Raw genomic sequence first — 56,096 nt, forward strand, 5'->3', positions numbered from 1 at the left:
GGTAGGATGTGACGATTGGAAGGGGAGGGAAATACCGGACTCGTTGATCTAGTCCGCCTTCGCCAAGGCTTCGGCGGGACAGCCTTCCCTGCTTCGCATGGATAGACCTCCGCCCGGCTCGCCCAGCCGTAGCTGCGAAGCAGCGAAGGCTGGTGCCCCTGGCCGGAATCGAACCAGCACTCCTTGCGGAACTCGATTTTGAGTCGAGCGCGTCTACCAATTCCGCCACAGGGGCTCCCGGTCGGCCCCTGGAAAAGGGCCTCGCAAAGCGGGCGGACTATAGCCATGGACAGGGCAGGGTCAACCCGCGCCAAAGTGATCCCGGCCGTTCTCGACAGCCGCCTGGGCCGGGGTTAGAGCCTTAAGAAAGCGACCCATCCGGAAGAGGCTGCCGTGACGACCCAGAGTGCCGCAATACCTGCATTCAGGCCGGCTGGGACCGGTCCCGCGCTGACCGCCTCGGTGCTCGTCACGCTGATTGCCGCCGCGACCATCGCCGGCGCCTGGTTCTTCCAGCTCGTGCTGGAGATCCTGCCCTGTCCGCTGTGCCTGGAGCAGCGCTACGCCTATTATCTCGCGATCCCGGTCGGTGTGCTCACGGCGCTTGCGGCGCGGAGCGGGGCGCCGCGGCCGCTGCTGCTCGCGGGCCTTGCGATCCTCGCGCTGGCGACACTCGCCAATGCCGGCCTCGGCACCTACCACTCCGGCGTCGAATGGGGTTTCTGGAAGGGCCCGACCGATTGCTCCGGTCCCGTCATCAATCTCGGCAATGCCGCCGACCTTCTGTCCAAGCTCGATACCGTGAAGGTGGTGCGCTGCGACGAGGTGCAGTGGCGGTTTCTCGGCCTTTCGCTCGCCGGCTACAACGTGCTGATCTCGCTGTTGATGGCCGCGATCGCGGCGTGGGGATTTTTGCGGACGGCGAGGCGTTAGGTAAGCTGCCGTAGGGTGGGCAAAGCGACTTGTCCGCCGTAGCTCGAAGAGCGAAGGCGGAAGCGTGCCCACCATTTTTAGCGATATTGCGGGAGCATAGTGGGCACGGCGCTAGCGCGCCTTTGCCCATCCTACGAGACCGGAGCTCCGCTACGACTGCGGCGCTTCGCTAATCATCCACATCGTCCTGCGTGCGGCCGAACAGGTGCACGATGCCCGGGGTCGCGATCGTCACGAACACGAAGCGCGACAAATGATGGGCGCCGACGAAGATCGGGTCGATGTGCAGCGTGAGCGCGAGCGCCAGCATCGCATCCATCGCGCCCGGCGCGAAGGCGACGACGACATCCGATAATTTCACCTGCGCGGTGAGCGCGACGATGCCGACGAAGATGGCCGAGACGGCGATGGCCACGGCAAACGAGCCCAGCGCCGCATGGATGTGGCCGGCGAGCGTCTTGATCCGCATCCGCGCGAAACGGCTGCCGATCAGCGCGCCGATGCCGATCAGCGCCACGCCGCGCACCCAGTTCGGCAGGCCGCCCTCGACCCAGCCTGCGCCATGCAGCACGCTGGAGGCGATCATCGCGCCGAACATCCAGCTCGCCGGAAACTTGATCAGCCGCAGCAGGAGCGCCGCGGCCAGCGAGGCCGCGACCAGCTCCACGAGCTCGAGCGGCGAGGCGATCGTCGTCGTCAGCGACGGCGCGACGGAGGGCGCCACGCCCGCGAACGCGAGCACCATCGGCAGCGCCGCGGTGAGGATGATCACGCGCAGGGTCTGCACCACCGCGATGCCGGGCAGGTCGGCGCCGCGCTCGACCGCCAGGATCGTGATCTGCGACAGCGCGCCGGGGCTGCCGGCGAGGAAGGCCGAGGTGCGGTCCCAGCCATGAATGCGCTGGAGGTAATAGCTCGAGCCGAAGGTCGAGCAGAAGGTCGCGAGCGCAAGCAGGCCGATGGTGAGGGGATAGGCGCTGACCTGTTGCAGCAGGTGGCGCGAGACGACCGAGCCCAGTGAAATGCCGAGCAGCACCAGCACGGTCTGGGTCAGGATCGGCGGCAGTGCCAGCTGGCGGCCGGCGATCGCGGCGATCCCGACCGCGATCATCGAGCCCGAGATCAGTCCCCCGGGAAGTCCGGCGACCAGAAACACGAGGCCGCCGGCGGTGCCGATGACGAGCGTCTCCACCGTGCTCAAGATCTTGGCACGGCTTGGCCATTCGAACGGCAGGGAGGCGGTGATTTGCTTCACGCCACCTTATCGCAAATCAACGAGAGGCGCACAATTGCAGCCTCGTCATGCCGCAATGCGCGCGCCTCTCACGGATGCTCGCGAGCCGTAGTGTGACGGATTTACTTCTTGTCGGCGGCGGGGGCGGCGGTGCCGGCCTTCGCTTCCTTCATGCACTCACGGCGGAATTTTTTGCGCTCCTTGCCCTTCAGTGCCTTGGCGTCCGCTTGCTTGGAGCATTCGAGCGACTCCGCCGAGCGCTCCTTCGACGCCTTCTTGTCGGCGGGGGCGGCGGCAGTTGTGGTCTTGGCGTCGGTCTTGGCAGCCGGCGCGGCGGTCTGCGCGAAGGCGGTGCCGGTGGCGAGCAGGGAGGTCAGGGCGACGATGGCGAGGCGAGACGTGAAGGTCATGGTGGTRCACTCTTGCGAGATTGCGGAGGGTTGGGAACGTCGGCTCGCCTTGCTGAACGCGACATGAATAATCCGAACCGGGGGGATCACTATATTTTGGCGGCAGGCGCCATCGCTTCCTTGTCGCGGCCGGGCGGCACGCTAGGATAGCAATCCTCGTTTCGCTTCCGTCGGGGAAGACCAAGGAGGAGGACCAAGGATGACCATTCAATCAAAATTGCTGTGTGCGGTTGCATTGACGGGCTTTGCCGCGCTGGTCGCGAGCGCGCCGGCGCAGGCGCTGACCTCGCAGGAGTGCAGTGCGAAATACCAGGCCGCCAAGAAGGACGGCTCGCTTGGCACAACGAAGTGGAATGACTTCCGCAAGGCCCAGTGCGGAGCGGATGCGACGCCTGCCGCCGCGCCGGCCGCCGCTGCTCCGGCTGCGCCCGCCGCTCCCGCCGAGCCGAAGCAGGCGAAGAAGGAGGCGGCCCCCGCTGCCGCGCCAACCCTGCCGGCCGGACCTGCGATCTATCCGAACGCCGTCGATCCGAAATACGCCAAGGAGACCGCCGGCAAGGCGCGCCTCCACACCTGCGTCGACCAGTACAACGCCAACAAGACCACCAACGGCAATGGCGGCATGAAGTGGATCGAGAAGGGCGGCGGCTATTACAGCGAGTGCAACAAGAAGCTGAAGGGCGCCGCCTGAGCTTCGACATGATGCGATGGCCGGAGCAAAGCTCCGGCCATTAGCCCAACAGCTTCTCGGCCGACTTCGCCACGAGCTGCGAGCGTTTGCGCGGACCGCGCTCGACGAACAGCAAGCTCTGGCCGAAGATGAAGCAATAGAAAAGGAAGGCCTGCGCCTCGGCCGCCTCGGCCTCGAGGCCGGTGGCGCGGTAGAGCTCGGCGACGTGCTTGAGCCGCGCCGCGTCCACGCTCGCGACTGCCGTGGCGGCGTTTTCGTCCGAGCGGGCCCATTGCCGGATCGCGAGCTCGATCGCCATACCCTCCGGATTGAGCCGCTCGGAATAGAGCTGGATCACCGCCTTCAGCCGCTCGCGGGGCTCTTGTCCATCGAGGCTTGTCTGCTGCGCGATCGACGCCGCGCGTCCCTCGCGCCAGCGTTCCAGCATGGCATCGAGCAGCGTGGCACGGTCGGCGAAGCGGCGGTAGAAGCCGCCCTTGGTGACGCCGAGATTCTTGGCGAGCACCTCGACCCTGACACCCTCGACCCCCGAGCGGGCAAGCTCGGTAAACCCTGCCTCGACCCAGACATCGCCCTTGCCGTCGTTCATGAAGGAAGCCTCACCGGTTCTTGATACGGTGCCGTATTGCTAACGCGAGGAGGCGCTGATACGCTACCGTATCAATGATCAGAGGGTGGAAAAACAGCAGGAGGAATTGCGATGCAGGAGGCGACCTATCGCGGCACGGTCTATCCGTGGCAGTGCGATCATGTCGGTCACATGAACATCATGTGGTATGTCGGCAAGTTCGACGAGGCCAACTGGAATCTGTTCGCCCGCCTCGGGCTGACGCCGAGCTATCTGCGCTCTTCCGGCCGCGGCATGGCCGCCGTGCAGCAGAACATCACCTACAGGCGGGAGCTGCTTGCCGGCGACATCGTCGAGATCCGCAGCCATTTGCTGGAGGTCCGCGACAAGTCGATCCGCTTCCGGCACGACATGACCAATGCCGAGACCGGCGAGATCGCCGCGTTCTGCGACATCACCGGCGTGCACATGGACCGCAGCCAGCGGAAGTCGGCGCCATTCACGGATGCGATCCGCGCGGTCGCTCTGCAGCATCTTGCCGAGCCGGCCGAGGCCTGAGCCATGGCCGCGTTCGAGCCGAAAAATCCGGGCTATCGCGCTGCTACCATTGCCATGTTCGACGGCCAGCCGGCGATGCGCACGCTCGGCATCGTGATCGTCCGCCTCGCGCCGGGCGAGGTCGAACTGGCCATGCTGCATTCGGCGGCCTTCACGCAGCAGAACGGTTTTGTCCATGCCGGCATCATCACGGCAGGCCTCGACAATGCCTGCGGCGTCGCCGCCTTCACCCTGATGCCGCGCGAGGCCGACATCCTGACCGTCGAGTTCAAGACCACGCTGCTGGCACCCGCCCGCGGCACGCGCTTCGTCTTCAAGGCCGAGGTGGTCAAGCCCGGCCGCACGCTCACCTTCTGCGAGGCCCGGGCCTTTGCCGAGCACGAGGGTAACACCACGCTGATCGCCACCATGACCGGGACGCTGATGGCGATGCTGCCCCGCGCGGCGGCTTCGCCAGCGCCGGCGGCGATCCGCGCATAGCATGGCGATGACATCGCGCCCGCAACGCTCTATATGACGCGTAACAGGTCCCGGTCGCGAACCGTATTTGCAGCGATGGGACCGAAACGGGACGAGATATGGCTGGATTCAGGAACAAGGGCCTCGTGGCGACGCGGCGTGCGGCGCTGACGCTGATCGGGGCTGGTGCCCTTGCGGCAGGTCGGATCACCTCTGCGCGCGCGGCCGCCGCCGATGACGAGGTGCTGACCGAAGCCAAGGTGTTGCGCGACCCCGATGTTCCCGTCGCCGGTAATCCCGACGGCAACATCAGCATTATCGAATGGTCCGACTACAATTGTCCCTATTGCCGCAAGCTCGAACCGGAGCTGCGCCAGGTGGTCCAGGACGACGGCAAGGTGAGGCTGGTGATGAAGGATTGGCCGATCCTCGGGCCGGTCTCGGTCACCGCGGCGCGGATCGCGCTCGCGGCAAAATTCCAGGACAAATACCATCAGGCGCATGATGCCATGATGGGTGTCAGCTCGCGCCTGACAGAGCCGCGCATCAACGAGCTGCTCGCGGCCGCCGGCGTCGACATGGACCGCCTGAAGCGCGATCTCACCGACCGTGCCAAGGACATCGACGCCGTCCTCAAGCGCAACAACGAGCAGGCCGAAGCCTTCGGCTTTAGCGGTACCCCCTCCTTCATCGTCGGCAAGTATCGCGTGCCGGGCGTGCTCAGCATGACCGAGTTCGAGCAGGTCATCGCCGATGCCCGCAAGGCCAAGATGAACTGACGCGACCGCATCGATCGCCGTCAATACAAAGGCGCCGCCGCGGACCCGCGACGGCGCCTTGTTCGTGATACGGCGTCGTTACTTCGACGAGATGCGGACCCAGTCCTTGTGCGCGCGATCGCGCAGCGCATCCCAATCGGCCTTGGCGACGTCCCAGTTCACGATGGTGCGATTGGACGTCGCGACCTCGCCATTGGCGACCGACGACGTCTGCATGGAGTCATAGACGTACACGCCGCAACCGAGCAGCAGCGCGCCCAAAATCATTCCGAAAAACGTCTGCATCTGCGAACCTCCGGTGACGGGCGATAACGTCGGCCCGGAGTGATGGTTCCGCGGCAGTACGGCGCAGATAAGGACGACCCGTTCATCCGCGGTTCAGCCACTCCAGCAGCTCTGCGTTGATCTCGCGCGGATAGGTGTGGCTGAGGTCGTCGATCTCGCGATAGGTGACATCGGCGCCGGTGGCGGAGAGGGCCGCCTGCGTCTGGCGCGCGGTCTGTACCGGAAACATCCAGTCGAGCTTGCCGTGGGTGATGAAGATCGGCAGCCCCTGCAGGCGCACGGCGTCCGCCATCTCCGCCATCAGCGGATGGAAGGTCGCCGACACCGGCGCGAGATGCGTGAAGGGCGAGGCGCCGTCGAGCCCGGTGACGTAGCAGAAGGTGCCGCCGTCACTCATGCCGGTCAGCAGCAGGCGCGAGCCGTCGATGGTCCAGCGGCTGCGCACCGTATCGAGAATGCGCATGAGGTTCGGCGTGTCGCTATCGTCGCCCATCAGCGCCCATGTCGGGCCGGTCGCGGTCGGCGCCACCAGGATCGCGCCAAGGCTGCGGGCATCGCGCAGCCAGCTCCAGAGAAAACCGCGGCCGTTGCCGCTGCCGCCATGCAGCGCCATCACCAGCGGCATGGCGCGCTCCGGCGAATAATATTCTGGCACATAGACCGAGAAGCCGCCGCGGCTGCCGGGCTCGTTGTGGTCGTGGAAGATGCCGGTGTGTTCGCCCGCGCCGGCTTCCAGCCGCGCCAGCAGATCGTCATTCTCGCGATTGGCGGCATTGAGGAAGAAGCTGCTCACCGGCGGAAACTGGGTCGACAGCGGATACAGCGCCTCCTGCGCACGAGGCAGATGGCGTAGCGCGCGGAAGACCGCGACGAGATCGCCATTGCCGCGCTCGACCTCGCGTATGCCGGCAAAGGCGGCGAGCGTCTCGTTGCAGGCGCGGTCGAGCCGCTCGCGCAGCCCCGTGAACTGCTCGGGCCAGGCGCCGATCGCAGCGTGCGCCGCCTGCAGCGCCGCGTCGGGCGCGCCGATCGCATTCATCACCGAGGCAAAGGCCGGCGGATGCAGATTCCGGGTGAAGAAGCCGAGTGCTTCCAGCGCGTTGAGCAGCGGCGGCAGCACGGTCACGATGTCGCCAACGACGGCCTCGCTCATCGCCGCTTTCCTTGCCTGATGTCGGTTCGATCTCGTCAGTGCAGCTTCGGCGCCTTCAAGAGCTTGAAGCGGTCGGTCGACGTCACCGTGACGTCGAAGGTGACACCTTCATGATGCACGGTCAGCGGCACGTCGACGCCGGCGGCGCCGAGCGCCCACATCGTCTTGTAGAAGGCGGTCTGGCTCGTCACCTCCTGGCCGTCCACCGCAAGGATGACATCGCCGGTCTTCAGCTCCGCGCGCGCGGCCGGGCCGTTGGTGGAAATCCCGATCACCACCAGGCGGTTGTCGATTTCGGTCGAATAGAGCCCGAGCCAGGGGCGCGACGGCTTGTTGACGCGGCCGAATTTGCGCAGATCGTCGAGCACCGGCTTCAACAGGTCGATCGGCACGATCATGTTGACGTGCTCGGCCTTGCCTTCGCGTTCGCGTTCGAGCTGCAGCGAGCCGATGCCGATCAGCTCCCCGCGCTCGTTGAGCAGCGCCGTGCCGCCCCAGTTCGGATGTGCGGGATAGGTGAACACGGCCTCGTCCAGCAGATATTCCCAATAGCCGGCGAATTCCTGCTTGGCCACGATCTGGCTCGCGACCGATCGGGTGCGCCCGCCGGCGCCGCCGACCACGACGCGGTCGCCGACCCTTGTTTTCGCCGAGTTGCCGAGCGGCAAGGGTTCGACGTCGAGCTGACCGAGCGCCTGCACGAGGCCGAAGCCGGTGACGGAATCGAAACCGAGCGCATGCCCTTCGACGACGCGCCCGTCGGCGAGATGCAGCCACACCGATTCCGCCTCGGTAATGAGGTAGCCGATGGTGAGCACCAGCCCGTTGTCGATCACGACGCCGTTGCCGGCGCGTTCGGTGCCCAGCGTTTCGGCACTGAAGGCGTCGGGCGGGATGATGGCGTGCAGGCCGACGACGGACGCGAGCGAGCGGTCGAGATCGAAACCGTAGTCGCTCGCGCGCGGCTGATTGGCCGGCGGCACTCTCCATTCGGTCAGGGCGGGCATGGAGTTCTCCTGGCTGAGAGCATTGCTCCGCCTTGGCCGGCGGAACGACGCGCGAAGCACTCATAATTTAGGCTGGAGGAGGCCGTCTTGAAAGCCTCGTTCCCAACTATTCCGGAGATCGCCGCGTGAAATCTTCGACAGGCACAGGACGCCCGCACAGGTGGCAAGCGGCCGCGCGATCCAGCACCGGCCGCATGGCTGCTGTCCCGCGACGTGCTAGGCGGGGTGCAATGAAGCTGCTAACCATTGCCGCTTCGTTTGACCAAGAGATCACGGACCGAAGCATGGATAACCGCAGCGACATCTGGCGTGGCGTCGACACGATCAAGGCGCGTTTCATCGACCTCAGCGACAGGGTCTGGGGCATGCCCGAGGTGTGCTACACCGAGGCGCGGTCCGCCGCCGAGCATCTCGCCGAGCTGCGCCACCAGGGTTTCCGCGTCACCGAGAACGTCGCGGGCATCCCGACCGCGGTGATGGGCGAGTGGGGTGAGGGCGGTCCGGTCATTGCCTTCATGGGTGAATATGACGCGTTGCCGGGCCTTAGCCAGGAGGCCGGCGTCGCCGAGCACCGTCCGGTCGAGACCGGCGGCCATGGCCATGGTTGCGGCCACAACCTGCTTGGTTCCGCGGCCCTGCTCGCCGCGACCGCGATGAAGGACTGGCTCGCCGAGAACAAGGTGCCCGGCCGCGTTCGCTATTACGGCTGCCCGGCGGAAGAGGGCGGCGCAGCCAAGGCCTTCATGGTGCGCTCGGGCGTGTTTGAAGACGCCGACATCGCCATCACCTGGCATCCGCATAGCTTCTGGGAAGTCGCGGTAACGCCGTCGCTCGCCAACACGCGTGCGGATTTCATCTTCACCGGTCGTACGTCGCACGCGGCGGCCTCGCCGCATCTCGGCCGCTCCGCGCTCGACGCGGTGGAGCTGATGAATGTCGGCGTGAACTACATGCGCGAGCATATGCCGAGCGACGCCCGCGTGCATTACGCCGTGCTCGACACCGGCGGCATCGCTCCCAACGTGGTGCAGGCACATGCGCGCGTGCGCTATTCGATCCGCGCCCGCGATCTGCCCGGCATGAACGAGCTGGTCGGACGCGTCAGCAAGATCGCAGAAGGCGCAGCGTTGATGACCGAGACCAAGGTCGAGATGAAGATCATCTCCGCGGTCTCCAACATCCTGCCGAATACGCCGCTGGAGCAGGCCTTGCACCGGGTGATGGAAGAGCTGGGGCCGCCGCATTTCGACGACGCCGACAAGGGGTTTGCCAGCCAGATCCGCGCGACGCTCAGCGACAAGGACATCGCGTCGGTCTATTACGCGATCGGCATGGAGCCGACCGATCGGCCGCTGGCCGACTTCCTGGTGCCGCTCGATGCCAAGCGCAACCCGCTGGTCGGCTCGACCGACGTCGGCGACGTGAGCTGGGTGGTGCCGACCGTGCAGGTTCACGCACCGACGGTTGCAATCGGCACGCCGTTCCACACCTGGCAGGTGGTGGCGCAGGGCAAGAGCGGACACGCTCATAAGGCCATGGTGCAGGCGGCCAAGGCGATGGCCGGGATCGGCATCAAGGCGTTGACCGATCCGGAGCTGATCAAGGCCGCGAAAGCGGACTTGCAGAAGCGGACCGCCAAGACACCTTATGTCTGCCCGCTGCCGGACCACGTCGCGCCGCCGCTGACCATGTCCGTGGCGTAGAATTTCGCCTCGATACTTCGTCTGATGCCGCGAACAAATTTTCCGCAGTGCAACGTGGATTCCGGCGCGATTTAGCGCCGGATTGCCGAACGCTTGGGCTGCGGAACAGAGTTTTGCCCAACAGACAGCCAGAACACCGTTTGCATACACATGGTCGCAGTTGACGCGCGGCCTATTCGGTGTGCCATCTACCGCCAGCAAAAACCCGGCGGCCGCGGTGCGGCTGCCTGCATCCATACGGGAACCAGACGGGGGACAACCATGCTGGATAAAGAACTGCGTTCGATGATCGGTGACGTGAAGGACGGCCGGATGGACCGCCGTGCCTTCATCATGCGTATGGCCGCGGTCGGCCTCACCGCCCCCCTCGCCAACCAGATCCTCGCGCTCGGCGGCGTCGCCATGGCGGAAGGTGCCCAGACCTACAAGCCGACCAAGCGCGGCGGCGGCGGTGCGCTGAAGCTGCTGTGGTGGCAGGGGCCGACCCTGCTCAATCCGCATTTCGCCACCGGCACCAAGGACCAGGACGGCGCGCGCCTGTTCTACGAGCCCCTCGCCTGCTGGGATCCCGACGGCAACATGAAGCTGGTTCTGGCGGCCGAAATTCCCTCGATCGAGAACGGCGGCCTCGCCGCCGACGGCAAGTCGGTGACCTGGAAGCTCAAACCAGGCGTCAAATGGCATGACGGCAAGCCGTTCACCGCCGATGACGTCGTGTTCAACTGGGAATATGCCAGGGATCCGGCGACCTCCGCCCTGACCATCGCGACGCTCCGCGACATCACGGTCGAGAAGGTGGATGACCTCACGGTTCGCATCCTCTTTAACAAGCCGACGCCGTTCTGGGCCGACGCCTTTGTCGGGGCTCCCAACACCATCATCCCCAAACATTTGTTCGCCGACTACAAGGGGTCCAAATCGCGGGAAGCGCCCACCAACCTCTCGCCGGTCGGCACTGGCCCCTACAAGTTCGTCGAGTTCAAGCCGGGCGATCTCGTCCGCGGCCAGCTCAATCCCGATTACCACATGCCGAACCGGCCTTATTTCGACACGGTCGAGATGAAGGGCGGCGGCGACGCCGTCTCTGCGGCGCGCGCGGTGATCCAGACCGGCGAATATGATTTCGGATGGAACATCCAGGTCGAGGACGACGTGCTGCTGCGCCTCGAAAAGGGCGGCAAGGGCAAGACCGTTTATGCCGTGGGCGGCGACACCGAATTCATCGCGCTCAACTTCACCGATCCGAACACCGAGGTCGATGGCGAGCGCTCCTCGATGAAGACCAAGCATCCGCTGTTCTCCGATCCGGCGGTACGCAAGGCGCTGTCGATGCTGGTCGACCGCGAGTCCATCAAGAAGGCGATCTACGGCCGCGCCGGCCGCACCACCGCCAACTTCCTCAACGGTCCCGAGAAGTTCGTCTCCAAGAACACGACCTGGGAATTCAGCATCGAGAAGGCCTCGAAGCTGCTCGACGACGCCGGCTGGAAGCCCGGCGCGGATGGCATCCGCGAGAAGGACGGCAAGAAGCTGAAGCTTCTGTACCAGACCTCGATCAACGGACCGCGTCAGAAGACCCAGGCGATCGTCAAGCAGGCCTGTCAGAAGGCCGGCATCGACGTCGAGCTGAAGTCGGTGGTGGCGTCCGTGTTCTTCTCCTCCGATGTCGCCAACCCCGACACCTACGCGCATTTCTACGCCGATCTCCAGATGTTCCAGATCCCGCTGAGCCAGCCGGATCCGTCTCAGCATATGCGCCGCTATCTGTCGACCAACGTCGCCACGAAGGAGAACAAGTGGCAGGGCACGAACTTCCCGCGCTGGGTCAACAAGGACTATGACGCAGCGATCGAAGCAGCCGAAGGCGAAATGGATCCGGTCAAGCGCGCGGCGCACTATATCAAGGCCAACGACCTCATGTTCCAGGACACCGTGTTCATCCCGGCGCAGCATCGCCTAAAGGTGGAAGCGGCAGCCAACAATCTGCGCCCGATCATCAGCGGCTGGGCCAACGAAACCGACAATCTGCACGATTGGTACCGCGAGGAATGATCCCCCAGCTCTAGACGGGGTCTTTCCCTATGAGTCAGTACGTCCTGCGTCGCCTCCTGATCGCGATTCCGAGTCTTCTCGGAATCTCGGTTGTGCTGTTCGTCGTGCTGGCGCTTGCGCCAGGCGATCCGTTCTCGGAACTGGCGACGAACCCGAACGTCCCGCCTGAGGTGCAGGCCGCACTTCGGGCCAAGTTCGGCCTCGACGATCCGATCCACCTCCGTTACCTGCACTGGCTCAACGCGATGCTGCACGGCGACTGGGGTTTCTCCTTCGTCAGCCGGATGAATGTCGACACGCTGATCCTCCAGCGTCTGCCGGCGACGCTCTACGTGATCGGCTCGGCGCAGATCCTGGCGCTGCTGATCGCGATCCCCGTCGGTGTCTATGCGGCAACAAAGCCCTATTCGCTGTTCGACCAGATCGCCAATACGCTCGCCTTCGTCGGCTTCTCGCTGCCGACCTTCTTCACCGGCATTCTGTTCATCCTGATCTTCTCGGTTACGCTGGACTGGCTGCCTTTCGTCTATACGACCGACATCAAGGGCACCGGCATCCATTGGGTGCTGGAGATGATCCGGCAGGCGATCATGCCGGTGGCGGTGCTCGGTCTGTTTCAGGCGGCGTCGATGACGCGTTTCGTTCGCTCGGCGATGCTCGACGTGATCCGGCTCGACTACGTCACCACGGCGCGCGCGAAGGGCCTCGGACAGGCCACGGTCATCGTGAAGCACGTGATGCGAAACGCGATGATCCCGGTCGTCACCCTGATTGCGCTGCAGATGCCGGCCGTGTTCGGCGGCGCCATCGTCACCGAGCAGATCTTCCGCATCCCCGGCATCGGCTCGCTGCTGATCTCCTCCATCCTTTCCAACGACACGCCGGTGGTGATGGCCGTTACCTTCGTCTTCGCGTGCCTCGTCGTGCTGTTCAATCTCATCGCGGACGTCCTTTATGGCTGGCTTGACCCTCGCATCTCCCTCCGCTGAGCGGCGCGTCTACTCGCCCTGGCGCGAGATGTGGCGGCGCTACAGCCGCCACAWGCTCGCCGTGGTCAGTGCGTTTCTGCTCCTCATTCTGATCCTGGCGGTGGTGGCCGGCCCCTTCGTCTGGCGGGTCAAGATCGACGACATCGATATCGTGGCGGGCATGCAGGGGCCGTCGCTTGCCCATCCGTTCGGCACCGACGATCTCGGGCAAGACATCCTGGCCCGCATGATCTATGGCGGCCGCATCTCGCTCGCGGTCGGCCTTGCCGCGATGCTGGTCTCGGTCTTTATCGGTGTCCTGATCGGTGCGCTCGCCGGCATGTCGCGCGGCGCGCTCGGCCACGGCCTGATGTGGCTCACCGATCTCTTCCTGTCCCTGCCGCAACTTCCGCTGCTGCTGCTGCTGATCTATCTCTTCCGCGACGGGCTGAAGCAGATGTTCGGTCCCGAGGGCGGCATCTTCATCCTGATCGTGCTCGTGATCGGCGGCTTGCGCTGGATGCCGGTCGCGCGGCTGGTGCGCGCACAGTTCCTGTCGATCCGCGAGAAGGAGTTCGTCGAGGCCGCCCGTGCGCTCGGCGCAAGTCCGGTGCGCCAGGTGGTGCGGCACATCCTGCCCAATGCGCTCGGTCCCGTGATCATCGCCGGCACCATCGACGTCGCTGCCGCCATCATCGCGGAATCGACGCTGTCCTTCCTCGGCCTCGGCTTCCCGCCGGATACGCCGACCTGGGGCCGGCTCTTGTACGATGCCAAGGATTTCCTCGACATCGGCCCGCACTGGGCGCTGTTTCCGGGCGGCGCGATCTTCATCGCGGTGGTCGCCATCAACTTCATCGGCGACGGCCTGCGTGACGCGCTCGATGCGCGACGGGTGATCTGATGGCGCCGCTGCTGGAAATCAAAGGGCTGAAAACCCACTTCTCGACCGACGACGGCATCCTGCAGGCCGTCGACGGTGTCGACATCTCCATCAACAAGGGCGAGACGCTCTGTGTCGTCGGCGAATCCGGCTGCGGCAAGACCGTGACCGCGATGTCGATCCTGAAGCTGATCGCCATGCCGCCGGGCCGCATCGCGGCGGGCCAGATCATCTTCGAGGGCCGCGATCTCGTGCCGCTGACGAGCCGTCAGCTCGACGAGATCAGGGCCAAGGAGATCGGCTTCATCTTCCAGGAGCCGATGACCTCGCTCAATCCGGTGCTCACCATCGGCGAGCAGATCGCCGAGAGCCTGCGCCGCCATGAAGCGGTGACGAAGAAGCAGGCGCTCGAGCGCACCATCGAGATGCTGAAGCTGGTGCAGATCCCCAACGCCGAAGGCCGCGTGCACAACTATCCGCATCAGTTCTCAGGCGGCATGCGCCAGCGCGTGATGATCGCGATGGCGCTTGCCTGCAGGCCGAAGCTGATCATCGCCGACGAGCCCACCACCGCGCTCGACGTCACCATCCAGGCGCAGATCCTCGACCTCCTGCAGGATATGAAGGAGCGCTTCGGCATGGCGGTGATGCTGATCACCCACGCCATGGGCGTCGTCGCCGAGACCGCGCAGCGCGTCGTCGTGATGTATGCCGGCAAGGTGGTGGAGGAAGCGCTCGTCGACGACCTCTTCGGCAATCCCGGTCATCCGTATACACAGGGCCTGATCCGCTCGATCCCGCGCATCGATCTCGACAGCGAGCACAAGACAAGGCTCGAAGCGATCGGCGGCTCGGTCCCGATCCTGATCAATCCGCCGGTCGGTTGCCGCTTCGCCCCGCGCTGCAAGTTTGCCATGAACGTCTGCACCGAGAAGGAGCCGCTGCTGCGCGAGATCGCGCCCGGCCACCGCATGGCCTGTCATTTGGGAGATACGCAGTTGGGAGGCACGGCATGACCGAGCCCTTGCTCCGCGTCAGCGGCCTGAAGAAATATTTCCCCGTGCACGGCGGCCTGTTGTCGCGCCAGGTCGGCAGCGTCTATGCGGTCGACGGGGTCTCGTTCTCGGTCAACCGCGGCGAGACGCTCGGCCTCGTCGGCGAATCCGGGTGCGGCAAGTCCACCACCGGCCGCTGCGTGCTGCGCCTGATCGAGCCGACCGACGGCGAGGTCGTGTTCGACGGCCAGGACGTGCGCCAGCTCAGCGGCAATGATTTGCGCGCGATGCGGCGGAACATGCAGCTGGTGTTCCAGGATCCGTTCGCCTCGCTCAATCCGCGCATGACGGTCGGCGCCATCCTCGGTGAGGCCCTGATCATCCATAAGCTCGGGTCGTCGGCCAAGGAGCGCGAGGAGCGCGTCGCCAGCCTGCTCGTGAAGGTCGGCCTCAAGGCCGAGCACATGCGCCGCTACCCGCACGAATTCTCGGGCGGCCAACGCCAGCGCATCGTGATCGCGCGGGCGCTCGCGGTCGAGCCGAAGCTGATCGTCTGCGACGAGCCGGTGTCCGCGCTCGACGTGTCGATCCAGGCGCAGGTGATCAATCTGCTGGAGGATCTCCAGGCGGAGCTGAACCTCACCTATCTGTTCGTCGCGCACGACCTGTCGGTGGTCGAGCACATCTCCGACCGCGTCGCCGTGATGTATCTCGGCCGGATCGTCGAGCTGGCGAAAGCGAGCGATCTCTACCGCAATCCGCAGCATCCCTACACCAGGGCGCTGTTGTCGGCGGTGCCGGTGCCCGATCCCAAGCTGAAGCGTGAACGCATTCGCCTCAAGGGCGACGTGCCGAGCCCGATGAAGCCGCCATCCGGCTGCCACTTCCACACCCGCTGCCCGATCGCCCAGCCGCGCTGCGCGGAAAGCGCACCCGAGCTGAAGGAAGGGGCGGGCGGGCACTTCGTGGCGTGCCACCTCGCCTGACGTCGCGCGAGGCGGTGCGCCCGTTCATCCGTCCCTGAGCAGGCCGTGCGCCGAAAGGGCCTGCCGGAAAGCCTCCACCGACGTGTGATGATGCGCGGAGAGGCCCGCTTCCCGCGCGCCGGCGACATTTGCCGCGAGGTCGTCGACGAACAGAACGGTCTGCGGCGTCCTCTGTAGCTCCGACAGGCAGAGGCGATAGCAGCGCGGGTCCGGCTTGGCCGCCTTGAACCGGGCCGACGTGTAGATGCGGGAGCCGAACAGCGGACGCAGTTCCGGCAGCAGCGTGTCGATATGGTCGGCGACCAGCGTGGTATTGTTGGTCAGGACGGCAACATCGACGGTTTCATGCAGGCGGCGGGCAATCTCCAGCACCGCGCGATCGGCCTTCATCGAACGGCGGCGTGCCTCCACCCACTCATCGAGCGACAGGGGATAGCCGATGCGCTCGCCAAATCCCCGCAAATAGTCGGCGGCATCGAGGGTGCCGGAGTCGCCTAGAAGCTCGAATCCGCTCTCCCAGATCGCCTTGTAGACGAACTCACTGGTGGTCCCCGCAAGCTCCGCCAGAAACGCGACGCGCCTTCCTCTGTCGTATTCGCAGAGGACATTGTCCATATCAAAGAGGACAAGCTTGATCTCGTCAGGCACGGGAACGCTCCCGGCCGGACCGAAACATCCGGCCGTGCTCAAAGTCATATCCCACTGGAACGCGGGCGACAAATCCGGGCACAAAGGCCGGACGTTGCGATACTGGTGTCGAGCGTAGCAGCTTCATGGCTACGAGGTGCGGCGGCGGGCCAGTTGATGCAGCACCGTGTCGATGGTCGGGACCGCACCGGTCTCGCGGAGCCAATTGTCGGCCAGCTCCCTCAGTTCGCCCGGCGTCAAGCCGAACTTGCGGCGGAATGCGCGAATGAATGTGGAATCGCTGCTGAAGCRCATGCCGACGGCGAGGTCGATCAGCCGCGTGTCCTCCGCGGACGGCGATATCAGCTGGCGGAAAGCGAGATTGAGGCGCTGCTCCCTCACATAGTGCGAGAGCCCGCCATCCGCCTCGAACAGCCGATAGAGGGTCGCGCGCGAGATCTGGAAGTGGCGGCACAATTCGTCTGCGGTGAGCGCGTCGGTCTCGAGATTATCCGCGATGCGGCGCTTGATCACCGCAAGATAAAGATGCCGCTCGGCGCGTTCGACTCCGGCCGCAATGTCGGCGGTCCCGCCGGCGGCCGCGGCAACGATGTCGGCGATCGCGTCGATCGTAGCCTCGGCGCTGCCCGCCTCGGGCTCGGGTGGCAGCGTAAGCGCCGCGTAATGGCTGGCAAGCAGGCGCGTATGAGGATGGTTTGACGGCAGCAAGGTAGCCGTCGCCGAATCCGGATGAGCAAGCCGTGGTGCCAGCATGGCGCGTTGCAGGATGATCGCCATCAGGCGGGTACGACTGCCGCCGCCGCGCAACACCGTCCGGTTCGGCTGCGCCATGTCGATCAGGCAGATGGCGCCGGGCCCCATCGTCACCTCGCGCCGGCCCGAGCTGAACCGCATCTCGCCTTCGACACACAAGGTGATCTGAAAGTGGTCCATCGCACCGCGGGCGACGTGCGCGGGCGTCCGGTCGTATTCCTGATCGGTCGCGCGGGTATCGACCAGCAACGCATTGCGGGTCATCATCGTCACGGTGGTGACATGGAAGTCGTCCTCCGTGGTGAGCGGAACGACATCGCAGATGTCGGCTGTCATGGCGCGCAACTGTCTCAGCGCGTCCACCCCGCGCCCCGGGATGTCCGCCGGCATGGTCTCGTTCACGGCCGTCTCGTCTGCATTGCCCCACGATGAGGCCGTGCCGCATGGACCCGATCGTCGAAGTCCGGCGGCCCCCCAACATCGCCTCGGGATGTAGCCATTCAGAAATCAGTGCGCAAGCGATGGTGGGCAGGAATTGGCGCGCGCCGACGTGCCGCATGTGCACACCGCGTTAGCCGCGCTTGCCAGCTACGCAGGAAAGGGCGGCGTTCGCTACGCCTGGCAGGATTCGTCACGCGCTCTTCGCGGGCCAGGGCACGACCTGTCCCGACATCACCATACGGTCGCGGCCGCTGTCCTTGGCGGCGTAGAGTGCGCGGTCGGCGCCGGCGACCAGCGTGTTGCAGTCCAGCGCGGTCTGAGATGGAAGGCTTGTCGCAGCGCCGATGCTTGCCGTAACCAGCCGGGAGGGCGGATTCTGCGCATGCAGCATGGCGAGGTCGTGCAGTGCCTCGCGAATCCCTTCGCCGACTTCGGCGCAACCATCCGGGCCGGTGTTCGGCAACAGAACGGCGAATTCCTCGCCGCCGTAGCGCGCCGCGAGGTCAGCCGGGCGCCTGGCCTGAGCGGACAGGATCCGGCCGAGCGCGCGCAGGCAGCCGTCGCCCGCCTGATGTCCGTAATGATCGTTGAATTTCTTGAACTGATCGACGTCGATCAACAGGAGCGAGATCTGCGTGCCGTCGCGCCGGGCGCGCGCCCATTCCTCCGCGAGGCGTTCGTCGAACGCGCGGCGGTTGGCAAGGCCGGTCAGGCCATCGGTGGTCGCGAGCGATGCCAGTTTGTCCTGCAAGTCCTTCTGCTCGGTCATGTCGCGCACGACCGCGACGACACCGTCGACCTCGCCGCTGTCGGAGGCTCGGGTCACGTGCAAGGCCGCCTCGGCCCAGATATCGCCCTTGTCGCGATGGCGCTGGCGATAGACGAACCGCGCTTCCTCGGCCTCGCCGTTCTTCAGCGCTGCGATAGCCTGCTCGACCCGCTCCATGTCGTCCGCGTGGATACCGGCCACCGCCGACGTGCCGAGCAGCTCCTCGGGAGACCAGCCGGTGATGCGCGCGCACGAGGGAGAGACGTAGAGCAGCCGGTTATCCAGCCCGATCCGGGATACCATGTCGCTGGATTGCTCGGCGAGCAGGCGGAAATGGGCTTCATTCGCGACTAGGGCCTGCGCCATTCGCTGCCGCTGCCAGAGCTGGCGGACCAGGTAGAAGCCGATCACCGCGATCAGCGCGACGAGGCCGAGCACGAAGGCCGTGCGTGCGGCTGCCGCGCGTCGCCAGGGCGCCAGCACGTCGTCCTGCGACTTGCTCGCCAGCACCATCAGCGGATAGCGGCTGCTGCGCTGATAGTAGCTCAGCCGCTGCACGCCATCGAGCGGCGACTTGAAATAGTAGACCGCAGCCGCCGGGCGACTTTTCCATTCCCTGAACAGCGGCGCATTGGAGAGGTCGCGCCCGATGAAGGCGCCGCTCTCGTCGTGGCTGCGCGCCAGCATGATACCGGCGTCGTTGAGCAGCGATGCCGAGCCGTTCGACCCGACGTCGAAGCGCTCGTAGAATTTCGCGAAATAGGCGACGTCGATCGTGAGCAGCGCGACACCGGCAAAGCTGCCGTCGGGGTGGTTGATCCGGCGTGACGCGGTGATGATCCACTGGCCGCCGGCGCGGCTCTTGATGGGCCGCCCGATCAGCGTGTCCTTCGCCGGGGAATCACGGTGCTGCCGGAAATATTCGCGATCGCTGTTGTTGAGCTTGGAGAAGTCGACATGCTCGGTCGTGGCAAGCCATCGGCCGGTTTCGTCATAGACGAAGATGCCGCGGATGCGCTCCGATGATTTGCGGGTCGGCAGGTAAGTCTGGAGCTTCGCGATCGTGTCCGGGCCGGTTCCGTCGAGTTCGAGCCGATGGACCAGTCCGACCAGGATCGTATCGGCGAGCTCGAACGTGTCGTCCGCGTGCTGGACCAGCGAATGCGCGAGGTTGGCGACGTCGATCTCGGCGTTCCTGAGATCGGCGTTGTGCGTTTCCCATTCGCGCCAGACGCTCAAGCCGAGGATCGCCACGCAGATCAGCACGACGAATCCCGCCGCCCAGAGCGGAAGGCGCGTCTTGCCGAGTTCGCGGTCCGTGACCATCGGCTTGCTCCAAATCGGAGCAAACCTCTCACTTTGGTCTTAACGGCCTGTTGCAACTTCCGCGATGATTTTGCGCGTCCGTAGTCAGCCGGAGGAGATCGTCGATATTTTGATCGACTCTCATCGTCGGATGTTAACTACGCCGCCGCGGCGTGATGTTTCGTGCGGCGTCTGCCGCGTCAGTCCATCAGCGTGAAGCCGACGCGCAGCGTCACCTGGTAGTGGCGGACGGCGCCATTCTCGATGTGACCGCGTGTCTGCACCACCTCGAACCATTTCATCTCGCGAACGGTCTTGGCGGCGCGGCTGATCGCGTTCTTGATCGCATCCTCGATCGAGGTCTCGGATGATCCGACCAGCTCCAGGATCTTGTAGACGTGATCCGACTCGGCTGTGGGCATGGTACGTCTCCCTCGTTTGCGTTGCGGCACCACCGCCACCCGCTCCCATTTGAACGGGTACCGGCGTTCCGGGTTCCATCGTCCGCCATGGCCCGCATGCGCCAGCCGAGGTGGAGTGCGCCGCACCCGCCTGCTAAGCGCTGTCCATGGATACGGCGCGGCGCGACAGGACGATCGGCTCTCTCTGCCTCGGCGTGACGGCGTTCGGCTGGGCGCTGAACTGGCCATTGATGAAGCTGCTGCTCCAGCAATGGCCGCCGCTGTTCGCGCGCGGGCTGGCCGGCGTCTGCGCCTCGCTCATTCTCGGCGCGCTGGCACTGAGCCGGAAGGAATCCTTCGCCGTTCCGCGCGAGGCGATTCCGCGGCTGTTGTTTGCGACCCTCACCAACGTCCTTGCCTGGATGGGGCTCGGCACGGTCGCGATGAAATATGTGACCGTGAGCGAGGGGGCTCTGCTCGCCTATACGATGCCGATCTGGGCCATGCTGTTCGCCTGGCCGGTGCTGGGTACGCGGCCGACCATGCGGGATATTTTGGGTCTCGTCCTCGGTGTCGCCGGCGTCGCGCTGCTGCTCGGCGGCAACGGCTTTGCGTTCGGCGCCGACAAGCTGCTCGGCATTGCGCTCGCACTGCTCTGCGCCATCCTGTTCGCGCTCGGCAATGTGCTCAACCGCAAGCCGCTGCCGATGCCGCCGCTCGTGGTCGTCGCCTGGCAGGTTGGGCTCGGCTGCGCCACGATGCTGATCCTCGGTATCCTGTTCGAGCATCCCGACATCACCGCGATCACCCCGCTGGGACTCGGCTGCTTCGTCTATATGACGCTGGTGCCGATGGGCGTCTGTTACGTCACCTGGTTCGAGACGCTGCGCCGCCTGCCGCCAACCTCCGCCTCGACCGRCATGCTGATCGTCCCCGTGATCGGCGTCGTCTCCGCCGCGGTCATCCTGGGCGAGCCGCTGGGCCTGCGCGAATGGGCGGCGATGGCGCTCACGCTCGGCGGCGTGACGCTGGCGTTGCAGCGGGCGTAGAGGCGTTATTCCGCGGCCTGCGACAGGATGGGCGCCGACTGCGTCCCGCGCCACAGCAGCCGCAGCAGCAGGACCAGGAGCGCCATCAGGGCGAAGCCGCCCAGGGCGGGCGCGAAATGTTGGTCGGGATCGGCCTTCTGCCCGAATTGCACTGCGAGCCGCCCCGATTGCAACAGCCCATAGGCTCCGGCGAACAGGATCAGCCCGTATATGACGCTCCGCTCGCGCGGGCTCGCCATCCTGGCGAGATCGGGCAGCATCAGGGCCAGGCCGATCCCGACCATCGGCAGATCGTAATCATACGCATAGGGGCTGATCATCACGGATACCATTACGGCGGCACCGAGCGTGAAGGCCGGTGAAGCGCCCCGCGCCGCACCGAGAAGGACGGCGAACAAGGCCAGCCCGGCAACGGCCGTCTGTCCCCAGAAGGCGGCGCTTGCGGGAAGGCCGGCCTTGTACAGCGCCGCATAGGTCGAGATCATGCGGAAGAGTGGGTAGAAGCCCTGCTCGAGATAGCCCGCCGATTCCCTGATCGCTCCGAGCCACGCGAACCAGATCTGCCACCCGAAGAGGAGCGTGCAGAGCAGTGAGCTCGTCAATACGACGGCCGCGGCCGTTCCGAGCGCAATCCAGCGCCGCGTCACCAGCAGATAGACGCCGGCGGCAATCGCCAGGTGCGGCTTGATCACCATGGCGCCGAGCGCGAGGCCGGCCAACAGCTGACGACGCTCAACGTTGAGGCAGACGAGCCCGATCAGCGCCCCCGTCAGAAAGCCGTTCTGCCCGCAGCCGATGGTGATCGCCATCGCCGGAAACAGGATCACCAGCACCTGCGCGAAATTCCGGTCGGCGATCGCCCGGAGCGTCACGAGATAGAGCGCAAGTGTCGCGGCGGTGAAGAGGAGATAACCGACGCCGACCGGCAGGAATGCGAACGGCGCGAGCAGGAGGTCGTATTGCGGCGGATAGGTCCAGGGCATGAAACCGGTGGCGCCGCCGGCGGCCTCCATCTGCATCTTCAGCAGGGCATCGAAATGATAGACTTGGTCGAGATCGCCGCGCCAGACGTGCTGCGCGACGATGTGAAAGGCATCGAAATCGGCGAGCTCGCGATCCGTCCAGCCGCCGAAACGTGCGAACCAGAAGGTCTTGAAGACGGCGATCGACGCCAGCGCCGCCAGCACGTAGCGGATATAGGCAGTCCGCTTCGACGGCGAGGACTGAACCGCTTCCAGCGTCTCGGCAAACATGAGCGACGACCTTGGACCTGATGGATCGGCGGTTGGGCGGGCAGGGCCGCGGATCCCGCCCAAACTGCCATCGGAGGCTTAAGGGACGGTAACGAATGCGGAAGGATTTGGCGCCGGCGCCCCTCTGGCGGAGCCGGGCGCGCGGAACTGGCCCGGTTAACCGCCGATCTTGCGCCGGGGTGACGCGATTCCCGGCCGGCCCGAATGCGATGTCGAGATGACCATTTCGAAATCGCCCGCCGGCACAGATGGCCGTGCTTGCCCGCTCGAAGACAGGCGAGCTAACCTGCGCATATCCTGCGAAGCTTTCTGCCAAGTTCGATGTGCGGTGATGATCGACAGTTGGACGAAGGGCGCTCTGGTTGCGATCGGCCTGTCTGCCGTGCCTGCGCCGGGCGTCGCGCAGGACGATCTCGATGCTGCGCCCGGCACGATGACGCTGCAAGTGACCACCGATCCCTCCATGATCGAGTGCCGCAAGCTTGAGACGGTCAATCCCGCCTTGCTCGCGTTCCTGCCGCTGCGCCGGACTTTCAACGATGACTTTGACGAGCATCCGCTTGCGACAGGTCGCTGGGTGCCGCATTACGCCGGCGGTGCGGCGTGGCCGGAAGCGCGCTATTGGGGCGGTGACGGCTCCGACTTCAAGCGCAAGACCAGCGCCAATGGCGAGCAGCAGATCTACGTCGATCCGCGCTATTCGGGGCGTGCGGGGATGCCGCTTGGGCTCGATCCGTTCAAGGTGAAAGACGGTGTGCTCTCGATCGTCGCCAGCCGCACGCCGCCGGAACTGAAGTCCGTTCTGTTCAACAACGAGTACATCTCGGGAATCCTGACCACGCAGGGCACGTTCGCGCAGAAGCACGGCTATTTCGAAATCCGCGCCAAGGTGCCGGTCGGTCACGCCGTGTGGCCGGCGTTCTGGATGCTGGCGGACGACGGCGGCTGGCCGCCGGAGGTCGACGTGCTGGAAGGCCGGGGCGAACGGCCCGGCGATCTCGTGATGACGACGCATTGGCGGATTCCGTCGACCCAGAAGATTCAGTCCTGCGGCTTTGACTATGCGGTCGGCGATGCCTCCAGCGTGTTCCACAATTACGGTGTGCTGTGGGAGGAGGATCGCCTGGTCTATTTCATCGACCGCAAGCCGGTCTCCGACATCAAGGTGCCGATCGGCTTCGACGATCCCATGTACATGATCGTCAATCTCGCGATCGGATCGAAATTCTTTCTCGGTGTCGGTCCGGTCGATGCGGAATCACCGCCCACCGTCGCATTCGAGATCGACCGGATTTCCGCCTATCAGATCGACATGGAGCAGGCTCGGAGATAGCGATGTCAGCTGATGTCTCGCGGCGCGATCTTGCGAAGCTCGCGGGGCTCGCCGCGCTTGGTGCAGCGGCGGGTGCCAAAGCTGCAGATAACAAGGCTGCGGATAACAAGGCTGCAGATAATGAGACGCCCGCATCGGCCGATCGCCACGCGCCCTTTCCCAAGGACTTTTTGTGGGGCACAGCGACCTCGTCCTACCAGATCGAAGGCGCCGTCGATGAGGACGGCCGCGGCCAATCGATCTGGGATGTCTTCAGCCACACGCCCGGCAAGATCGAGGACGGCTCGACTGGCGACCGCGCCAACGAGCATTATCACCGCTACAAGGACGACGTCGCGCTGATTAAGGCGCTCGGCGTCAAGGCCTACCGCTTCTCGATTGCGTGGCCGCGGGTGTTTCCGGATGGATCGGGCCAGCCCAATCCGAAGGGGCTCGATTTCTACAACCGGCTCGTTGACGAGCTGCTCGCGAACGGCATCGAGCCCTATGCGACGCTCTATCATTGGGACCTGCCACAGGTGCTCCAGGATCGCGTCGGCGGCTGGCAGTCGAGCGACACGTCGAAGGCTTTTGCAGATTACGCCGCCTATGTCGCCGCGCGCCTGACCGATCGCGTCAAAACCATCTTCACCGTGAATGAGGTCGGGCGCTTCGTAAATTTCGGCTATGGCTGGGGCATCGACGCGCCCGGCCTCAAGCTGCCGGCGGCGCAGCTCAACCAGGCGCGCCATCACGTCGCGCTGGCGCATGGGCTTGCCGTGCAGGCGATCCGCGCGTCGGGCCGCGCCGGCACCCGCGTCGGTGCCGCCGAAAACATCGCGGCCTGCGTGCCCGCGATCGCAACGCCGGAAAATATCCGCGCCGCCGAGATCGCGACGCGTGAGCTCAACGCCGGCTTTCTTGGCGTGGTGCTGGAGGGCAAGTACACCGACGGCTTCCTCGCCTATGCCGGCGCGGATGCGCCGAAATTCACCCCTGAGGAATTGAAGATCATCGGCACGCCCAACGATTTCGTCGGGCTCAACATCTACGCGCCGCAATACTACGTCACGGCCTCTGATCGCGCGCCGGGCGTCCGCGTGCTGCCGTTCCCAACCTCGTTCCCGCACATGAACTCGGAATGGCTGCGGGTCGGCCCTGAGGTGATCTACTGGGCCCCGCGTCTCGCCGCAAAAATCTGGAACATCGAGACCATCTATATCAGCGAGAACGGCACCTCGTCCGAGGACAAGATTTCCGCCGACGGCCAGGTCTACGATCTCGACCGCATCATGTTCCTGCGCAATTACCTGACCCAGATGCAGCGTGCGATCGCCGAGGGCGTGCCGATTCGCGGCTATTTCCTGTGGAGCCTGATGGACAATTTCGAGTGGATCTACGGCTACGGCAAGCGCTTCGGCCTCTACCGGGTCGACTTCGAGACCCAAGCGCGCGTGCCGAAGCTGAGCGCGGCGTTCTATCGCGACGTGGTGATGCGGAATGCGATCGGGGTGTGAGCCGAAGGCGACGCTTCTATCGTCGTCTTGCGCACATCGAACTTACGGCTCGATCTTGCATTCGAACGGGGGCGCCAGGGATGGCGCGGGATTGACATCGGAGCATGCGATCCCCGGGACCGAATGGTTGCGCCGGTCGATCGGGCACCATCTACCTTCTTGCCTGGCCCAGGCGATGCCACGATTGCGTGGCGCGAAATAGACGGGTTCGTCATATTGCGGCTCGACCATCACGTGTCCTGCCGTGTCGACCAGCCCCCATTTGCCGTTTCTCAAGAACGTCAGAAGTCCGAAGTCGAGATTGGCGCCGACGCGCTCGGCATCGGCGTCGATCCAAACCTCGCCGGCGGGAGACAGGATCACGCGCTTTCCGCCAGCCTGCGACATGAGCGCGCTGCTGATATCGCACATGACGCCCGGGCGAGGTTGCATGACCCAGGATTGATCCTTGAGCCGCATGATGCCTGTCGCTCCGTCGGTCGAAGCAAAGACGGTGCCGTCTTGTCGGATTCGAACGGCGTCGAATTTGGGCTCGATCAGCCATGTCCCATCCGATTTCATGACGCCGCGCTTACCGTCAATGGACGCGACAAAGGGATCGGGATTGGTCGAAAGGTAGTCGAATCGGGGCTCGACGAGCCAACTCCCGTCGGACCTGATGCGTCCCCATTTGCCATCGACTTTGGCATTCCTGGCATCCCGTCCAATTCGCACGACTGCCTCGAACTGCATCGGCGCGATAGGCTGCAAGCGTGCGTCAACAAGCTGGAACGTGTCTCCGGTTTGCAGGGTGTACGGCGGTGCGGCGCCGCATGTCGCATCGATCAACCGGCTTCCAGGAGGTTGCAGAGGATTTCCGCCTTCCGTGAAATACAGCCATTGCTTGTTCTTGTAGGCGATCAGCCGCTTGTCTTCACAATGCTGGACGGGTTGATCGAACGCTGCGTCGAGCACAGTACGGCCGTCGAGGTCCAGAAGACCCCAGTGGTCCGCCTGCTTGAAGTGCCATCCGTACGGCACCTCGGAGGAGCCTTCGTTACGGGCAATCGCCAGATAAATTTGCTGGTGACTGGTTTGGAATATCCAGGATCCGGACTTGTCAATCACGCCGAAGCTGCCGTCTCGTTCTGCCGATGTGCGCCCAACGCCGAGCCTGAACGGCCAGGCCGTGTCGAAGACGGGCTCGATGGCGAATTTCCCTGTGCCATCAATGAAGCCAACCTTGCTGCTGAGAGTCACGCGCGCCAGGCCGTCACTTAGGGCTTCCGCCCGCTGAAACTTCGGCTCGACCAGCCAGCTTCCATCGGCTTGCAACAACCCCCACAATCCGCCTCTTTCGACCCAGCGAACTGATGGACTAGTCTTGTCGAATTCGCGCGATGGCGGCGCCGCCGGTTCTATCCATTGTCCGGAGAGATCGATCACGCCATTCGTCTTGAATTCGAAGGGGGCGGAGACACTGACGCTGTTTGAGGTGTAGGTGGTCCTTATCCCCGAGAAATCCTCGGCGCCAATGGTTCCGCCGCGTCGCGGAAAATCCGACACGCGGAAGCGGTCGGGACCGATCGCCTCGATGAAGCCGTATGTCGGCGCGAAGATCATCTTGCCGTCACGATCGATCAGGCCCGACTTGCCCCCGACCTCGACTTGCGCAAAGCCAAACTTGTAGTCGTCCACGAGGCCGTATTGCGGTGCGGCGACCTCGTGCCCCTCGTCGTCGACGAAGCCGTACAGTCCTCCGCTGCGAACTGCGGCGCGTTTGTCCGAGAAGTCGCCGACCCAATCGTATCGCGGCGGCACGGCCACCGAACCGTCAGGCCGAACCGCGCCGCACAGGCCGCCCGGGAAGGTGCACACGGCCAACGGAGAGTCCACCGGCTTGCCGGATCCCGAGCGGTCCTTGGCCGCGATCTCGGCTTGAAGGACGGCCTTGCCGACAGGCGTAAGCTCCGACGGCATGTCCTGTGCAGTCGCGCCATTCGTGAACGCGAGAACAAACAATGCGACTCTGAACCAGCTGCATGCACCCATCGCGACTTTCCCGGTATTCCGATTTTGGTCGAATACCGATGATCCGTGGCGAGAACGTGTCAGAACATGGTGTTGCAACCTAAGAGATTGCGCCGCATCGAGTCTGGCGAGTACCGCAGCTGAACGCGGCGTTCTGTCGTAACGCTTGGGCATCGCGGCCGCTCCGTTGCAATCGAAACAAAGATCCCGCGATTGGAAACATTCCCGTAGTGCGGTCCACGCACAGAAAGGTGGTGAATCGAACCAAAGGAATAAGTATGAGCCGTCATTTTGGGCAACGCGCGGTTGTCATCGGAGCGGGGATTGGAGGATTGTCTGCCGCCGGTGCGCTTTCTTCCGCCTTCCAGGAAGTCGTCATTCTCGAACGCGATGTCCTGCCGGCTTCGATCATGTCCCGCGCCGGCGTTCCCCAGGATCGGCATCCGCATCTTCTTCTGGCCGGTGGGCTGCAGGCCCTCGACTCCCTTTTCCCGGGTTTCGCGCAGGATCTTGCCGCCGCCGGTGCAGTTCCCGTGAATGTCTTCAAGGACGTCCAGTACGAGCGGCCAGATGTCGGCGCGCTGCCAAGGCGCGACTGCGGGACGTCGCTGCTGTGCGGCTCGCGGCCGCTGATCGAGCATACGCTGCGCCGAAAGGTGACTGCGATCGCCAATGTCAAAGTGCAATCGCAGAGCCGCGTGATGGAGATTGTGCCGGCTGCAACCCGGCCGATGGTGAAGTTCGAGAACGACGCAGGCGTTGGTGCGGCGATCGAGGCGGATCTCGTGGTGGACGCATCCGGCCGCGGCGCGCCGACGCTCGGCCTGCTCGATGTGCTTGGCTGGGAGCGGCCGCAGGAGACCGTCGTGGGCGTCGACATCAGCTACACCACCGCGGTTCTGCGGCCGGGGCGAACCTCGTTCGACTGGCAAAATCTGGTCACGTTGCCCGATCCCGCCGCGTCGGCGACAGCCGGCTTGATCATTCCTCTCGAAGGCGGGCGCTGGTTTACATCGATCTCCCATCACGGCGCGACGAATTGCCCCGGCACGTGGGAGGACTATCTTGCGGCTGCGCGCCAATTGAAGACGCCGGCGATCTACAACGCAGTCTACAAGCTCTTGCCACCCGGAGGCCTCCGGCATTTCGTGTTTGACGCGAGCCGCTGGCGGCATTTTGAACGGCTCAAGCGGCTGCCGCGCGGGATTCTCCCCGTGGCGGACTCGCTGTGCCGGTTCAATCCGGTCTACGGGCAGGGCATGACGGTCGCCGCGCGAGAGGCAAAGTTGCTGCGCGAGATCCTGGATCGCGTCGCCGGGGAGGCGGACCCGATCGAGGCCCTCCAGGCTGGGTTCATGTCCGAAGTGGGCGCGCTGCTTCAGGCACCCTGGAACATGGGCGTGAACGCTGACTTCGCCTATCCAACCACGCGCGGCGAGCGCCCGGAGCGGTACGAGGAAAGCCGGCAGTTCGAAGCCGCTCTATTCCGGGCTGTCGTGGCCGATCCGGTGGTCCAGCGCGCGTTCTCGGATGTCGTGCAACTCATGGAGCCGTTCGACCTGATCAATTCGCCCGATATCCGCCAACGAATCGAGGCTCATTCGCTGGCGCAGAATGCGTGACGTTCGATAAAACGAACCGAGGACCCGACGGGTCCTCGATCTTTCGATTTCAGCAGGTCGCACGAACGGCCGAGCGCGAACAGCGTCGCCCTACGGATCCAGCTCCGTATCCCAGTAGAGATAATCCAGCCAGCTGTCGTGCAGATAGTTCGGCGGGAACAGGCGGCCGTTGCGGTGGAGCTGGTGCACGGTCGGCGCGAACGCGCTCTGGCGCGGAAACATTTTTGCCTGCGCCGGCGTCAGATTACCCTTGCGCAGATTACAGGGCGAGCACGCCGCGACCACGTTCTCCCAGGTGGTCTGGCCGCCTTTGCTGCGCGGGACGATGTGGTCGAAGGTGAGGTCTTCGGGCGAGCCGCAATATTGGCAGGCAAAACGATCGCGCAGGAAGACGTTGAATCGGGTGAACGCGGGATGCGTGGTCGGCTTGACGAAGGATTTGAGCGAGACGACGCTGGGCAGCTGCATTTGCAGCGTGGGACTGTGGACCGCCTGATCGTAATGCGCGACGATGTTGACGCGGTCGAGGAACACCGCCTTGATCGCGTCCTGCCACGACCAGAGAGACAGCGGGTAGTAACTCAGCGGCCGGAAGTCCGCATTCAGCACCAACACCGGCCAACTGCCTTGCGAGACATGTGCGTTCAAGTAACGCTCCTGGCCTCCAATATACGCTGCGAAGCAGCATGTACTGACATACTACATGCAGCGTGACGGGATTGTGAAGCCCGTTGAGCGACTTATTCAGATGCACGCAATGCGGCGGCGGGGTGGCAAAGCGCTCAAAACCGCCGTGATTTGGGGGGCGAGGACGACGCCGGGGGGAGGCAGGGTCGGCCCGACAGCGCATCGCGGCTTCGCCCGCCCAACTATTCCCGCACCCGCTCCAGCTTCTGCAAGCACCGCGTGGCGCGCACCACGGCCGGCATCTCCTGGTCCGGAAAACTCGTCTTCCAGTCGGTGACGCCGACCTCGCCGACATAGATGTCGCCCTTCGAATCCAGCGCGATGCCGTGCGGAGCCAGGAATTTTCCGCTGGCGACACCCGGCCCTTCTTCGCCGCCGAGCCGCGCGATGCGTTTGCCTTGTGCGTCCACGATCGACAGCCGCGGGCCGAGATTGGGCACCTTGCGGTTGACGGCGAGGCCCGGGCCGAGCTCGCCGATTACGAATGTCGGGCTCTTGCCGCCACCACAGTAGCACAGTGCGCAGGGCCGGTGCAGGTTGTTCCACTGCGTCTCGTACCTGCCCTCCCCATCGAACACCTGCACGCGATGGTTCTCGCGGTCGGCGACATAGACAAAACCGTCGGCGTCGGCGGCGATGTTGTGCACGATGTTGAACTGGCCGGGATCGGTGCCGGGCTCGCCCCAGCTCTTGAGCAGCTTGCCGTCCGGCGTGAACTTGTGCACGCGCGCATTGCCATAGCCGTCGGAGACGTAGATATCGCCCTTCGGCGACAGCGCGGTATGGGTGCAGCGATGGAACGGATCGCCGCTCATGAACGGCGACGGCTTCTCGGGGATGCCGATCGTCAGCAGGACCTTGCCGTCGGTGGTGCATTTGCGCACGGTGTGGTCGCCGTCATCGGTGCAGTAGAGATTGTCGTCGGCATCGATGTGCAGGCCGTGCGCGCGGGAGAACAGGCCTTCACCCCAGCTTCGGAGGAAATTGCCCTCGCGATCCAGCACCACCATCGGATGGCCCCCCCGGTTGAAGACGTAGACGCGGTCCTTGCTGTCGACGGCGACCGAGGCGACGTCGGTCAGCGTCCAGCCGTCGGGCAGCTTCGCAAAATTGTCGACGACGCGGTAGCGGTGCTCGCCGGTGCCGAGAATGGCAGGCATTTGTTTTTCCTCTTCTTCGTTTCAGCGGCGCGATCGTCTCTACACTGTCATTGCGAGCGCAGCGAAGCAATCCAGACTGTCTTCGCGGAAAGATCCTGGATTGCTTCGCTGCGCTCGCAATGACGAGGCTTAAGCGGCGCCCGCCTCACGCCCCAAAATCCCTTCCTCGATCGCCTTGATCTGGAGCGCGAGATATTTCGAGTTGATCCGGCACTGCGCGAGGCTGCCGGCGATGAACCACAGGCCGGGCTGCTTCGTCCGCGCGTACATGTTGCGCAGCTCCAGGCCGTCGCCAAAGCCCCAGACCGGGCCGACGCGGTCGGCGACGCCGTCGCCGAACAGTTTTCGCACCAGATATTCCTGCGGCTTGTAGCCGGTGGAGAGCACGATGAGGTCGGCCGGAATGGTCGCGCCGTCCTTCATCCGTGCGCCTTCGGCCGTGAAGCTCTCGACGTCTGCAAACTGCCTGAGCCCGATCGCGCCCTCGACGATCAGGTTGGAGCAGCCGACATTGAAATAATAGCCACCACCGCGGGTGAGGTATTTGAACTGCCAGCCGGTGCCGGCCTCGCCGAAGTCGAGCTTGAATCCGACTTTGCGCAGGCCGTCGAGCAGCTCCTTGTCGAGCTCCTTCGACTGCTCGGTCAGCATCACATGGGTTTTCTTCGCGAGCGGCGTCGGCATCGAGGTCGCGATCAGGTCGTTGTCCTCGAGCGTGCCTTCGTTGTAGGTCGCATAGGCGAGCTGGGCCGACGGCTCGATATTGGTGACCAGCGTCGGCGAGCGCTGCACCAGTGTCACCTCGGCGCCGCTGGAGCAGAGATCCTGCGCGATGTCATGGCCGCTGTTGCCGGTGCCGATCACGATGGCGCGCTTGCCGGTCCAGTTCTCGCCGTCCTCGTAGCGGCTCGAATGCAGCAGCGTGCCTTTGAAATTGGCGAGGGTCGGAATATCAGGCACATTCGCGATGCCGCTGACGCCAGTCGCCATCACCACATGGCGCGGCCGCATGGTGCGCTTGCTGCCGTCGGCGCGCCGCAGCGTGACGGTCCAGCAGCCCTTCGCGTCGTCATAGCTGCCGCCCTCGAACTCGGCGCCGGTCCAGAAATCCAGCTCCATCGCGTCGACATAGGCTTCGAACCAGTTGGCGAGCTTGTCCTTCGGGATGTAGGTCGGCCAGTTCGGCGGGAACGGCATGTAGGGCAAATGATTGACCTGCACCTGGTTATGCAGGGTCAGCGCGTGATAGCGCTTGCGCCAATTGTCGCCGATCCGCGTCTCGCGATCGACGATCAGCGTGTCGATCTTCAATTGCTTCAGCCGTGCTGCAATCGCAAGGCCGGCCTGGCCGCCGCCGACCACCAGCACGGCAGGAACGCGATCGGCGTAGTCGCGGGCTGCGTTACGCAAATCGAGCCAGTTCGGCCCGCGGAAATCGCGTGAATAGGCCTGCCCCCGCGGACGCGACGTGCCGAGTTGCTCCTCGAAGCCTTTGAGCTCATCGAGCGCGGTGAGCAGCGTCCACGCCTTCAGCCGGTCGCCATCGGCGGTATCGGGCACGAGCCGGACGATGCCGCTGCCGCGACCGATCACGGTCTCGAAATTGAAGATGATCTCGATATTGCTGGTGCCGGCGCGCGTAACCCAGCGCGGCGCCGCGCGGTTGGGCGCGATCGTGAAGCTGGTCGGCGCCGCCCGTGGCGCGAGCGCCCTCAGCGCTTGGGCAATCCGGTCGTGGCCCGCGATCGTTTGCAGGTTCCAGCTCAGCGCCAGCACATCGCGCCAAAAACTGTCGGCGAGGAAGAGATGGTCCAGTGCGGCCGGATCAGGCTTGCCGAGCGAGCGCTCGAACTCATCGAGCCAGGCTTGCGCCGAGACGGAAATATCCTTCGTCTTGTCCAGCATGCGCGACCTCGTGGCCGTCTTCGCGGCGTTTCCTCTGAGGTTGACGCTATACCGGTTCGAGGAGCCTCGAAAGCGGTTTACCCGAGCAGAGAGAGCATGTGGCCCTGCTCCGGCGGAATACGCCCTTTCAGCGTATCGAGAAACACCTGCCGCACCGCGTCGGGTCCGCGGCTCTCGACCACGGTCAGGCTTCTCTCCAGGAGCGGCGCAAAGCCGGACCATGCCGCGCCAAAGCGCTGCTCGATGCCGCCCGGGCCCCATTCCTTGGCGCGCTTGCGGATCTGGTCAGGCGCGAAGAACCAGCGCGGCTTTGCACCGGGCAGCTCGCCTTCGTCGGGCTCGGTGGCGCGATGCGTCAATCCGACGCGTACGGAGCATTTCATCCGGTCGCCGAAGTGCCGATGCAATCCGGCGCGCAGCGCACTGTTGCCGGCCATGTCAACGAAGGCGATCGGCGCGCCCGATGGCAACGACGCAATGCGGTCATAGGTGACGACCTCGTCACAGCAACCGAGCGACGAGACAAAGTCGACATTGCCGGCGGACGTCAGCCCGATCACCTTGCGGCCGCGCGCGTGCAACAGATGCGCAAGGCCGAACGCGGTCTTGCTCGAGGCGCTGGAGAGCAGCACGGTGCGGGCGCCGAAATCGTCGTTCTCGGCCAGAAAGTCGTCGACCAGGAACGACAGCATGAATAGCGGCCGCAGCAGCGCCTGGTAATCGCCCTTCCGGCCGGCGTAAGCGGGATCGCCGCTGACGCGGGCATAGGCGTTGTAGACCGGCGCCACGCCCTGCCGGTGTGCGGCACCGTCGCGAAGGCCGCGCTTGCTCACGTCGGTCGCCTCGATGACGAGATGCGTCGCCATCGGGAAATAGCCGAACAGGCGCTCGCCCACGGCGATGTTCGGATGACTGGACGCGAGCACCTCGCCAAAGCCCCATACCGGAATGTTGCCAAAACCGTTCGGCGCGGGAAAGAGCTGCCAGTATTTCAACTCGTCGCCCATCACCGCATAGGTGATGTTGTTGGCGGTGAAGGCGAAGCGGTCGACCTTCACGAGCAGGGCGTCAGGCGGCAGCGTATCCGCGCCGGGAAGCTCGGTCGTGACCACCTTGCACTGGTCGAGGTTATCTTTCGCAACGACGAAGTCGATCGATGTCATGGCTTTGATCCGGGCTCTGTCTGCGCCGGCATTTCATCGTTCACCCATGATCTTTTTGCAACAGCAACATAGTTTAAAACGCCGTTCGCAGCCGTTCGTTACGCGCCGGCGCGTGCGTGGCCCGCCCAATAGGGCTCACGCAGCTTGCGCTTGAAGATCTTTCCCGTCGCCTCGCGCGGCAGCGCGTCGCGGAATTCGACGTCCTTCGGCACCTTGAAATTGGCAAGCCGCTCGCGCAGGAACGACTGGACCGCCGCGGACGAGAGCGCTGCGCCCGGCTCCGGCTCGACATAGGCGCAGAGCCGCTCGCCAAATTCCGCGTCGGGAATACCGAACACCGCGCAATCGCGCACGCCGGGCATTCCGATCAGCGCATTCTCGATCTCCGCCGGATAGATGTTGACGCCGCCGGAGATCACCATGTCGCGCTTGCGGTCGCACAGGAACAGATAGCCGTCCTCGTCGAGATAGCCGACGTCGCCGACGCTGACGAGACCGTCGCGGCCCGCCTCGGCGCGGGCCTCGGCCTTGCCGTGATAGTCGAAATCCGGCACCGAGGCCTGCCGCATGTAGATTTCACCGGGTTCGTTGACGTCGCACGGGCTGCCGTCGGCGCGGAAGATCTTGACGACACCGCCCTCGATGGCGCGGCCGACGGTGCCGGGCTTCTTCAGCGCCTCCGCCGCGGAGTGCCACACCGGAATTCCGGTCTCGGTCGAGCCGAAATATTCGTTGATGACGCCACCCCACCAATCGATCATCGCCTTCTTCACGTCGGGCGGGCAGGGCGCCGCGCCATGAACGACAAAGCGCAGCGACGACAGGTCGTAACGCCGCTTCACGTCGTCGGGCAGCCGCAGCAAGCGGACGAACATCGTCGGAACCATATGCATGTGCGTGACGCGATGGCGCTCGATCAGTTGCAGCAGGTCTTCGGGATCGAAGCGCGGCTCCAGCACGATGGTGCAGCCACTGCGATAGGCTAGCATGCCGTAGGAGTGCGGAGCGGAATGGTACATCGGGCCGTTCATCAGCACGACCTGATCCTCGTTCGGCTTCACACCGTAGGCGATCGCCCCGACGCGCTCGGAGGCTGCGACCTGCTCGGGGCGCATCGGCATGCGCCGCACCCCCTTCGGCATGCCCGTCGTGCCCGACGTGTAGAACATCGGCGCGCTGCGGCGTGGCGGCTGGGTGAGTTCCGCCTGGCTGTCCCGCCATTTGTCCCAATCGGTCAATCCGTCCGGCACCTTTGCGAGTGCAGCGGGGATGTCGAACGCGCCGGCGATCTCCGGCGGCGTCGGCACGACCATCAGCGCCAGTTCCTCCGGCAGGCCGTCGCGAATCTGCGGCAGCAGGTCGGCATGGCAGATCAGGATGTCGGCGCCGCTGTCGGCCAGGATATAGCGGACTTCGGCAGCCTTCAGATGCCAGTTGATCGGCACCACCGGTCGGCCGAGCGCGGCGGAAGCCGCGACCACCTCGAACAGGGCGAAGTCATTGCGCAGCATCATGGCGACCGGCGTGCCCTCGCGCCCGCCGAGCGCGCTGATCCCGCCTGCGGCCCGCCTGATCCGCGCATGGAGTTCTGCATAATCGATCCTGCGCTCGCCGCTGATGATCATGGGATGTCCTCTACCGGTCATCGAGAATGCCGCCGAACGGCACCCAGCTCTTGCCGTTGAAGCGGCGGAGCTGCAGCTGCTGGAACGGCAGATAGTCGTCCGGACCGGTCGACACGCTCATTCCGGGCAACAGCAGCGGCAGCTTCACCTCTTTCAGCGACGCGGCCTGCTTCAAGATGTTGTCGCGGCTGACATCGTCCTTGCAGGCGTTCAGCACCGTCATCAGCAGCGTGGCATAGTGATAGCCCGCGGCGTAGTTGGAGTTCGAGAGATCCGCGGTCGGCATGTATTGCTTCATGAACGCGAAATATGACTTCACGCCGGGATCGTCGGCCCATTGCGGGTCCATCGTGTCCTTCTGGTTGCTCGACGAGATCAGCCCGACCGCATTGTCCAGTCCCGCCGGCTCCAGGAACGAGATCGAGGAGGCCGAGGTCGGCACGAACAACAGCTCCGGCTTCCAGCCGATCTCGGCTACACCCTTGACCATCTGCGAGGTGAACTTGCCGAGCACCACGCCAAACAGCACGTTGGCGCCTGACGCTTTCAGCGTCGAGAGCTGCGAGCTGATCGTCGGCGCGCTGGTCTCGTAGCTCGCCTCCGCGATGATCATGCTTGCGGCCTTGGGCCCGAGCGCGCGCTTGAAGCCCGCGACATAGTCGCGGCCGAAATCGTCGTTCTGGGACAGGATCGCGATCTTCGCGTCGGGCTTGGCCTGCAAGATATACTTGGCATAGACGACGCCCTCGGATTCGTAGGCCGCCATGCCTGGCATCGTCCAGGGATTCTTCTGCGGATCGGCCCATTTGGTGGCGCCCGAGAGCACGAACAGCTGCGGCACCTTCTTGGCGTTGAGGTAACGCTGCACGGCGCTGTTGGTGGCGGTGCCGAGCGAGCCGAACATCATCAGCACCTCGTCCTGCTCCACCAGCTTGCGGGTCTGCTCGACCGTCTTCGGCGGCGAGTAGGCGTCGTCCAGCGTGATGAACTTGACCTTGCGGCCGTTGATGCCGCCCTCCGCGTTGACCTTCTCGAAGAACGCCTCCTGCGTCCGTCCGATCGCGCCGAAGCCGGATGCCGGACCGCTATAGGGCAGGGTCTGCCCGATCCGGATCTCGTCCGCACCGGCGCTGCCGGCGGCAAGCGTCAGCAAAGACAGGCCTGTCAGCGCGGCTGTCAGCTTCATGATGTCCTCCCGTTTGTCTTGTCAGTCCAATTTTCTTGTCGGACCAAGCCGTCAGGCGCTGGCGCGCATCAGGAAATCCTGCCGGGCCTGATCGAATTCGCCCTTCATCCGGTCGACCAGCTCGGCCACCGGCGGCGCATCCAGGATCTGGCCGATGCCCTGGCCCGAGCCCCAGATGTCGCGCCACGCCTTGGATTTCATGTTGCCGCCGGAGCCGAAGTTCATTTTCGTCTTGTCGGCAACCGGGAGATTGTCCGGATCGAGCCCGGCGGCGGCAATCGAGGGGCCGAGATAGTTGCCGTGCACGCCGGTGAACAGGTTGGTGTAGACGATGTCGTGCGCGGCGTGCTGCGTCAGCGCGGACTTGTAGGCTTCGTCGGCATTGGCTTCCTGTGTCGCGATGAAGCGCGTGCCCATATAGGCGAGGTCAGCGCCCAGCGTCAGCGCGGAGGCGATACCAAAACCGTCGCTGATTGCGCCCGACAGCAGGATCGCGCCGTCGAACCATTGCTTGACCTCGCGCACCAGCGCGAAAGGCGACAGCATGCCGGCATGCCCACCCGCGCCGGCGCAGACCAGGATCAGGCCGTCGACGCCCTGCTCGGCGGCTTTCCGCGCGTGCTTGACGTTGATGACATCGTGGAACACCAGCCCGCCATAGGAGTGCGCGGCCTCGACGATCTCGGCGGGCGGCCGCAGCGAGGTGATGATGATGGGCGCCCTGTGCTTCACACAGGTTTCCATGTCCTTCATCAAGCGGTCGTTGGAGGCATGGCAGATCTGGTTGACGGCGTAGGGCGCGACCTTCTTGCCGGGATTGCGCGATTTGTATTCGCCGAGCTCGTCCTCGATGCGGCTCAGCCACTCGTCGAGCTTTTCCACCGGACGGGCGTTGAGCGCCGGAAACGAGCCGACGACACCGGCCTTGCATTGGGCGATCACCAGCTCCGGCCCGGAGACGATGAAGAGGGGCGAGCCGACCACGGGCAGCTCCAGATTGTTCTTGAGCAGAGCGGGCAGTGCCATCCGATCCTCCTGACGACGCGCGTCAACGGCCTGCCGGCCGGGGTGAGCGCTTCCATGTCGATTGTCGCGCCGGCGGGGTGTCCGCCGCTTGCGTGTTTGACCCCACTATAGGGTTGGACGGCGCGCAGGGGATCGTTCAATATTGAACAAGCGGATATTCAGATTTGTACGGAGCCGGCGGTGGATTGGGATCTCTGCAAGACCTTCGTCGCGGTCGCCGACACCGGCAGCTTCACCGCGGCGGCAAAGCGCCTGCACGCCAGCCATCCGACCGTCAGCCGCAAGATCGCGGCGCTGGAGGCGCAGCTCGGCACCAAGCTGCTGGCGCGGGCCGCCGATGGCTTCGTGCTTACCGCCGATGGACGTACGCTGCGAGAGCATGCCGAGGCGATGGCGGCTGCCGCGCTCCGCGCCGAAGCCGCCGTAGGCGCCGGCGGGCGTAAGGCGCGCGGCACGGTCAAGCTGTCGATCGGCGCAACGCTGGCCTCGCACTGGCTGATGCCGCGGCTGCGCTCTTTTCTCAGCGCACATGATCACATTCGGCTCGAGATCATCACCCATCCGTTTCCGGCCAGCGTGCGCCGCCGGGAAGCCGACGTCGTGCTGCGCCCGGTCGACAGCGGTGAGGAAAATCTGGTCGGTCGCAGGGTCGGCCGCCTCGGCACCGGCTTCTATGCCTCGCGCGACTATGCCGCGGGCCGGTCCATGCCGGAGCGGAGCAGCGAGTGGAAGGGGCACAGCGTCATCGGCTTCGCCGACCAGGATTCGAACGCGCAGCTGGCGCGCTGGAGCGATGCGATCACCCGGCAAGGCACCATGGTGATGCGCTGCTCGTCGCAGGGCGACATGCTGGCGGCGGTGCGCGCCGGAATCGGAATCTCTGCGCTGTCCTGCTTCGTCGCGGAGAGCTATCCGGACCTCGTGCGCGTCGCGCCGCAGAAACTCGTCAGCGTCGCCGATCTCTGGCTGCTCGCCCATCCCGATCTGGTCGAGTTGTCCGCGGTGCGGGCCGTCGTCGACTTCGTGGCCGAATGCGCCCGCGCCGATCGCGAGCGGCTGCGAGGCTAGGGGGCCTGGTGCCCCGGACGCAGCGCAGCACGCAGTGATGCGCTGCTGAGCCGGGGCCCATGCTCCAACTCGCCAAGCCCATGGGTCCCGGCTCTGCGGTGCGTCACTTCGTGCCGCACCGCGTCCGGGACACGACCTATCTGTCGTCGTCAGGCCTGACCTGCGATGACACCTTCGCGCTTCTTGATCACGCGATAATAGCTCCACCACAGATGCGCGGCTGCTCCGCGCAGGGGACGCCAGGGTTCGGCGAGTGGCGCCATCTGCTTTTCCGTCGGCCGCGCCTTGAGCCCCAGGCCAACTTTGATCCCCTCCTGCACGGCGATGTCGCCGGCCGGCCAGGCATCGCCGTGTCCAAGGCAGAACAGCAGATAGACATCGGCCGTCCACGGACCGATGCCGGGCAGCGCGATCAGCGTATGGTGCGCGGCCTCGGCGTCTTCCTCGGCGAGCACGTCGAGGTTCAGCCGCTGCGCATTGATCTCGCGCGCGAGATGTTTCAGCGTCTTGATCTTGGCGGCGGACAGGCCGAGCCGTCCCAGCCGGTCGGTGCGGGCGCGGCTCACGGCCTCATGGTCGAACGGATCGAACGCGGCCGACAGCCGCCCCCAGATCGCTGCGGCGCTCGCGGTCGAAAGCTGCTGCCCGCAAACGATGTGGGCGAGCCCCGTAAAACCCGGCTCACGCCGCCGCAAGGCGGGCATGCCGGCGATCTCGAGCACGGGCTTGAGGCGCGGGTCGCGCTTGATCAGCGCGTGGACGGCCTCTTCGAGATCGGACTGGGTTTCGAGGTGGATGGTCATTTGGGTCGGCAAACTCTCTCCGGCGTCAGGGCCGGGCTTGACCCGGCCATCCACGTCTCTCTAACCACACGACATGTCTAGCATGGGTGACAGTGTTCGTATCTGTCCACGACTTGACACGATCGCTGTATCGCACCGAAGAACGTGGATGGCCGGGACATAGGCGAGCGGAAGCGACGCCGTCCCTTCGGACGGCTATGCCCGGCCATGACGAGTTTCACCGCATGGCGCCACCCGTTTTCCGTTTTGCCCCCAGTCCGAATGGCCTCTTGCATCTCGGCCACGCCTATTCGGCGCTGCTCAATTTCGACCGCGCGCGCGAGACCGGCGGGCGGCTGTTGCTGCGGATCGAGGACATCGACGCGACGCGCTGCCGGCCGGAATATGAGACGGCGATCTACGACGACCTCGCCTGGCTCGGCATCGCCTGGGAAACGCCGGTGCGGCGGCAGTCGGAGCATCTCGCGGTTTATCGCGCCGCGCTCGAAAAACTCTCTGCACTTGGTCTCGTCTATCCCGCGTTCGAAAGCCGCGCGGAGATCGCCAGGCTCGTGACCGCGCGCGAGGCCGCCGGGCCATGGCCGCGCGATCCCGATGGCGCGCCGCTTTATCCGGGTGACGCCAGATCGCTGTCGGCCGGCGAGCGCGACCGGCTCATTGCATCTGGCGTGCCTTACGCGCTCCGGCTCGACATGGCGGCCGCCTGCCGACACGTTGCCGGTCTGACCTGGAACGAGCTTGGCGAGGGGCCCGATGGCGAGCGCGGCATCGTCGCGGCGCGACCGGAGGCCTGGGGCGACGTCATCCTGGCCCGCAAGGAGACGCCGACCAGCTACCATTTGTCCGTCGTCGTCGACGACGCGCTCCAGGGCATCAGCGAGGTCGTGCGGGGGCAGGACCTGTTTCACGCCACCTCGGTTCACCGCCTGCTCCAGGTCCTGCTCGATCTGCCGGAACCCGCCTATCGCCACCACGCGCTGATTCTGGACGAGGCGGGCCGGAAGTTGTCGAAATCGGGTCGCTCGACCGGCCTGCGCGAGCTGCGCGCTGCCGGCGCCACGCCCGCCGGCATCCGCCGGTTGGTGGGATTAGGTTAAGTTTCTCTGGGGGTTAGCGAAACGCCGCCGTGACTCCAGGGGTTCCGCCGTGCGATGCTTGCTTGAGAGCCTGGGGATCGAAGGGGACCCTTCGAAGGGATTCATGGCGGCGAAAACGCGCTCAGCGCGCACCACGCGAACGTCCAGGCGACCGCCTCGGAAGCGGTCCGGGGCGACCGGCCGGTTGCGCAAGCGCAGCGCCAAGGCCGTGGCGCCGGACGTGGTCCAGGCCGCGCTCGCCGCCTTCGCCCATGAGGTCCGTACCCCCCTGACCGGCATTCTCGCGATCAGCGACCTGCTCGCCACCTCCGATCTCGGCGAGCGGGAGCGGCGCTGGGCCGACACCATCAAGGCCGGTGCCGAGCATCTGGCGAGCCTTGCCACCCTGTTCGTCGATGCCGCCAGGACCGGCAAGGGGGCGGGCAAGGGTGGAAGTGCCTTGCGGCAGGACTTGTTCGATCTGCGCGCGCTCGCCCGCAGCGCCGGCGATTCGCTCGCCGGACGCGCCGCGGCCAAGGGCCTCCAGGCCCAGGTCGATATCTCCGAGAAGCTGCCGGGGCTGGTGGTCGGCGATTCCGTCCGCCTGCGCGCCGCGCTCGAGAACCTGATCGACAATGCCGTCAAATTTACCGAGCAGGGCGGTGTCGCGCTCGCGGTCGCGCCTTGGCGTCCCGCCAAAGGCAAGGCCAGAGACAAGGCGAAGGGCAAGGTCGGCGTCGCCTTCGCGGTGTCCGACAGCGGCATCGGCCTGACCATGGCCGAGATCAAGCGGCTGTTCCGCCCCTTCACCCAGGCCAATGTCACCATCGCCTCGCGCTTCGGCGGCGCCGGCTTGGGCCTTTCCTCGGTCAAGCAACTGGCGCGCGCGATGGGCGGCGACATCACGGTCGCACCGCGGCGCGGCGGCGGCGCCACCTTCACGTTGACGATGTCGCTCGACGCGACGGAATCGCGCAAGTCCCGCAAGTCGAAGGGCGAAGCCGAGGCGGATGCGATAGCCGCGCTGCGCGTGCTCAGTGTCGAGGACAATCCGTTCGGCCGCGTCGTGCTCAACACCATCCTGACCGAGCTCGGCCACCATGCCGAGTTCATCGGGCGCGGCGAGGACGCGGTGAACCGGCTCGCGCAGGGCGCGTTCGATGCGGTGCTGATGGACATGGTGCTGCCTGGCATCGACGGCGTCGAGGCCATCAGGCGGATCCGGACCATGCCGGCGCCGCTGGCTCAGATCCCCATCATCGGCGTGTCCGGCCGTGGCGAGGACGAGGCGGCCTCGCGCGAGGCCGGCGCCGACGCCTTCCTGGTCAAGCCTGTGTCTCCGCGCGCTTTAGCGACTGCGCTGCTTGAAGCGAAACGCCGTGAGGAAGCTGCGACTTGATGATCGCGGCGTTGAGTTCGCCGCCGTAGACGAATATCGCGGCGATGAAATACAGGAACACCAGCGCGATGATCACCGAGGCGAGCCCCGCATACATCGTCACGTAGTTGTTGGCGAAGCGCGCCAGATATTGGCCGAACACGATGCCCGAGATCAGCGACGCCACGATGGTGAAGACGATGCCGGGCAGGATCTGGAGGAAGGTGCGCCGTCCCGCCGGCAGCCAGGCATGCAGGATGATCAGCGCCACCACCAGCGCACCCACGGTGATGCCGTAGCGCAGCCAGGTGAGGATGCTCTCGTTCGACTCGACGACCAGCGGGATATGGCGCCGCGCCGCCTCGATGAAGAGCGGGCCAAGCACGATCAGGAACGCCATGGCGAGCGCGGTGAAGGCCGCGACCAGCGTGTAGCCGATCGATTCAAGGCGCAGCCAGTACCAGCGCCGCATCTCCACCACCGCATAGGCGCGGTTCAGCGCGACGCGCAGCGCCTCGACGCCGTTGGAGGCGAAATACACCGACAGCGCTGCGCCGATCGTCAGCACGCCGGTGCGGGTCGTGGTCAAAACGTCGTGGACTTCCCCCGAGATCGAATCGGCGACCTGCTTGGGCCAGACCTGAAGCATCAGGCTTGCGGCCTGATCGGCAAGTTCCTTGGAGCCGAAGAAGCCGGCGAGCGAGGTCAGCACGATCAGGAACGGGAACAGCGCCATCAGCGTCGACAGCGCGATATGGCTCGCGATCGCCCAGCCGTCGTCGGCGAGGAAGGTGTAGAAGGCGTCTTCCACGACGACGTAGATGGTGCGGATTGCCCTCACGCGCCCACCTACACGACAGGTGCCGCTCGCTCGCCCCGTGCGCGGGGAGAGGCGAAAAAGCCGGGCAATTGGCGCAGACCAGAAATCATCGCACTACCATCTGATATTATTGACCTAAAAGCCAGATCGCGAAGCGCCCCCGCCGTCATTCCGGGCTCGATGCTTCGCATCGCCCCGGAATGACGGCGGCGGCTGCCGCGGCACCATGGCGCATCCGCAAGCACGGTGTTATCTACCCCAAATGGCATCTCTCCTGAGTACTTTCATCCTGCCGGTAGCGGCCGGCGCCGTGGCGGTGGTGCTGCTGCTCGGTCTCGTCAACATGATGCGCGGCGGCTCGCCAAACACCTCGCAGAAGCTGATGCGCTGGCGCGTGCTGCTTCAGTTCGTGGCGATCGTGATTGCCATGCTCTCGGTCTGGGCGATGGGGCGTTAAAAATGGTCACGCTGAATCGCATCTATACGAAGACCGGTGACGACGGCACGACGGCGCTCGGAACGGGCGAGCGCCGTCCGAAATACGATCTGCGCATCGAAGCCTATGGCACCGTGGACGAGACCAATGCCGCGATCGGCGTTGTCAGGCTCCACACCCATGACATGTCCGAGTTCGACGCGATGCTCGGCCGCATCCAGAATGATCTGTTCGACCTCGGCGCGGACCTCGCGGTGCCCGAGCGTGAAGGCAAGGCCGAGCGGCTGCGGGTGGTGGCAAGCCAGGTCGAGCGGCTCGAACGCGACATCGACGCGCTCAACGACAAGCTGGCGCCGCTCACCTCCTTCGTGCTGCCGGGCGGCACGCCGGCCGCCGCCTACCTCCACGTTGCCCGTACGATTTGCCGCAGGGCGGAACGCGTGATGGTGGAACTGGCGGCCCGGCCCGGCGAGCCCGTGGGCGCTGCTGGCATCCAGTATATGAACCGCCTGTCGGACTTCCTGTTCGTTGCCAGCCGTGCCGCCAACGATAATGGTGCCGGCGACGTGCTCTGGGTTCCGGGCCAGAATCGCTGACCCATTGAGGTCRATATTTCTAAGGTCTAAAATTTGGCCCTGTCGCGCGTTGACCGGGCCGGATCAGGCCTTTAGGTTCCGCGCCAGTTGATAACCCCCCTCCCAAATTGAGTGAAAGAGGATCGATGAAGGTCTTGGTGCCGGTAAAGCGGGTGGTTGATTACAACGTCAAGGTCCGCGTCAAGGGCGATGGATCGGGCGTTGAACTCGCCAACGTGAAGATGTCGATGAACCCGTTCGACGAAATCGCGGTCGAGGAAGCGTTGCGCCTGAAGGAAGGCGGCAAGGCCACCGAGGTCGTCGTGGTTTCCATTGGACCGGCGCAGGCCTCGGAGACGATCCGCACCGGTCTCGCCATGGGCGCCGACCGCGGCATCCTGGTGAAGGTTGATGGCACCGTCGAGCCGCTCGCGGTCGCGAAGATTCTGAAGAAGATCGCCGACGAAGAGCAGCCCGGCCTGATCATTCTCGGCAAGCAGGCGATCGATGACGACAGCAACCAGACCGGTCAGATGCTGGCCGCGCTGCTCGGCTGGTCGCAGGCGACGTTTGCTTCGAAGCTCGAGGTCGAAGGTTCTGACTTCAAGGTCACCCGCGAAGTCGACGGCGGTCTGCAGACCGTCAAGCTGAAGGGACCGGCGATCGTCACCACGGATCTCCGTCTCAACGAGCCGCGCTATGCCTCGCTGCCCAACATCATGAAGGCCAAGAAGAAGCCGATCGCGGAGAAGACCGTCGCCGATTACGGCGTCGACGTCGCCGCGCGTCTCGAGGTTCTCAAGACGACGGAGCCGGCGGGCCGCAAGGCGGGCGTCAAGGTCAAGGACGTCGCCGAGCTGGTGTCGAAACTCAAGAACGAAGCCGGGGTGCTCTGATGACGACGCTTCTGATTGCCGAACACGACAATGCGTCGCTGAAGGACGCGACCAACAAGGCCCTGACCGCGGCTGCCGCACTCGGCGCGGATGTCGACGTGCTGGTGGCCGGCCAGAACGCCAAGGCTGCGGCGGATGCCGCCGCCAAGCTTGCCGGCGTGAAGAAGGTGCTGCTTGCCGAGGGCGAGACCTACGCCCACGATCTTGCCGAGCCGCTGGCCGCGCTGATCGTCTCGCTGGCTTCCGGCTATGACGCGATCGTCGCGCCCGCGACCTCGCGCTTCAAGAACGTGATGCCGCGTGTCGCAGCCCTGCTCGACGTCATGCAGGTCTCCGAGATCACCAAGGTGGTCGCCCCCGACACCTATGAGCGCCCGATCTATGCCGGCAACGCCATCCAGACGGTGAAGTCGAAGGACGCCAAGAAGGTCATCACGGTGCGCACCTCGACCTTTGCGGCGGCGGGTGAAGGCGGCAGCGCCGCCGTCGAGAACGTCGCTGCGGCGGCCGATCCGGGCCTGTCGTCCTTCGTCGGCGAGGAAGTCGCCAAGAGCGACCGCCCCGAGCTGACCTCGGCCAAGATCATCGTCTCCGGTGGCCGTGCCATGCAGAGCCGCGAGAACTTCGCCAAGTACATCGAGCCGCTCGCCGACAAGCTCGGTGCCGGCGTCGGTGCCTCGCGCGCGGCGGTGGATGCCGGCTATGCGCCGAACGACTGGCAGGTCGGCCAGACCGGCAAGGTGGTGGCCCCCGAGCTCTATGTCGCGGTGGGCATTTCCGGCGCGATCCAGCATCTGGCCGGCATGAAGGACTCCAAGGTGATCGTCGCGATCAACAAGGACGAGGACGCGCCGATCTTCCAGGTCGCCGATTACGGCCTGGTCGCCGACCTCTACCAGGCGGTTCCTGAGCTCACCGAAGCGCTCGCCAAGCTCGGCAAGTAAAAACGCGCTAAAAACACCGGCCGGAGTGGTACACTCCGGCCGGTTTTTCTTTTTCAAGGCGTTTTCTTTGGCGTGGGGCACGCCGGGGAAGCGATCCAATCTAGGTTTCGAGCCAGGATTCTGATCTAATCGAGTTTCTGATTAAATCGGACCTCCCGGCTCGGGGGATGAGGCAGGCGCGATCTGCGCGCCGTTCCGGTGGATGACATTATGGCGGCAGTGATCAAGAAGGTCGGCGTGATCGGCGCGGGTCAGATGGGCAATGGCATCGCGCATGTCGCGGCGCTGGCCGGTTTCGACGTGGTGCTCAACGACGTCTCGGCCGACCGGCTCAAGTCGGGCATGGCCACCATCAATGGCAATCTGGCGCGCCAGGTCTCCAAGAAGGCCGTCAGCGAGGACGACAAGACCAAGGCGATGGCGCGCATCAAGCTCGCCGAGAAGCTCGACGACCTCGCCGATTGCGACCTCGTGATCGAGACCGCGGTCGAGAAGGAAGAGGTCAAGCGCAAGATCTTCCACGAGCTCTGCGCGGTGCTGAAGCCGGAGGCGATCGTCGCCTCCGATACCTCCTCGATCTCGATCACGCGGCTAGCCGCCGCCACCGACCGGCCCGAGCGCTTCATCGGCATTCACTTCATGAATCCGGTGCCGCTGATGGAGCTGGTCGAGCTGATCCGCGGCATCGCCACCGACGACCAGACCTTCGAGGCGTCCAAGGAATTCGTCTCCAAGCTCGGCAAGCAGGTCGCGGTCTCCGAGGATTTCCCGGCCTTCATCGTCAATCGTATCCTGCTGCCGATGATCAACGAGGCGATCTACACGCTGTATGAAGGCGTCGGCAATGTCGAGGCCATCGACGCGGCGATGAAGCTTGGCGCGCATCATCCGATGGGCCCGCTCGAGCTCGCCGATTTCATCGGCCTCGATACCTGCCTGTCGATCATGCAGGTGCTGCATGAGGGCCTCGCCGACTCCAAATATCGCCCGTGCCCGCTGCTGGTGAAATACGTCGAGGCCGGCTGGCTCGGTCGCAAGACCCAGCGCGGCTTCTACGACTACCGCGGCGCCAAGCCGGTTCCGACGCGCTGATCCAATTTCCGGTGCCGTAGGGTGGGCAAAGGCGCAAAGCGCCGTGCCCACCATCTCTCCAATGATGCGGTGGAAATTGGTGGGCACGCTTCCGCCTTCGCTCTTCGAGCTACGGCGGACAAGCCGCTTTGCCCACCCTACGGCGCTCTCGCCCTCCGGCCGCGCATCCGCACCGTGACAATTCATGTCGCATTAACCCATCGCCCCTAGGCTGCGCCCGGTAAGAGGGTTTGCGTAATGGACATGATGGCGATGGTCAGCACCATGCTGGCCGCTCAGCAAGGCGCGCTGCAGTCGAATATCACGGCGACGCTGATGAAGCAGAATGCGGACGCGGAAAAATCCACCGTCCTGACGCTGCTCGGCGCTGGTCAGCCCTCGCTCGCCAATGTCGGCGCCGGCGTCGGCGGCAACCTCAACGTCACCGCTTAAGACACACCGCCTAGAGCGACGCGGCGGCCTTGCCCGTCGCAGCCCGGATCAGCTTGAGCGCGTCCTCGCTCGCCCATTCCGCCGGCCCCGCGATCGTCGCGATCTCGCAGCCCTGCGGGTCGACCAGCACCGAGGTCGGCATGCCCAGGGCCCGGCCTATGGCTTTAAGATCCTGGAAAACCTTGGCTTTCTGATCGCTAAAATAGCCGAGCCGGGTCAGATTGGCCTCTTTCAGGAACGTCTTGGGCTTCTCGGCGTCGCGGGTGTCGATGTTGATCGCCACCACCTCGAAATTCGGGCCCGAAAGCTTGCCCTGGAGCTCGTCCAGCGCCGGCATTTCCTTGCGGCAGGGCACGCACCAGGTGGCCCAGAGGTTGACCAGCAGCGTCTTGCCGCGGAAATCGGACAGCTTCTTCGGCTTGCCGTCAGCGTCCTCGAAGACCAGGTCGGGCAGTTTTAGCGGCGCGCTCGCCACGGTCAGGGCGGCCAATTCTCCATGGGCGAGGGGAGCGATTTTTTGCGCCGTTGCCACCGCGGCCCGGCAGGCCGGATCGCCTGAGGGCGCCCGGTTCAGGCCCAGCCCGTACAGCGCGGCGAAGCCGGCCAGCCCCCCGATCGCCACAGTGGCGATGACGAGGGGGATCCGGCGCGTGGCGGAGGGCGTCTTGTCGAGCATATCGTTTGTCATCCGGTCGCAGATATGGCTATCAGGGGCCTCTTAATACGGCTGGCTCCGGCCAGCAAACGTGCGGCAGCAGCGGCAAGCAAGGCGTGAGCAGGGGATCATGAGCAACAAGATGTGGGGCGGCCGGTTCTCGGAGCGCCCCGATGAGATCATGGAAGAGATCAACGTCTCCATCGACGTCGATCGTCACCTCTTTGCCCAGGACATTGCCGCATCCAAGGCGCACGCCGCGATGCTTGCCGCGCAGGGCATCATCACGGGCTCTGATGCGAAAAATATCGGCAAGGGTCTAGACACGATTTTGTCAGAGATCGGCAAGGGCGGCTTCACGTTCAAGCGCGCGCTCGAAGATATCCATATGAACGTCGAGAGCCGCCTGTCCGAGCTGATCGGCCCCGCCGCCGGCCGGCTGCACACCGCGCGTTCGCGCAACGACCAGGTTGCGACCGATTTCCGTCTCTATGTCCGCGACGTTCTCGACGAGACCGATGCCGCGCTCGCCGCATTCCAGGCCGCGCTCGTCAATCGCGCGCTCGAACATGCCGCGACCGTCATGCCCGGCTTCACGCATCTGCAGACCGCGCAGCCCGTGACCTTCGGCCATCATCTGCTTGCCTATGTCGAGATGGCCGCGCGCGACCGCGGTCGTTTCCAGGACGCCCGCAAGCGGCTCAATGAATCGCCGCTCGGCGCCGCCGCGCTCGCCGGCACCTCGTTCCCGATCGATCGCCACGCCACCGCGAAGGCGCTCGGTTTCGACCGCCCGATGGCGAATTCCCTCGATGCGGTCTCCGATCGCGACTTCGTGCTGGAGACGCTGTCGGCGGCCTCGATCTGCGCCGTGCACATGTCGCGCTTTGCCGAGGAGATCGTGATCTGGACCTCGCCGCTGGTCGGTCTCATCCGCCTCAGCGACAAGTTCACCACGGGATCCTCGATCATGCCGCAGAAGCGCAACCCGGATGCCGCCGAGCTCGTGCGCGCCAAGACCGGCCGCGTCATCGGCGCGCTCAACGGCCTCCTGATCGTGATGAAGGGCCTGCCGCTCGCCTATCAAAAGGACATGCAGGAGGACAAGCAGGGCGCGATGGAGGGCTTTGCTGCCCTGTCGCTCGCGATCCGCGCCATGACCGGCATGGTCCGCGATCTCGTGCCCGACGAAGCGAAGATGAGGGCGGCGGCGGGCGAGGGCTATGCCACCGCGACCGACCTTGCCGACTGGCTGGTGCGGACGCTGAAGATGCCGTTCCGCGACGCCCACCACGTCACCGGCCGTATCGTGGCGAAGGCCGCCGAGGGCGGCGTGGCGCTACACGAGCTGCCACTGAAGGAGATGCAGGCGATCGAGCCAAAAATCACCAAGGACGTGCTCGGCGTGCTCTCGGTCGAATCGTCGGTGAAGAGCCGGACCAGCTACGGCGGCACCGCGCCGAAGAACGTGGCGTCGCAGGCCAAGGCCTGGGCGAAGCGGCTGGAAAAAGAGCGAAAATTGGGCTGAGGGCAAAATTTCGCTTATGTTTCATGGTCATCCGGCTCTCGCCAGAGCGTGCCAATCTCTGTATGGTGCGGCCCGCGTAGTGGGGATTTCGTCGTGACGTCAAAGTTTCGCCCGGCCGGCTCGGGGTGGGCCATCATTGTCTTGAGCCTGACGGCGCTCGCGCTTGCCGGCTGCGGCCGCAAGGGCCCGCTGGATCTGCCGCCGACCGCCTCCAGTGCATCCACGGCCAATGTCGCAGCTCCAACCGACACCGAGACCGAAGCCCAGAGGACGCCGAGCGTGTTCAATCCCGGCTACGGTGCGGACGCAGCGCCTGCCGCCGCCAAGGGCAAGAAGAAATCGTTTATCCTCGACCCGCTCCTGGACGAACCTCCCGGCAAAAAATGAGCCGGGATAGCTGAGCCGACGCCATGAACCATTTTGACTATCGCAACGGCGTGCTGCACGCCGAGGCCGTGAACCTGTCCGAGCTGGCCGCAACCGTCGGTACGCCGTTCTATTGCTATTCGACCGCGACGCTCGAGCGGCACTACCGCGTCTTCGCCGACGCCTTCGCCGGCGAGAAGGTGCTGGTCTGCTACGCCATGAAGGCGAATTCCAACCAGTCGGTGCTGCGCACGCTGGCCAAGCTCGGGGCCGGCGCCGACGTGGTCTCCGGCGGCGAATTGAAGCGCGCGCTGGCCGCCGGCATCCCCGCCAGCAAGATCCTGTTCTCCGGCGTCGGCAAGACCGAAACCGAATTACGTGCCGCGCTGGCCACCGACATCCTCTGCCTCAACGTCGAATCCGAGCCCGAGCTCGAGCTGTTGTCGCGGCTTGCGACCGAGATGGGCAAGACCGCGCGCATCTCTGTGCGCGTCAATCCCGACGTCGATGCCGGCACGCATGCCAAGATCTCGACCGGCAAGTCCGAGAACAAGTTCGGTATTCCGATCGCCTATGCCCGCGAGGTCTATGCGCGCGCTGCAAAACTTCCGGGCATCGAGGTCACAGGCACCGACGTGCATATCGGCAGCCAGATCACCGATCTCTCCAAGATGGAGACCGCGTTCCGTATCCTCTCCGAATTCGTGCAGACGCTGCGCAGCGACGGCCACAACATCTCGCATGTCGATTTCGGCGGCGGCCTCGGCATTCCCTATTACATGGACCGCGAGGCGCCGCCGGCGCCCGACGCCTATGCCGCCATGGTCAAGCGCGTCAGCCACAATCTCGGCTGCACGCTGATGTTCGAGCCGGGCCGCATGATCGTCGGCAATGCCGGCATCCTGGTCGCCAGGGTGATCTATGTGAAGCACGGCGACGGCAAGAATTTCGTCATCATCGACGCCGCCATGAACGATTTGATCCGCCCGACGCTGTACGAGGCGCATCACGACATTCTGCCGGTGACGCAGCCGGCCGCGGGCGCCGCCACGATCATGGCCGACGTCGTCGGCCCGGTCTGCGAGACCGGCGACTATCTCGCACTGGATCGCACGCTGCCGACGCCGAAGCCTGGCGATCTCATCGCCATCATGACCGCGGGCGCCTATGGCGCGGTGCAGGCCGGCACCTACAACACGCGGGCGCTGGTGCCGGAAGTGCTGGTGAAGGGCGATCAATACGCCGTGGTGCGCCCGCGTATCGAGGTCGAGCAGCTGATCGCGATGGACACGCCGGCGCCGTGGTTGTGAGGGATTGAGGGGCGGTAAGGCCGCGCCTCATCCTCGCTGTCGTCCCCGCCTAGTGCGCAATTGCGCACGGGGGGCGGGGACCCATAACCACAAGAAGTGGTTGTTTGGCTAAGCTGTAACTCCGAGTCCCCGTTACCATATCAGCCTGTGGTTATGGGTCCCGGGCTCGCGCTTCGCGCGCCCCGGGACGACGAGCTGAGTGTGTGGCGCTACTTCCCGGCCAATCCACCTTTCGCGCCGCCAACCACAACCCCCGCCTTCTTCTCGATCGGCTTGATCGCCGCGGTGAAATCGGACTCGGCGCCTTCCGCGCTGATTACGGTCTCCCATAGCCGTCCGACCGCGTCCGCGACCTCCATCGACAGGCCGAGCGACTTCATCTCCTCCAGCGCCAGCCGCACGTCCTTCACCATCAATCCGGTGGCGAAGCCGAAGTCGAACGTTCGCGGCAAAACCGAGCGCGGAAACTTGTCGCGGCTCGCGGTGTTCATGCCGGAGCCGGCATTGATGACGTCGATCATCACGGCGGGATCGAGCCCCGCCTTGACGCCCATCACCACCGCTTCCGAGGTCGCCACGATCGCGGTCGCCGACAGGAAATTGTTGGCGAGCTTCATGGTCTGCGCCGCGCCCGGCTTCTCGCCGATGAAGAACACTTTTCCGATCACGTCGAGCGCGGGCTTGAGCAGCTCGAACTCGGCTTTGGGCCCTGAGACCATCACCGCCAGGGTGCCCTTCTCGGCGCCGCCGACGCCGCCGGAGACGGGGCAGTCGATCTGCACGATGTCGCGTTTTGCCAGCAGGCCGTGGATCTTCGCCGCCATCGTCGAGCCGACGGTGGAGAGATCGATGAAGCGTCTGGCGCGGCTCCCTTCGATCACGCCGTTTGCTCCCGTGGCGACCTCGAGCGACGCCTGCAGCGAGGGCAGGCTCGCCATGACCGTCTCGACCTGGTCGGCAACGTCCTTCGGCGAGGTTGCAGCGGTGGCACCGCGCGCCACGAGCTTGTCGACGACCTCCTTGCGCGTGTCGAACACGACGAGCTTGTGCCCCGCCTCGATCAGCCGCCGCGCCATCGGGAAACCTATGTTTCCGAGGCCGATGAATCCGATGTGCATGGTGTTTCCTTCTTTCTTCTTCGTTGTTCGTTGGATGTGAAACGGCGATCATTCTCCGCTCGTCGTCCCGGGCTCGCGCTCGGCACCCCCCGGGACGACGGCGGAGAGAGGTCGGCCTCACGCCTTGCCGTCGATCTCCGCGAACACCTCGCGCGCGATGCGAAAGCTGTCGACTGCGGCCGGCATGCCGCCATAGATCGCGACCTGCATCAGGATCTCGCGGATCTCGTCGCGGGAGACGCCGTTGGTCAGCGCGCCCTTGAGATGCGCGCGAAACTCGTGCTGGCGGTTGAGGATCGCGATCATGGCGATGTTGAGCATGCTGCGGGTCTTGCGCGGCAGCTCCTCGCGGCCCCACACGGTGCCCCAGCAATATTCGTTGAGCATCTCCTGGAACGGACGGTTGAAATCGTCGACGTTCTTCAGGGCATTGTTGACATAGGCCTCGCCCAGCACCGCTTTGCGGACTTCCAGGCCCTTGTCGTGCATCTTCTTGTCCATGGCGTTCCCTCTATTTCCCTTGCGTTTCCCTTGGGAATGGCGCGTGGAAATTACGGGGTTGCGCCCGGCCAGTCACGTCCTCGTGTTATGCGGGAAAAGGGGTCTCTCCCGTACCGGAACGGATGCCTCAGTGCTGCCGTTGTGATACGCTTCTCTACCGGGCAACCTGGAGAATTGATTGAACGGCGTCACCCCCGACCCGTCAGACCCGATCCGCGATGGCGACGCTCTGTCGCGGCTGAAGCTGACGCAGGCCCTCGATCGGGCTATTTATGCCATCGCGTGGGAACGTGCCTGGCCACATCTGGCGCGGGTGTTGACTGTCGTTGGCCTGTTCCTTGTGGTGTCGTGGGCCGGCCTCTGGCTGGCGCTGCCGTCCGTCATCCGTGCCATCGGTCTCGTGGTTTTTGCCGGCGCCGCAATCGCCGCTCTGGTCCCGCTGCTTCGTTTCCGCTGGCCGGGCCGCGACGAGGCTCTGAGCCGGCTCGACCGTGGCTCCGGTATCCGTCACCGCCCGGCGACGACGCTGACGGACACGCTGAGCTCGAAAGACCCGGTTGCGCTGGCGCTGTGGCAGGCGCAGCGCGAGCGCACGCTGGCTTCGCTCAAGCGCATCCGTGCCGGCTTGCCGCATCCGCGCCTCGCCCTGCACGATCCCTGGGCGCTACGCGCGCTGGTCATGGTGATGCTGGTCGCGACCTTCTTCGCCGCCGGCGACGAACGCGCGATGCGGTTGGGTGCCGCGTTCGACTGGAACGGCGTGCTGGCGCCGACCAACGTCCGCGTCGATGCCTGGATCACCCCGCCGCTCTACACCGGCAAGCCGCCGGTCATCCTGTCGGCCGCCAACAAGGAGGCCGCAGCGCTGCCTGCCAGCGGCCCACTCGCAGTTCCGGCCGGCTCGACCCTGATCGTGCGCTCCTCCGGTAGCAGCCTCGATGTCGTCACCTCCGGCGGCCTCAAGGAGGTTGCGCCCAGCGAGGCCGCGCCGAAGGGTACCAACGAGAAGCATTTTACCATCACCGGCGACGGCACCGCGCATGTCCGCGCGCCCTCCGGCCAGCCGCAATGGGCCTTCGCGGCGACGCCCGACCGCCCGCCGACGATCGCGCTCGCCAAGGATCCCGAGCGTCAGGCCTACGGCGCGTTGCAGCTCTCCTACAAGATCGAGGACGATTACGGCGTCACGGGCGCCGCCGCGCAATTCGTTCCGCGCGCAACCGAAGACAAGGACGGAACCAAGGACGCGGACGGCAAGGCCGCGCGGCCGCTGTTCCAGCCGCCGCAATTCGCGCTGACCCTGCCCAATGCGCGGACCCGCAACGGCGTCGGCCAGACCGTGAAGGACCTCAGCGAGGATCCTTATTCCGGTGCGGACGTGACGCTGACGCTCACCGCCAAGGACGAGGCCGGCAACGAGGCGAAGAGCGAGCCCTTCAACATGCGCTTGCCGGGCCGGCTGTTCACCAAGCCGCTCGCCCGCGCGCTGATCGAGCAGCGCCGCATCCTCGCGCTCGACGCCAACAAGAATTCCGACGTCTACGCCGCGCTCGACGCGCTGATGATCGCGCCCGAGATGTTCACGCCGGAAGCCGGGCAGTATCTCGGTCTGCACAGCGTCGCACGCCAGCTCGAGGCGGCGCGCACCGACGATTCCCTGCGTGAGGTCGTGGCGAGCCTGTGGGCGCTTGCGGTGACGATCGAGGACGGCAACATCAGCGACGTCGCCAAGGCGTTGCGCGCGGCGCAGGACGCACTCAAGCAGGCGCTTCAGCGCGGCGCCAGCGACGAAGAGCTCAAGAAGCTCATGGACAATCTGCGGACCGCGCTCGACAATTACATGCGCCAGTACGCGCAGCAGATGCGCAGCAATCCGCTGGCGCGGCCGGCCATCGGCCTCGACGACCAGATGAAGCGCATCGAGCGGCTGATCCAGCGCGGCAATCGCGAAGCGGCGGCGCGCGAGCTGGACCGCCTGGCCCGCGCGCTGGAAAATCCTCCGGGGCCGCCCAGCGCCGAGCAGAAAGAGATGGACGAGATTGCGCGCGAGCTGAACGACCTGCTCCGGGAGCAGAACGCGCTTCGCGACGAAACCGACCGGCAGAGCAAGGACTCCAAGCGCGGCCAACGTACCAAGCCTCTGCCGCCCAAGGTTGCGGAGATCCTGCGCAAATCGAGAGAGCTGCGGCAGAAGACGCGCGGCGCGACCAGCGATCAGCTGGAGGACCTGGCAAGGCAGCAGGACGCCTTGCGCGAAGAGCTCAGGACCTGGCGTGAATCCCAGGGAGCGAGATAGCTCATGAAACACACCTCAATCTGGCAGAACGGCAAGGTCGCGCGCGGAAGGCTCGCCACGGCTTGTCTCGTGCTTATGCTGTCCTGTTCCACGGCTTCGATTGGCCTCGCCCAGTCGTCGCGCGCCGACCAAAAGAGTCTGGATGCACTGCTCGACAGCGCCGAGCGGTCGATGAAGCAATCCGCCGACAACCTGAAGGACAAGAACTCGGACGAGAGCATTGGCCAGCAGTCCCGGGCGATCCGGGACATGGAGAAGTATCTCTATCCCGATCCGAACGATCCCTCGGCGTCGCGCGAAGGGTCGCAGGATACGCAGGGCCGGCAGGAGCAATTGAAGAAGCGGCTGGAGGCCCTCAAGAAGAAGCTCGCCGAGATGGGCTTGCAGCAGGATGGCCAGAAAGGCCAGCGCGGGCAGAAACAGCCGGGGCAGCAGGGCCAACAAGGTCAGCAGGGCCAAGGTCAGGGTCAGGACGGCGACCAGGATGGCGATGACGGCTTCGACGCCGCCGAGAACGCCATGGGAGATGCCGGCAATCAGATCGGCGAGGGCGATGCCGACGGTGCGACGGCATCGCAGGGCAAGGCCATCGACGCCCTGCGCAAGGGCATGCAGGATCTCGCCGACGCGCTCGGCGGGCAGCAGAACGGCGAAGGCCAGGATCCGGGCGACGGTGACGGCCCCGGTCAGGCTGTCGGCCGCCAGCAGAGCGGCGGCGAACGGACCGACCCGCTGGGCCGGCCACTGCGCGGCAAGGAATACAGCGACGACTACACGGTCAAGATTCCCGGCGAGATCGATGCCCAGCGCGCGCGCCGCATCCTCGAAGAGCTCCGCCGCCGCCTGAGCGATCCCGCGCGTCCGCAGATCGAGCTCGATTACCTCGAGCGTCTGCTGAAGGATTTTTGACGTCACACTCGGTGTCATCGCCCGCGCAGGCGGGCGATCCAGTATTCCAGAAACGGTTGTGATTGAATGAGAGGCCGCGGCGTACTGGATGCCCCGGTCAAGGCCGGGGCATGACAGCGGAATACGCCGTGCCGCTACGCCTTCTTCGCTGCCAGCGCGTCCGCGACCGCCGTACGGATGTCGGCCACCGAGAACGGCTTGGTCACGACGTCATGCACCAGCGCATTCAAATTCGAGGCGCGCTCGCGCTGGTCGGCAAAGCCGGTCATCAGCAAAATGGTCAGGTCGGGGAAATCGCGCGCGGCGGAGAGCGCCAGCGCGATGCCGTCCATCACCGGCATCTGGATGTCGGTGAGCAGGAGATCGAACGCGCCGTTCTCGCGGGTCAGGATTTCCA

The 56,096-nt window shown here is 65.1% G+C and carries 54 protein-coding genes and 1 tRNA gene (1 of these 55 running past the window's edge); 29 read left to right on the plus strand and 26 right to left on the minus strand.

Annotated features, from left to right (window positions below):
• Positions 1-150: 150 nt before the first annotated feature.
• Positions 151-235, minus strand: a tRNA-Leu gene (locus AB4Z51_RS24595).
• Positions 236-393: 158 nt separating this feature from the next.
• Between AB4Z51_RS24595 and AB4Z51_RS24600 the strand changes: the two genes are divergently transcribed.
• Positions 394-933 carry a disulfide bond formation protein B gene (locus AB4Z51_RS24600; RefSeq protein ID WP_085401904.1) on the plus strand — a complete coding sequence of 180 codons (540 nt, stop codon included), beginning with the start codon at positions 394-396 and terminating at the stop codon, positions 931-933.
• Positions 934-1,102: 169 nt separating this feature from the next.
• Here the strand turns inward: AB4Z51_RS24600 and AB4Z51_RS24605 are convergent, their stop codons facing one another.
• Together AB4Z51_RS24605 and AB4Z51_RS24610 are read right to left on the minus strand one after the other, a co-directional pair.
• Positions 1,103-2,188, minus strand: coding sequence for an AbrB family transcriptional regulator (locus AB4Z51_RS24605; RefSeq protein ID WP_085401905.1), 1,086 nt, complete (start codon positions 2,186-2,188; stop codon positions 1,103-1,105).
• A 101-nt stretch (positions 2,189-2,289) separates the two neighbouring features.
• Positions 2,290-2,577 carry a PsiF family protein gene (locus AB4Z51_RS24610; RefSeq protein WP_085401906.1) on the minus strand — a complete coding sequence of 96 codons (288 nt, stop codon included), beginning with the start codon at positions 2,575-2,577 and terminating at the stop codon, positions 2,290-2,292.
• A gap of 199 nt (positions 2,578-2,776) precedes the next feature.
• On the opposite strand from AB4Z51_RS24610, the gene AB4Z51_RS24615 reads away from it, so the two are divergent.
• A complete protein-coding gene (locus AB4Z51_RS24615) occupies positions 2,777-3,268 on the plus strand; it encodes a hypothetical protein (protein WP_063985822.1) in 492 nt (163 codons plus the stop codon).
• A gap of 40 nt (positions 3,269-3,308) precedes the next feature.
• Here the strand turns inward: AB4Z51_RS24615 and AB4Z51_RS24620 are convergent, their stop codons facing one another.
• Positions 3,309-3,857, minus strand: a complete 549-nt coding sequence (locus tag AB4Z51_RS24620; protein WP_085401907.1) for a TetR/AcrR family transcriptional regulator — start codon at positions 3,855-3,857, stop codon at positions 3,309-3,311.
• Between the two features lie 111 nt (positions 3,858-3,968).
• Here AB4Z51_RS24620 and AB4Z51_RS24625 point away from each other — a divergent pair, with 111 nt between their 5' ends.
• The 3 genes from AB4Z51_RS24625 to AB4Z51_RS24635 all read left to right on the plus strand — a co-directional run bounded on the left by AB4Z51_RS24625 (position 3,969) and on the right by AB4Z51_RS24635 (position 5,632).
• Positions 3,969-4,394, plus strand: a complete 426-nt coding sequence (locus AB4Z51_RS24625) for an acyl-CoA thioesterase (RefSeq protein ID WP_014491606.1) — start codon at positions 3,969-3,971, stop codon at positions 4,392-4,394.
• A 3-nt stretch (positions 4,395-4,397) separates the two neighbouring features.
• A complete protein-coding gene (locus tag AB4Z51_RS24630) occupies positions 4,398-4,874 on the plus strand; it encodes a PaaI family thioesterase (protein ID WP_085401908.1) in 477 nt (158 codons plus the stop codon).
• 98 nt (positions 4,875-4,972) lie between these two features.
• A complete protein-coding gene (locus tag AB4Z51_RS24635; protein ID WP_028147336.1) occupies positions 4,973-5,632 on the plus strand; it encodes a DsbA family protein in 660 nt (219 codons plus the stop codon).
• A 78-nt stretch (positions 5,633-5,710) separates the two neighbouring features.
• Here AB4Z51_RS24635 and AB4Z51_RS24640 read toward each other — a convergent pair whose 3' ends face one another.
• The 3 genes from AB4Z51_RS24640 to AB4Z51_RS24650 all read right to left on the minus strand — a co-directional run bounded on the left by AB4Z51_RS24640 (position 5,711) and on the right by AB4Z51_RS24650 (position 8,077).
• Positions 5,711-5,917, minus strand: a complete 207-nt coding sequence (locus AB4Z51_RS24640) for a hypothetical protein (protein WP_085401909.1) — start codon at positions 5,915-5,917, stop codon at positions 5,711-5,713.
• Between the two features lie 82 nt (positions 5,918-5,999).
• Positions 6,000-7,070, minus strand: coding sequence for a phospholipase (locus AB4Z51_RS24645; RefSeq protein ID WP_441498186.1), 1,071 nt, complete (start codon positions 7,068-7,070; stop codon positions 6,000-6,002).
• A 35-nt stretch (positions 7,071-7,105) separates the two neighbouring features.
• Positions 7,106-8,077 carry a S1C family serine protease gene (locus AB4Z51_RS24650; protein ID WP_085401911.1) on the minus strand — a complete coding sequence of 324 codons (972 nt, stop codon included), beginning with the start codon at positions 8,075-8,077 and terminating at the stop codon, positions 7,106-7,108.
• 284 nt (positions 8,078-8,361) lie between these two features.
• Here AB4Z51_RS24650 and AB4Z51_RS24655 point away from each other — a divergent pair, with 284 nt between their 5' ends.
• The 6 genes from AB4Z51_RS24655 (at position 8,362) to AB4Z51_RS24680 (ending at position 15,664) form a co-directional block, all read left to right on the plus strand.
• Positions 8,362-9,780, plus strand: coding sequence for a M20 family metallopeptidase (locus AB4Z51_RS24655; protein ID WP_085401958.1), 1,419 nt, complete (start codon positions 8,362-8,364; stop codon positions 9,778-9,780).
• A 261-nt stretch (positions 9,781-10,041) separates the two neighbouring features.
• The gene (locus AB4Z51_RS24660) at positions 10,042-11,832 is read left to right on the plus strand and encodes a peptide ABC transporter substrate-binding protein (protein WP_085401912.1); all 1,791 of its coding nucleotides are present in this window, start codon (positions 10,042-10,044) and stop codon (positions 11,830-11,832) included.
• A 29-nt stretch (positions 11,833-11,861) separates the two neighbouring features.
• Complete coding sequence (locus tag AB4Z51_RS24665; RefSeq protein ID WP_063985816.1) at positions 11,862-12,821, plus strand: ABC transporter permease; 960 nt, start codon at positions 11,862-11,864, stop codon at positions 12,819-12,821.
• The gene (locus AB4Z51_RS24670) at positions 12,787-13,704 is read left to right on the plus strand and encodes an ABC transporter permease (RefSeq protein WP_441498187.1); all 918 of its coding nucleotides are present in this window, start codon (positions 12,787-12,789) and stop codon (positions 13,702-13,704) included. The genes AB4Z51_RS24665 and AB4Z51_RS24670 overlap by 35 nt, the downstream gene beginning before the upstream one ends.
• Positions 13,704-14,699 (plus strand): ABC transporter ATP-binding protein, encoded by a 996-nt coding sequence (locus AB4Z51_RS24675; RefSeq protein ID WP_014491616.1) that lies wholly within the window; start codon positions 13,704-13,706, stop codon positions 14,697-14,699. The genes AB4Z51_RS24670 and AB4Z51_RS24675 overlap by 1 nt, the downstream gene beginning before the upstream one ends.
• Positions 14,696-15,664: an ABC transporter ATP-binding protein gene (locus tag AB4Z51_RS24680; protein WP_071909320.1), complete on the plus strand. Its 969-nt coding sequence runs from the start codon at positions 14,696-14,698 to the stop codon at positions 15,662-15,664. Before AB4Z51_RS24675 ends, AB4Z51_RS24680 begins: the two co-directional genes overlap by 4 nt.
• Before the next feature lie 24 nt (positions 15,665-15,688).
• On the opposite strand, the gene AB4Z51_RS24685 is transcribed toward AB4Z51_RS24680, so the two are convergent.
• From AB4Z51_RS24685 to AB4Z51_RS24700, 4 genes are all read right to left on the minus strand, one after another.
• Positions 15,689-16,312, minus strand: a complete 624-nt coding sequence (locus AB4Z51_RS24685) for an HAD family hydrolase (protein WP_244623344.1) — start codon at positions 16,310-16,312, stop codon at positions 15,689-15,691.
• A gap of 129 nt (positions 16,313-16,441) precedes the next feature.
• Positions 16,442-17,467: a helix-turn-helix domain-containing protein gene (locus AB4Z51_RS24690; protein WP_441498188.1), complete on the minus strand. Its 1,026-nt coding sequence runs from the start codon at positions 17,465-17,467 to the stop codon at positions 16,442-16,444.
• Between the two features lie 229 nt (positions 17,468-17,696).
• Positions 17,697-19,601 carry a sensor domain-containing diguanylate cyclase gene (locus AB4Z51_RS24695; protein WP_085401915.1) on the minus strand — a complete coding sequence of 635 codons (1,905 nt, stop codon included), beginning with the start codon at positions 19,599-19,601 and terminating at the stop codon, positions 17,697-17,699.
• A gap of 179 nt (positions 19,602-19,780) precedes the next feature.
• Positions 19,781-20,002 carry a dodecin gene (locus tag AB4Z51_RS24700; protein WP_085401916.1) on the minus strand — a complete coding sequence of 74 codons (222 nt, stop codon included), beginning with the start codon at positions 20,000-20,002 and terminating at the stop codon, positions 19,781-19,783.
• Positions 20,003-20,148: 146 nt separating this feature from the next.
• On the opposite strand from AB4Z51_RS24700, the gene AB4Z51_RS24705 reads away from it, so the two are divergent.
• Positions 20,149-21,030, plus strand: a complete 882-nt coding sequence (locus tag AB4Z51_RS24705; protein ID WP_441498189.1) for a DMT family transporter — start codon at positions 20,149-20,151, stop codon at positions 21,028-21,030.
• A gap of 5 nt (positions 21,031-21,035) precedes the next feature.
• Here AB4Z51_RS24705 and AB4Z51_RS24710 read toward each other — a convergent pair whose 3' ends face one another.
• On the minus strand, positions 21,036-22,283 hold the full coding sequence (locus tag AB4Z51_RS24710; protein ID WP_085401918.1) for a glycosyltransferase family 87 protein: 1,248 nt from the start codon (positions 22,281-22,283) through the stop codon (positions 21,036-21,038).
• A 331-nt stretch (positions 22,284-22,614) separates the two neighbouring features.
• Here AB4Z51_RS24710 and AB4Z51_RS24715 point away from each other — a divergent pair, with 331 nt between their 5' ends.
• A complete protein-coding gene (locus AB4Z51_RS24715; protein ID WP_085401919.1) occupies positions 22,615-23,616 on the plus strand; it encodes a glycoside hydrolase family 16 protein in 1,002 nt (333 codons plus the stop codon).
• Between the two features lie 2 nt (positions 23,617-23,618).
• Positions 23,619-25,112: a GH1 family beta-glucosidase gene (locus AB4Z51_RS24720; protein WP_085401920.1), complete on the plus strand. Its 1,494-nt coding sequence runs from the start codon at positions 23,619-23,621 to the stop codon at positions 25,110-25,112.
• Between the two features lie 42 nt (positions 25,113-25,154).
• Here AB4Z51_RS24720 and AB4Z51_RS24725 read toward each other — a convergent pair whose 3' ends face one another.
• A complete protein-coding gene (locus AB4Z51_RS24725) occupies positions 25,155-27,296 on the minus strand; it encodes a WG repeat-containing protein (protein ID WP_135216228.1) in 2,142 nt (713 codons plus the stop codon).
• 56 nt (positions 27,297-27,352) lie between these two features.
• Between AB4Z51_RS24725 and AB4Z51_RS24730 the strand changes: the two genes are divergently transcribed.
• The gene (locus AB4Z51_RS24730; RefSeq protein ID WP_244623343.1) at positions 27,353-28,744 is read left to right on the plus strand and encodes an FAD-dependent oxidoreductase; all 1,392 of its coding nucleotides are present in this window, start codon (positions 27,353-27,355) and stop codon (positions 28,742-28,744) included.
• 90 nt (positions 28,745-28,834) lie between these two features.
• Here AB4Z51_RS24730 and AB4Z51_RS24735 read toward each other — a convergent pair whose 3' ends face one another.
• From AB4Z51_RS24735 to AB4Z51_RS24765, 7 genes are all read right to left on the minus strand, one after another.
• Positions 28,835-29,392, minus strand: a complete 558-nt coding sequence (locus AB4Z51_RS24735; RefSeq protein ID WP_063985805.1) for an HNH endonuclease — start codon at positions 29,390-29,392, stop codon at positions 28,835-28,837.
• Positions 29,393-29,613: 221 nt separating this feature from the next.
• Entirely contained in the window at positions 29,614-30,591 is a 978-nt protein-coding gene (locus tag AB4Z51_RS24740) for a peptidyl-alpha-hydroxyglycine alpha-amidating lyase family protein (protein WP_441498190.1), read from the minus strand.
• 129 nt (positions 30,592-30,720) lie between these two features.
• Positions 30,721-32,496: a flavin-containing monooxygenase gene (locus tag AB4Z51_RS24745; protein WP_441498191.1), complete on the minus strand. Its 1,776-nt coding sequence runs from the start codon at positions 32,494-32,496 to the stop codon at positions 30,721-30,723.
• A 77-nt stretch (positions 32,497-32,573) separates the two neighbouring features.
• Entirely contained in the window at positions 32,574-33,659 is a 1,086-nt protein-coding gene (locus AB4Z51_RS24750) for a DUF2855 family protein (protein ID WP_085401925.1), read from the minus strand.
• A gap of 98 nt (positions 33,660-33,757) precedes the next feature.
• Entirely contained in the window at positions 33,758-35,284 is a 1,527-nt protein-coding gene (locus AB4Z51_RS24755) for an acyl-CoA synthetase (RefSeq protein WP_085401926.1), read from the minus strand.
• 10 nt (positions 35,285-35,294) lie between these two features.
• Positions 35,295-36,470 carry an ABC transporter substrate-binding protein gene (locus AB4Z51_RS24760; protein ID WP_085401927.1) on the minus strand — a complete coding sequence of 392 codons (1,176 nt, stop codon included), beginning with the start codon at positions 36,468-36,470 and terminating at the stop codon, positions 35,295-35,297.
• 51 nt (positions 36,471-36,521) lie between these two features.
• Positions 36,522-37,496, minus strand: a complete 975-nt coding sequence (locus AB4Z51_RS24765; RefSeq protein WP_085401928.1) for an NAD(P)H-dependent flavin oxidoreductase — start codon at positions 37,494-37,496, stop codon at positions 36,522-36,524.
• Positions 37,497-37,676: 180 nt separating this feature from the next.
• On the opposite strand from AB4Z51_RS24765, the gene AB4Z51_RS24770 reads away from it, so the two are divergent.
• Positions 37,677-38,564 (plus strand): LysR family transcriptional regulator, encoded by an 888-nt coding sequence (locus tag AB4Z51_RS24770; RefSeq protein WP_085401929.1) that lies wholly within the window; start codon positions 37,677-37,679, stop codon positions 38,562-38,564.
• A gap of 149 nt (positions 38,565-38,713) precedes the next feature.
• Here the strand turns inward: AB4Z51_RS24770 and AB4Z51_RS24775 are convergent, their stop codons facing one another.
• On the minus strand, positions 38,714-39,367 hold the full coding sequence (locus AB4Z51_RS24775) for a DNA-3-methyladenine glycosylase family protein (RefSeq protein WP_085401930.1): 654 nt from the start codon (positions 39,365-39,367) through the stop codon (positions 38,714-38,716).
• Positions 39,368-39,591: 224 nt separating this feature from the next.
• Here AB4Z51_RS24775 and gluQRS point away from each other — a divergent pair, with 224 nt between their 5' ends.
• Together gluQRS and AB4Z51_RS24785 are read left to right on the plus strand one after the other, a co-directional pair.
• On the plus strand, positions 39,592-40,464 hold the full coding sequence (gene gluQRS, locus AB4Z51_RS24780) for a tRNA glutamyl-Q(34) synthetase GluQRS (RefSeq protein WP_085401959.1): 873 nt from the start codon (positions 39,592-39,594) through the stop codon (positions 40,462-40,464).
• A gap of 103 nt (positions 40,465-40,567) precedes the next feature.
• Entirely contained in the window at positions 40,568-41,842 is a 1,275-nt protein-coding gene (locus AB4Z51_RS24785) for an ATP-binding protein (protein ID WP_085401931.1), read from the plus strand.
• Here AB4Z51_RS24785 and AB4Z51_RS24790 read toward each other — a convergent pair.
• Positions 41,769-42,662 (minus strand): YihY/virulence factor BrkB family protein, encoded by an 894-nt coding sequence (locus AB4Z51_RS24790; protein WP_085401932.1) that lies wholly within the window; start codon positions 42,660-42,662, stop codon positions 41,769-41,771. The genes AB4Z51_RS24785 and AB4Z51_RS24790 overlap by 74 nt on opposite strands.
• A gap of 241 nt (positions 42,663-42,903) precedes the next feature.
• Between AB4Z51_RS24790 and AB4Z51_RS24795 the strand changes: the two genes are divergently transcribed.
• The 6 genes from AB4Z51_RS24795 (at position 42,904) to AB4Z51_RS24820 (ending at position 47,016) form a co-directional block, all read left to right on the plus strand.
• Positions 42,904-43,098: a twin transmembrane helix small protein gene (locus AB4Z51_RS24795; RefSeq protein WP_085401933.1), complete on the plus strand. Its 195-nt coding sequence runs from the start codon at positions 42,904-42,906 to the stop codon at positions 43,096-43,098.
• 2 nt (positions 43,099-43,100) lie between these two features.
• On the plus strand, positions 43,101-43,673 hold the full coding sequence (locus AB4Z51_RS24800; protein ID WP_085401934.1) for a cob(I)yrinic acid a,c-diamide adenosyltransferase: 573 nt from the start codon (positions 43,101-43,103) through the stop codon (positions 43,671-43,673).
• A 125-nt stretch (positions 43,674-43,798) separates the two neighbouring features.
• Positions 43,799-44,548, plus strand: coding sequence for an electron transfer flavoprotein subunit beta/FixA family protein (locus AB4Z51_RS24805; protein ID WP_071909337.1), 750 nt, complete (start codon positions 43,799-43,801; stop codon positions 44,546-44,548).
• On the plus strand, positions 44,548-45,492 hold the full coding sequence (locus AB4Z51_RS24810) for an electron transfer flavoprotein subunit alpha/FixB family protein (protein WP_063985793.1): 945 nt from the start codon (positions 44,548-44,550) through the stop codon (positions 45,490-45,492). Before AB4Z51_RS24805 ends, AB4Z51_RS24810 begins: the two co-directional genes overlap by 1 nt.
• 210 nt (positions 45,493-45,702) lie before the next feature.
• Positions 45,703-46,584 (plus strand): 3-hydroxybutyryl-CoA dehydrogenase, encoded by an 882-nt coding sequence (locus AB4Z51_RS24815; RefSeq protein WP_063985792.1) that lies wholly within the window; start codon positions 45,703-45,705, stop codon positions 46,582-46,584.
• 237 nt (positions 46,585-46,821) lie between these two features.
• Positions 46,822-47,016 (plus strand): hypothetical protein, encoded by a 195-nt coding sequence (locus AB4Z51_RS24820; RefSeq protein WP_014491648.1) that lies wholly within the window; start codon positions 46,822-46,824, stop codon positions 47,014-47,016.
• Between the two features lie 10 nt (positions 47,017-47,026).
• Here the strand turns inward: AB4Z51_RS24820 and tlpA are convergent, their stop codons facing one another.
• Positions 47,027-47,692, minus strand: coding sequence for a thiol:disulfide interchange protein TlpA (tlpA, locus tag AB4Z51_RS24825; protein WP_063985791.1), 666 nt, complete (start codon positions 47,690-47,692; stop codon positions 47,027-47,029).
• 109 nt (positions 47,693-47,801) lie between these two features.
• Between tlpA and argH the strand changes: the two genes are divergently transcribed.
• The 3 genes from argH (at position 47,802) to lysA (ending at position 50,875) form a co-directional block, all read left to right on the plus strand.
• Positions 47,802-49,199, plus strand: a complete 1,398-nt coding sequence (gene argH / locus AB4Z51_RS24830; protein WP_135216224.1) for an argininosuccinate lyase — start codon at positions 47,802-47,804, stop codon at positions 49,197-49,199.
• Positions 49,200-49,292: 93 nt separating this feature from the next.
• Positions 49,293-49,586, plus strand: a complete 294-nt coding sequence (gene lptM / locus AB4Z51_RS24835; RefSeq protein ID WP_063985789.1) for an LPS translocon maturation chaperone LptM — start codon at positions 49,293-49,295, stop codon at positions 49,584-49,586.
• A 23-nt stretch (positions 49,587-49,609) separates the two neighbouring features.
• Positions 49,610-50,875 carry a diaminopimelate decarboxylase gene (gene lysA, locus AB4Z51_RS24840; protein ID WP_085401935.1) on the plus strand — a complete coding sequence of 422 codons (1,266 nt, stop codon included), beginning with the start codon at positions 49,610-49,612 and terminating at the stop codon, positions 50,873-50,875.
• A gap of 209 nt (positions 50,876-51,084) precedes the next feature.
• On the opposite strand, the gene AB4Z51_RS24845 is transcribed toward lysA, so the two are convergent.
• Entirely contained in the window at positions 51,085-51,993 is a 909-nt protein-coding gene (locus AB4Z51_RS24845) for an NAD(P)-dependent oxidoreductase (RefSeq protein WP_441498192.1), read from the minus strand.
• 117 nt (positions 51,994-52,110) lie between these two features.
• Positions 52,111-52,494 (minus strand): carboxymuconolactone decarboxylase family protein, encoded by a 384-nt coding sequence (locus AB4Z51_RS24850; RefSeq protein ID WP_014491654.1) that lies wholly within the window; start codon positions 52,492-52,494, stop codon positions 52,111-52,113.
• Positions 52,495-52,672: 178 nt separating this feature from the next.
• Between AB4Z51_RS24850 and AB4Z51_RS24855 the strand changes: the two genes are divergently transcribed.
• Both AB4Z51_RS24855 and AB4Z51_RS24860 read left to right on the plus strand, forming a co-directional pair.
• A complete protein-coding gene (locus AB4Z51_RS24855; RefSeq protein WP_085401937.1) occupies positions 52,673-54,790 on the plus strand; it encodes a TIGR02302 family protein in 2,118 nt (705 codons plus the stop codon).
• Between the two features lie 3 nt (positions 54,791-54,793).
• Positions 54,794-55,699, plus strand: coding sequence for a DUF4175 family protein (locus AB4Z51_RS24860; RefSeq protein ID WP_071909343.1), 906 nt, complete (start codon positions 54,794-54,796; stop codon positions 55,697-55,699).
• A gap of 134 nt (positions 55,700-55,833) precedes the next feature.
• Here the strand turns inward: AB4Z51_RS24860 and AB4Z51_RS24865 are convergent, their stop codons facing one another.
• Positions 55,834-56,096 carry the 3' portion of a response regulator gene (locus AB4Z51_RS24865; protein WP_028147294.1) on the minus strand. Its footprint extends 112 nt past the window's final position, so only the last 263 of its 375 coding nucleotides appear in the window; its start codon lies off the right edge, out of view; the stop codon is at positions 55,834-55,836.

The sequence above is a fragment of the Bradyrhizobium sp. 2TAF36 genome (assembly GCF_052114925.1).
Taxonomy (GTDB): domain Bacteria; phylum Pseudomonadota; class Alphaproteobacteria; order Rhizobiales; family Xanthobacteraceae; genus Bradyrhizobium; species Bradyrhizobium barranii.

Coding starts and splice junctions, on each gene's coding strand:
- AB4Z51_RS24640 (WP_085401909.1), bottom strand. CDS start 5,917: ATGCAGACGTTTTTCGGAATGATTTTGGGCGCGCTGCTGCTCGGTTGC.
- AB4Z51_RS24650 (WP_085401911.1), bottom strand. CDS start 8,077: ATGCCCGCCCTGACCGAATGGAGAGTGCCGCCGGCCAATCAGCCGCGC.
- AB4Z51_RS24860 (WP_071909343.1), top strand. CDS start 54,794: ATGAAACACACCTCAATCTGGCAGAACGGCAAGGTCGCGCGCGGAAGG.
- argH (WP_135216224.1), top strand. CDS start 47,802: ATGAGCAACAAGATGTGGGGCGGCCGGTTCTCGGAGCGCCCCGATGAG.
- AB4Z51_RS24700 (WP_085401916.1), bottom strand. CDS start 20,002: ATGCCCACAGCCGAGTCGGATCACGTCTACAAGATCCTGGAGCTGGTC.
- AB4Z51_RS24615 (WP_063985822.1), top strand. CDS start 2,777: ATGACCATTCAATCAAAATTGCTGTGTGCGGTTGCATTGACGGGCTTT.
- AB4Z51_RS24800 (WP_085401934.1), top strand. CDS start 43,101: ATGGTCACGCTGAATCGCATCTATACGAAGACCGGTGACGACGGCACG.
- AB4Z51_RS24810 (WP_063985793.1), top strand. CDS start 44,548: ATGACGACGCTTCTGATTGCCGAACACGACAATGCGTCGCTGAAGGAC.
- AB4Z51_RS24850 (WP_014491654.1), bottom strand. CDS start 52,494: ATGGACAAGAAGATGCACGACAAGGGCCTGGAAGTCCGCAAAGCGGTG.
- AB4Z51_RS24645 (WP_441498186.1), bottom strand. CDS start 7,070: ATGAGCGAGGCCGTCGTTGGCGACATCGTGACCGTGCTGCCGCCGCTG.
- AB4Z51_RS24665 (WP_063985816.1), top strand. CDS start 11,862: ATGAGTCAGTACGTCCTGCGTCGCCTCCTGATCGCGATTCCGAGTCTT.
- AB4Z51_RS24660 (WP_085401912.1), top strand. CDS start 10,042: ATGCTGGATAAAGAACTGCGTTCGATGATCGGTGACGTGAAGGACGGC.
- AB4Z51_RS24630 (WP_085401908.1), top strand. CDS start 4,398: ATGGCCGCGTTCGAGCCGAAAAATCCGGGCTATCGCGCTGCTACCATT.
- AB4Z51_RS24805 (WP_071909337.1), top strand. CDS start 43,799: ATGAAGGTCTTGGTGCCGGTAAAGCGGGTGGTTGATTACAACGTCAAG.
- AB4Z51_RS24710 (WP_085401918.1), bottom strand. CDS start 22,283: ATGTTTGCCGAGACGCTGGAAGCGGTTCAGTCCTCGCCGTCGAAGCGG.
- AB4Z51_RS24815 (WP_063985792.1), top strand. CDS start 45,703: ATGGCGGCAGTGATCAAGAAGGTCGGCGTGATCGGCGCGGGTCAGATG.
- AB4Z51_RS24675 (WP_014491616.1), top strand. CDS start 13,704: ATGGCGCCGCTGCTGGAAATCAAAGGGCTGAAAACCCACTTCTCGACC.
- tlpA (WP_063985791.1), bottom strand. CDS start 47,692: ATGCTCGACAAGACGCCCTCCGCCACGCGCCGGATCCCCCTCGTCATC.
- AB4Z51_RS24740 (WP_441498190.1), bottom strand. CDS start 30,591: ATGCCTGCCATTCTCGGCACCGGCGAGCACCGCTACCGCGTCGTCGAC.
- AB4Z51_RS24620 (WP_085401907.1), bottom strand. CDS start 3,857: ATGAACGACGGCAAGGGCGATGTCTGGGTCGAGGCAGGGTTTACCGAG.
- lysA (WP_085401935.1), top strand. CDS start 49,610: ATGAACCATTTTGACTATCGCAACGGCGTGCTGCACGCCGAGGCCGTG.
- AB4Z51_RS24845 (WP_441498192.1), bottom strand. CDS start 51,993: ATGCACATCGGATTCATCGGCCTCGGAAACATAGGTTTCCCGATGGCG.
- AB4Z51_RS24755 (WP_085401926.1), bottom strand. CDS start 35,284: ATGATCATCAGCGGCGAGCGCAGGATCGATTATGCAGAACTCCATGCG.
- gluQRS (WP_085401959.1), top strand. CDS start 39,592: ATGGCGCCACCCGTTTTCCGTTTTGCCCCCAGTCCGAATGGCCTCTTG.
- AB4Z51_RS24680 (WP_071909320.1), top strand. CDS start 14,696: ATGACCGAGCCCTTGCTCCGCGTCAGCGGCCTGAAGAAATATTTCCCC.
- AB4Z51_RS24795 (WP_085401933.1), top strand. CDS start 42,904: ATGGCATCTCTCCTGAGTACTTTCATCCTGCCGGTAGCGGCCGGCGCC.
- AB4Z51_RS24750 (WP_085401925.1), bottom strand. CDS start 33,659: ATGACATCGATCGACTTCGTCGTTGCGAAAGATAACCTCGACCAGTGC.
- AB4Z51_RS24820 (WP_014491648.1), top strand. CDS start 46,822: ATGGACATGATGGCGATGGTCAGCACCATGCTGGCCGCTCAGCAAGGC.
- AB4Z51_RS24765 (WP_085401928.1), bottom strand. CDS start 37,496: ATGGCACTGCCCGCTCTGCTCAAGAACAATCTGGAGCTGCCCGTGGTC.
- AB4Z51_RS24695 (WP_085401915.1), bottom strand. CDS start 19,601: ATGGTCACGGACCGCGAACTCGGCAAGACGCGCCTTCCGCTCTGGGCG.
- AB4Z51_RS24745 (WP_441498191.1), bottom strand. CDS start 32,496: ATGCTGGACAAGACGAAGGATATTTCCGTCTCGGCGCAAGCCTGGCTC.
- AB4Z51_RS24785 (WP_085401931.1), top strand. CDS start 40,568: ATGGCGGCGAAAACGCGCTCAGCGCGCACCACGCGAACGTCCAGGCGA.
- AB4Z51_RS24635 (WP_028147336.1), top strand. CDS start 4,973: ATGGCTGGATTCAGGAACAAGGGCCTCGTGGCGACGCGGCGTGCGGCG.
- AB4Z51_RS24720 (WP_085401920.1), top strand. CDS start 23,619: ATGTCAGCTGATGTCTCGCGGCGCGATCTTGCGAAGCTCGCGGGGCTC.
- AB4Z51_RS24625 (WP_014491606.1), top strand. CDS start 3,969: ATGCAGGAGGCGACCTATCGCGGCACGGTCTATCCGTGGCAGTGCGAT.
- AB4Z51_RS24760 (WP_085401927.1), bottom strand. CDS start 36,470: ATGAAGCTGACAGCCGCGCTGACAGGCCTGTCTTTGCTGACGCTTGCC.
- AB4Z51_RS24610 (WP_085401906.1), bottom strand. CDS start 2,577: ATGACCTTCACGTCTCGCCTCGCCATCGTCGCCCTGACCTCCCTGCTC.
- AB4Z51_RS24725 (WP_135216228.1), bottom strand. CDS start 27,296: ATGCCCAAGCGTTACGACAGAACGCCGCGTTCAGCTGCGGTACTCGCC.
- AB4Z51_RS24655 (WP_085401958.1), top strand. CDS start 8,362: ATGGATAACCGCAGCGACATCTGGCGTGGCGTCGACACGATCAAGGCG.
- AB4Z51_RS24775 (WP_085401930.1), bottom strand. CDS start 39,367: ATGACCATCCACCTCGAAACCCAGTCCGATCTCGAAGAGGCCGTCCAC.
- AB4Z51_RS24715 (WP_085401919.1), top strand. CDS start 22,615: ATGATCGACAGTTGGACGAAGGGCGCTCTGGTTGCGATCGGCCTGTCT.